The 55,119-nt window shown below is 74.2% G+C and carries 57 protein-coding genes (1 of these 57 only partly in view); 33 read left to right on the plus strand and 24 right to left on the minus strand.

The window, feature by feature from the left end; all coding sequences use genetic code 11:
* From ACYVJ4_RS00300 to ACYVJ4_RS00315, 4 genes are all read right to left on the minus strand, one after another.
* The coding region (locus tag ACYVJ4_RS00300) for a DUF222 domain-containing protein (RefSeq protein ID WP_460458103.1) at nt 1–759 on the minus strand (759 nt) is incomplete at its 3' end.
* A gap of 115 nt (nt 760–874) precedes the next feature.
* Nucleotides 875–2,044 carry a DUF4185 domain-containing protein gene (locus tag ACYVJ4_RS00305; protein WP_460458104.1) on the minus strand — a complete coding sequence of 390 codons (1,170 nt, stop codon included), beginning with the start codon at nt 2,042–2,044 and terminating at the stop codon, nt 875–877.
* 30 nt (nt 2,045–2,074) lie between these two features.
* A complete protein-coding gene (locus ACYVJ4_RS00310) occupies nt 2,075–3,952 on the minus strand; it encodes a Na+/H+ antiporter NhaA (protein ID WP_460458105.1) in 1,878 nt (625 codons plus the stop codon).
* Nucleotides 3,949–5,076: a glutamate--cysteine ligase gene (locus tag ACYVJ4_RS00315; protein WP_460458106.1), complete on the minus strand. Its 1,128-nt coding sequence runs from the start codon at nt 5,074–5,076 to the stop codon at nt 3,949–3,951. The genes ACYVJ4_RS00310 and ACYVJ4_RS00315 overlap by 4 nt, the downstream gene beginning before the upstream one ends.
* Nucleotides 5,077–5,288: 212 nt before the next feature.
* On the opposite strand from ACYVJ4_RS00315, the gene ACYVJ4_RS00320 reads away from it, so the two are divergent.
* Both ACYVJ4_RS00320 and ACYVJ4_RS00325 read left to right on the plus strand, forming a co-directional pair.
* The gene (locus ACYVJ4_RS00320) at nt 5,289–6,329 is read left to right on the plus strand and encodes a GGDEF domain-containing protein (RefSeq protein WP_460458107.1); all 1,041 of its coding nucleotides are present in this window, start codon (nt 5,289–5,291) and stop codon (nt 6,327–6,329) included.
* A 147-nt stretch (nt 6,330–6,476) separates the two neighbouring features.
* A complete protein-coding gene (locus ACYVJ4_RS00325) occupies nt 6,477–6,929 on the plus strand; it encodes an SRPBCC family protein (RefSeq protein ID WP_460458108.1) in 453 nt (150 codons plus the stop codon).
* Nucleotides 6,930–6,932: 3 nt separating this feature from the next.
* On the opposite strand, the gene ACYVJ4_RS00330 is transcribed toward ACYVJ4_RS00325, so the two are convergent.
* Together ACYVJ4_RS00330 and ACYVJ4_RS00335 are read right to left on the minus strand one after the other, a co-directional pair.
* Nucleotides 6,933–8,624, minus strand: a complete 1,692-nt coding sequence (locus tag ACYVJ4_RS00330; RefSeq protein ID WP_460458109.1) for a SpoIIE family protein phosphatase — start codon at nt 8,622–8,624, stop codon at nt 6,933–6,935.
* Nucleotides 8,625–8,633: 9 nt separating this feature from the next.
* Complete coding sequence (locus ACYVJ4_RS00335) at nt 8,634–9,152, minus strand: glutathione peroxidase (RefSeq protein ID WP_460458251.1); 519 nt, start codon at nt 9,150–9,152, stop codon at nt 8,634–8,636.
* A gap of 81 nt (nt 9,153–9,233) precedes the next feature.
* On the opposite strand from ACYVJ4_RS00335, the gene ACYVJ4_RS00340 reads away from it, so the two are divergent.
* Together ACYVJ4_RS00340 and ACYVJ4_RS00345 are read left to right on the plus strand one after the other, a co-directional pair.
* Entirely contained in the window at nt 9,234–10,313 is a 1,080-nt protein-coding gene (locus ACYVJ4_RS00340; RefSeq protein WP_460458110.1) for a ferredoxin reductase, read from the plus strand.
* Between the two features lie 10 nt (nt 10,314–10,323).
* Nucleotides 10,324–11,526, plus strand: coding sequence for a fatty acid desaturase family protein (locus ACYVJ4_RS00345; RefSeq protein WP_460458111.1), 1,203 nt, complete (start codon nt 10,324–10,326; stop codon nt 11,524–11,526).
* Here the strand turns inward: ACYVJ4_RS00345 and ACYVJ4_RS00350 are convergent.
* The 3 genes from ACYVJ4_RS00350 to ACYVJ4_RS00360 are packed head-to-tail and all read right to left on the minus strand — an operon-like array spanning nt 11,523 to nt 13,892.
* Nucleotides 11,523–12,512, minus strand: a complete 990-nt coding sequence (locus tag ACYVJ4_RS00350) for a TIGR03557 family F420-dependent LLM class oxidoreductase (RefSeq protein WP_460458112.1) — start codon at nt 12,510–12,512, stop codon at nt 11,523–11,525. The genes ACYVJ4_RS00345 and ACYVJ4_RS00350 overlap by 4 nt on opposite strands.
* Entirely contained in the window at nt 12,512–12,700 is a 189-nt protein-coding gene (locus ACYVJ4_RS00355) for a hypothetical protein (RefSeq protein WP_460458113.1), read from the minus strand. Before ACYVJ4_RS00355 ends, ACYVJ4_RS00350 begins: the two co-directional genes overlap by 1 nt.
* Before the next feature lie 49 nt (nt 12,701–12,749).
* On the minus strand, nt 12,750–13,892 hold the full coding sequence (locus ACYVJ4_RS00360) for a diguanylate cyclase domain-containing protein (protein WP_460458114.1): 1,143 nt from the start codon (nt 13,890–13,892) through the stop codon (nt 12,750–12,752).
* Between the two features lie 105 nt (nt 13,893–13,997).
* Between ACYVJ4_RS00360 and ACYVJ4_RS00365 the strand changes: the two genes are divergently transcribed.
* Nucleotides 13,998–15,329, plus strand: coding sequence for an extracellular solute-binding protein (locus tag ACYVJ4_RS00365; protein ID WP_460458115.1), 1,332 nt, complete (start codon nt 13,998–14,000; stop codon nt 15,327–15,329).
* On the opposite strand, the gene ACYVJ4_RS00370 is transcribed toward ACYVJ4_RS00365, so the two are convergent.
* The gene (locus ACYVJ4_RS00370) at nt 15,326–16,612 is read right to left on the minus strand and encodes a glycosyltransferase 87 family protein (RefSeq protein WP_460458116.1); all 1,287 of its coding nucleotides are present in this window, start codon (nt 16,610–16,612) and stop codon (nt 15,326–15,328) included. The genes ACYVJ4_RS00365 and ACYVJ4_RS00370 overlap by 4 nt on opposite strands.
* 122 nt (nt 16,613–16,734) lie before the next feature.
* Here ACYVJ4_RS00370 and ACYVJ4_RS00375 point away from each other — a divergent pair, with 122 nt between their 5' ends.
* Together ACYVJ4_RS00375 and ACYVJ4_RS00380 are read left to right on the plus strand one after the other, a co-directional pair.
* Nucleotides 16,735–17,877: a molybdopterin-dependent oxidoreductase gene (locus ACYVJ4_RS00375; RefSeq protein ID WP_460458117.1), complete on the plus strand. Its 1,143-nt coding sequence runs from the start codon at nt 16,735–16,737 to the stop codon at nt 17,875–17,877.
* Nucleotides 17,874–18,320 (plus strand): hypothetical protein, encoded by a 447-nt coding sequence (locus ACYVJ4_RS00380; protein WP_460458118.1) that lies wholly within the window; start codon nt 17,874–17,876, stop codon nt 18,318–18,320. Before ACYVJ4_RS00375 ends, ACYVJ4_RS00380 begins: the two co-directional genes overlap by 4 nt.
* Here ACYVJ4_RS00380 and ACYVJ4_RS00385 read toward each other — a convergent pair.
* Nucleotides 18,296–19,549 (minus strand): DUF2064 domain-containing protein, encoded by a 1,254-nt coding sequence (locus ACYVJ4_RS00385; RefSeq protein WP_460458119.1) that lies wholly within the window; start codon nt 19,547–19,549, stop codon nt 18,296–18,298. The genes ACYVJ4_RS00380 and ACYVJ4_RS00385 overlap by 25 nt on opposite strands.
* Nucleotides 19,550–19,557: 8 nt before the next feature.
* On the minus strand, nt 19,558–20,229 hold the full coding sequence (locus ACYVJ4_RS00390) for a glycosyltransferase family 2 protein (RefSeq protein ID WP_460458120.1): 672 nt from the start codon (nt 20,227–20,229) through the stop codon (nt 19,558–19,560).
* A gap of 123 nt (nt 20,230–20,352) precedes the next feature.
* Here ACYVJ4_RS00390 and ACYVJ4_RS00395 point away from each other — a divergent pair, with 123 nt between their 5' ends.
* Together ACYVJ4_RS00395 and ACYVJ4_RS00400 are read left to right on the plus strand one after the other, a co-directional pair.
* Nucleotides 20,353–21,048, plus strand: coding sequence for a response regulator transcription factor (locus tag ACYVJ4_RS00395; RefSeq protein WP_460458121.1), 696 nt, complete (start codon nt 20,353–20,355; stop codon nt 21,046–21,048).
* Nucleotides 21,045–22,169, plus strand: a complete 1,125-nt coding sequence (locus ACYVJ4_RS00400) for a sensor histidine kinase (protein ID WP_460458122.1) — start codon at nt 21,045–21,047, stop codon at nt 22,167–22,169. The genes ACYVJ4_RS00395 and ACYVJ4_RS00400 overlap by 4 nt, the downstream gene beginning before the upstream one ends.
* Nucleotides 22,170–22,187: 18 nt before the next feature.
* Here ACYVJ4_RS00400 and ACYVJ4_RS00405 read toward each other — a convergent pair whose 3' ends face one another.
* Together ACYVJ4_RS00405 and ACYVJ4_RS00410 are read right to left on the minus strand one after the other, a co-directional pair.
* Complete coding sequence (locus ACYVJ4_RS00405) at nt 22,188–23,177, minus strand: NAD-dependent epimerase/dehydratase family protein (RefSeq protein ID WP_460458123.1); 990 nt, start codon at nt 23,175–23,177, stop codon at nt 22,188–22,190.
* 24 nt (nt 23,178–23,201) lie between these two features.
* Nucleotides 23,202–23,639, minus strand: a complete 438-nt coding sequence (locus ACYVJ4_RS00410) for a pyridoxamine 5'-phosphate oxidase family protein (RefSeq protein ID WP_460458124.1) — start codon at nt 23,637–23,639, stop codon at nt 23,202–23,204.
* 132 nt (nt 23,640–23,771) lie between these two features.
* Here ACYVJ4_RS00410 and ACYVJ4_RS00415 point away from each other — a divergent pair, with 132 nt between their 5' ends.
* Nucleotides 23,772–25,469 carry a sensor histidine kinase gene (locus ACYVJ4_RS00415; RefSeq protein ID WP_460458125.1) on the plus strand — a complete coding sequence of 566 codons (1,698 nt, stop codon included), beginning with the start codon at nt 23,772–23,774 and terminating at the stop codon, nt 25,467–25,469.
* A gap of 4 nt (nt 25,470–25,473) precedes the next feature.
* On the opposite strand, the gene ACYVJ4_RS00420 is transcribed toward ACYVJ4_RS00415, so the two are convergent.
* Nucleotides 25,474–26,115: a response regulator gene (locus ACYVJ4_RS00420; RefSeq protein ID WP_460458126.1), complete on the minus strand. Its 642-nt coding sequence runs from the start codon at nt 26,113–26,115 to the stop codon at nt 25,474–25,476.
* Between the two features lie 84 nt (nt 26,116–26,199).
* Between ACYVJ4_RS00420 and ACYVJ4_RS00425 the strand changes: the two genes are divergently transcribed.
* From ACYVJ4_RS00425 to ACYVJ4_RS00435, 3 genes are read left to right on the plus strand one after another with little or no spacing between them, the layout of a single operon-like run.
* Nucleotides 26,200–26,673, plus strand: coding sequence for a universal stress protein (locus tag ACYVJ4_RS00425; RefSeq protein ID WP_460458127.1), 474 nt, complete (start codon nt 26,200–26,202; stop codon nt 26,671–26,673).
* A gap of 12 nt (nt 26,674–26,685) precedes the next feature.
* Nucleotides 26,686–27,546: an LLM class F420-dependent oxidoreductase gene (locus ACYVJ4_RS00430; RefSeq protein WP_460458128.1), complete on the plus strand. Its 861-nt coding sequence runs from the start codon at nt 26,686–26,688 to the stop codon at nt 27,544–27,546.
* Nucleotides 27,547–27,550: 4 nt separating this feature from the next.
* On the plus strand, nt 27,551–28,042 hold the full coding sequence (locus tag ACYVJ4_RS00435) for a TspO/MBR family protein (RefSeq protein ID WP_460458129.1): 492 nt from the start codon (nt 27,551–27,553) through the stop codon (nt 28,040–28,042).
* Nucleotides 28,043–28,044: 2 nt separating this feature from the next.
* On the opposite strand, the gene ACYVJ4_RS00440 is transcribed toward ACYVJ4_RS00435, so the two are convergent.
* Nucleotides 28,045–28,500: an SRPBCC family protein gene (locus ACYVJ4_RS00440; RefSeq protein WP_460458130.1), complete on the minus strand. Its 456-nt coding sequence runs from the start codon at nt 28,498–28,500 to the stop codon at nt 28,045–28,047.
* A gap of 247 nt (nt 28,501–28,747) precedes the next feature.
* Here ACYVJ4_RS00440 and ACYVJ4_RS00445 point away from each other — a divergent pair, with 247 nt between their 5' ends.
* From ACYVJ4_RS00445 to ACYVJ4_RS00465, 5 genes are all read left to right on the plus strand, one after another.
* The gene (locus ACYVJ4_RS00445; protein WP_460458131.1) at nt 28,748–28,948 is read left to right on the plus strand and encodes a hypothetical protein; all 201 of its coding nucleotides are present in this window, start codon (nt 28,748–28,750) and stop codon (nt 28,946–28,948) included.
* Nucleotides 28,918–29,289, plus strand: a complete 372-nt coding sequence (locus ACYVJ4_RS00450; protein ID WP_460458132.1) for a hypothetical protein — start codon at nt 28,918–28,920, stop codon at nt 29,287–29,289. Before ACYVJ4_RS00445 ends, ACYVJ4_RS00450 begins: the two co-directional genes overlap by 31 nt.
* A 161-nt stretch (nt 29,290–29,450) precedes the next feature.
* A complete protein-coding gene (locus ACYVJ4_RS00455; RefSeq protein WP_460458133.1) occupies nt 29,451–30,032 on the plus strand; it encodes a CBS domain-containing protein in 582 nt (193 codons plus the stop codon).
* Between the two features lie 5 nt (nt 30,033–30,037).
* Nucleotides 30,038–31,285, plus strand: coding sequence for an acetyl-CoA hydrolase/transferase family protein (locus ACYVJ4_RS00460; RefSeq protein ID WP_460458252.1), 1,248 nt, complete (start codon nt 30,038–30,040; stop codon nt 31,283–31,285).
* 120 nt (nt 31,286–31,405) lie between these two features.
* Complete coding sequence (locus tag ACYVJ4_RS00465) at nt 31,406–32,224, plus strand: universal stress protein (RefSeq protein ID WP_460458134.1); 819 nt, start codon at nt 31,406–31,408, stop codon at nt 32,222–32,224.
* 56 nt (nt 32,225–32,280) lie between these two features.
* Here ACYVJ4_RS00465 and ACYVJ4_RS00470 read toward each other — a convergent pair whose 3' ends face one another.
* Entirely contained in the window at nt 32,281–32,940 is a 660-nt protein-coding gene (locus ACYVJ4_RS00470; RefSeq protein ID WP_460458135.1) for a fasciclin domain-containing protein, read from the minus strand.
* A gap of 157 nt (nt 32,941–33,097) precedes the next feature.
* Between ACYVJ4_RS00470 and ACYVJ4_RS00475 the strand changes: the two genes are divergently transcribed.
* The 3 genes from ACYVJ4_RS00475 (at nt 33,098) to ACYVJ4_RS00485 (ending at nt 34,970) form a co-directional block, all read left to right on the plus strand.
* The gene (locus ACYVJ4_RS00475; protein ID WP_460458136.1) at nt 33,098–33,688 is read left to right on the plus strand and encodes an RNA polymerase sigma factor; all 591 of its coding nucleotides are present in this window, start codon (nt 33,098–33,100) and stop codon (nt 33,686–33,688) included.
* Nucleotides 33,688–34,389, plus strand: coding sequence for an anti-sigma factor (locus tag ACYVJ4_RS00480; protein WP_460458137.1), 702 nt, complete (start codon nt 33,688–33,690; stop codon nt 34,387–34,389). Before ACYVJ4_RS00475 ends, ACYVJ4_RS00480 begins: the two co-directional genes overlap by 1 nt.
* Before the next feature lie 89 nt (nt 34,390–34,478).
* Complete coding sequence (locus ACYVJ4_RS00485; protein WP_460458138.1) at nt 34,479–34,970, plus strand: ANTAR domain-containing protein; 492 nt, start codon at nt 34,479–34,481, stop codon at nt 34,968–34,970.
* A gap of 3 nt (nt 34,971–34,973) precedes the next feature.
* On the opposite strand, the gene ACYVJ4_RS00490 is transcribed toward ACYVJ4_RS00485, so the two are convergent.
* A complete protein-coding gene (locus ACYVJ4_RS00490) occupies nt 34,974–35,360 on the minus strand; it encodes a VOC family protein (RefSeq protein WP_460458139.1) in 387 nt (128 codons plus the stop codon).
* Nucleotides 35,361–35,425: 65 nt separating this feature from the next.
* Nucleotides 35,426–36,046, minus strand: a complete 621-nt coding sequence (locus tag ACYVJ4_RS00495; protein ID WP_460458140.1) for a pyridoxamine 5'-phosphate oxidase family protein — start codon at nt 36,044–36,046, stop codon at nt 35,426–35,428.
* A 249-nt stretch (nt 36,047–36,295) separates the two neighbouring features.
* Here ACYVJ4_RS00495 and ACYVJ4_RS00500 point away from each other — a divergent pair, with 249 nt between their 5' ends.
* The 5 genes from ACYVJ4_RS00500 to ACYVJ4_RS00520 all read left to right on the plus strand — a co-directional run bounded on the left by ACYVJ4_RS00500 (nt 36,296) and on the right by ACYVJ4_RS00520 (nt 42,755).
* Nucleotides 36,296–37,912, plus strand: a complete 1,617-nt coding sequence (locus tag ACYVJ4_RS00500; RefSeq protein ID WP_460458141.1) for a DUF4331 domain-containing protein — start codon at nt 36,296–36,298, stop codon at nt 37,910–37,912.
* Nucleotides 37,913–37,950: 38 nt separating this feature from the next.
* Nucleotides 37,951–38,679 (plus strand): class F sortase, encoded by a 729-nt coding sequence (locus tag ACYVJ4_RS00505; RefSeq protein WP_460458142.1) that lies wholly within the window; start codon nt 37,951–37,953, stop codon nt 38,677–38,679.
* Complete coding sequence (locus ACYVJ4_RS00510) at nt 38,676–40,013, plus strand: tetratricopeptide repeat protein (RefSeq protein ID WP_460458143.1); 1,338 nt, start codon at nt 38,676–38,678, stop codon at nt 40,011–40,013. The genes ACYVJ4_RS00505 and ACYVJ4_RS00510 overlap by 4 nt, the downstream gene beginning before the upstream one ends.
* Nucleotide 40,014: 1 nt before the next feature.
* Nucleotides 40,015–41,622: a HoxN/HupN/NixA family nickel/cobalt transporter gene (locus ACYVJ4_RS00515; RefSeq protein WP_460458144.1), complete on the plus strand. Its 1,608-nt coding sequence runs from the start codon at nt 40,015–40,017 to the stop codon at nt 41,620–41,622.
* 266 nt (nt 41,623–41,888) lie between these two features.
* Entirely contained in the window at nt 41,889–42,755 is an 867-nt protein-coding gene (locus tag ACYVJ4_RS00520; protein WP_460458145.1) for a COG4705 family protein, read from the plus strand.
* Between the two features lies 1 nt (nt 42,756).
* Here ACYVJ4_RS00520 and ACYVJ4_RS00525 read toward each other — a convergent pair whose 3' ends face one another.
* A complete protein-coding gene (locus tag ACYVJ4_RS00525) occupies nt 42,757–43,548 on the minus strand; it encodes a PIG-L family deacetylase (RefSeq protein WP_460458146.1) in 792 nt (263 codons plus the stop codon).
* A gap of 64 nt (nt 43,549–43,612) precedes the next feature.
* Here ACYVJ4_RS00525 and ACYVJ4_RS00530 point away from each other — a divergent pair, with 64 nt between their 5' ends.
* The 3 genes from ACYVJ4_RS00530 to ACYVJ4_RS00540 are packed head-to-tail and all read left to right on the plus strand — an operon-like array spanning nt 43,613 to nt 47,162.
* On the plus strand, nt 43,613–44,677 hold the full coding sequence (locus ACYVJ4_RS00530) for a lysylphosphatidylglycerol synthase domain-containing protein (RefSeq protein WP_460458147.1): 1,065 nt from the start codon (nt 43,613–43,615) through the stop codon (nt 44,675–44,677).
* The gene (locus tag ACYVJ4_RS00535) at nt 44,674–45,753 is read left to right on the plus strand and encodes a glycosyltransferase family 4 protein (protein WP_460458148.1); all 1,080 of its coding nucleotides are present in this window, start codon (nt 44,674–44,676) and stop codon (nt 45,751–45,753) included. The genes ACYVJ4_RS00530 and ACYVJ4_RS00535 overlap by 4 nt, the downstream gene beginning before the upstream one ends.
* A 5-nt stretch (nt 45,754–45,758) precedes the next feature.
* Entirely contained in the window at nt 45,759–47,162 is a 1,404-nt protein-coding gene (locus ACYVJ4_RS00540; protein ID WP_460458149.1) for a sensor histidine kinase, read from the plus strand.
* Here ACYVJ4_RS00540 and ACYVJ4_RS00545 read toward each other — a convergent pair.
* Together ACYVJ4_RS00545 and ACYVJ4_RS00550 are read right to left on the minus strand one after the other, a co-directional pair.
* Entirely contained in the window at nt 47,140–47,832 is a 693-nt protein-coding gene (locus ACYVJ4_RS00545) for a phosphatase PAP2 family protein (RefSeq protein ID WP_460458150.1), read from the minus strand. The genes ACYVJ4_RS00540 and ACYVJ4_RS00545 overlap by 23 nt on opposite strands.
* Entirely contained in the window at nt 47,829–48,506 is a 678-nt protein-coding gene (locus tag ACYVJ4_RS00550; protein WP_460458151.1) for a response regulator transcription factor, read from the minus strand. Before ACYVJ4_RS00550 ends, ACYVJ4_RS00545 begins: the two co-directional genes overlap by 4 nt.
* A gap of 154 nt (nt 48,507–48,660) precedes the next feature.
* On the opposite strand from ACYVJ4_RS00550, the gene ACYVJ4_RS00555 reads away from it, so the two are divergent.
* The 3 genes from ACYVJ4_RS00555 to mobF all read left to right on the plus strand — a co-directional run bounded on the left by ACYVJ4_RS00555 (nt 48,661) and on the right by mobF (nt 53,257).
* Entirely contained in the window at nt 48,661–49,542 is an 882-nt protein-coding gene (locus tag ACYVJ4_RS00555; RefSeq protein WP_460458152.1) for a ZIP family metal transporter, read from the plus strand.
* Between the two features lie 246 nt (nt 49,543–49,788).
* Nucleotides 49,789–50,130 carry an ANTAR domain-containing protein gene (locus tag ACYVJ4_RS00560; RefSeq protein ID WP_460458153.1) on the plus strand — a complete coding sequence of 114 codons (342 nt, stop codon included), beginning with the start codon at nt 49,789–49,791 and terminating at the stop codon, nt 50,128–50,130.
* Between the two features lie 313 nt (nt 50,131–50,443).
* Nucleotides 50,444–53,257: a MobF family relaxase gene (mobF, locus tag ACYVJ4_RS00565; protein ID WP_460458154.1), complete on the plus strand. Its 2,814-nt coding sequence runs from the start codon at nt 50,444–50,446 to the stop codon at nt 53,255–53,257.
* A 357-nt stretch (nt 53,258–53,614) separates the two neighbouring features.
* Here mobF and ACYVJ4_RS00570 read toward each other — a convergent pair whose 3' ends face one another.
* Nucleotides 53,615–53,998, minus strand: coding sequence for a hypothetical protein (locus tag ACYVJ4_RS00570; RefSeq protein WP_460458155.1), 384 nt, complete (start codon nt 53,996–53,998; stop codon nt 53,615–53,617).
* A gap of 302 nt (nt 53,999–54,300) precedes the next feature.
* Between ACYVJ4_RS00570 and ACYVJ4_RS00575 the strand changes: the two genes are divergently transcribed.
* Nucleotides 54,301–54,669: a hypothetical protein gene (locus ACYVJ4_RS00575; RefSeq protein WP_460458156.1), complete on the plus strand. Its 369-nt coding sequence runs from the start codon at nt 54,301–54,303 to the stop codon at nt 54,667–54,669.
* A gap of 194 nt (nt 54,670–54,863) precedes the next feature.
* Here the strand turns inward: ACYVJ4_RS00575 and ACYVJ4_RS00580 are convergent, their stop codons facing one another.
* On the minus strand, nt 54,864–55,119 hold the 3' portion of the coding sequence (locus ACYVJ4_RS00580) for a MarR family winged helix-turn-helix transcriptional regulator (RefSeq protein WP_460458157.1). It continues 185 nt past the right edge of the window; the window shows 256 of its 441 coding nt (coding positions 186–441); its start codon lies off the right edge, out of view — the gene reads right to left on this strand; its stop codon occupies nt 54,864–54,866.

Genomic DNA, 55,119 nt, shown 5'->3' on the forward strand with positions numbered 1-55,119 from the left:
CTCTTCGGCCAGGCGCTGCAGCCCGTCATGCCGCCGCTGGGCGGCCGTGCGCGGGTCGGGTGTCCCGTCCGCAGCAGGTTGTGGTGCGGACCAGGCGTCGACCGCCGCCTTGAGGGCCGCTCCGGCCCGCTTGGTCAGCAGCGCCTCCAGATGCCACAGGCCCGAGTCCATCGGCACCAGGGTCACCCCGCGGACCTGCTCCTGCCGGCGCTCGTCGCGGGCGAGCCGGTCGTCGGCGCCCGGGTCCAACGACGCGCGCAGCTTCGCCGCGACCTTGGCCAACGCTCTGGGGTCGAGCCGGTCAGCCTCGCCCAGCAGCAAGGCCTGGACCTGCTCGACCGCCTCGGCCGGCACCACCCCCACCGGGACCACCGGGGGCAGCAGCGCGGTGACCGCACCCATCACGGCGTCGGCCTGCGGACCGGACACCGCCCCGGCCGCCAGCGCGTCGCGGGTCGGGGCCAGCACGGCGGCGACCGGCGCCCGGTACAGCGCCTCGGCCCGGCGGGCCACCACCCGCGCCTCGGCCAGCCCCGCGGTGGGGACTTCCCACTGCACCCACGCGGCGACGTCCCGGCAGCCTTTGGCGGCCGGGAGGCCACGGGACTGGGCCTGCGCAGCCAGCGCGATCTTGCGGGCCGCTGCCAGCCGTTCGACCCGCTCGGCCTCGCGGTAGGCCGCGCCGAGGTCGCGGTCGGCGACCTGCCACGCGGGCACGACGAACAGGTCGTCGTCCGGTGGGTGCACGGCTGCTGTCATGTGTCAAACCTAGATGCAGCAACCGACAAACGACTGCGGCACAACAGACCTGTGGACGACATGACCACCGTCGTGCACAGGTGGACGAACGCCGAGCGGCACGCCTGCACGATCCTCAGGGGCGGTCGATCTCGGCGAACACCGGGCGCCCGAGCGAGGGATCGCGCACCAGCCGGGCGAAGTCCGTGGTGTTGCGCGAGATCGAGACCAGCAGCTTCCCCGACGCCAGGTGGATGTCGGGGTGCGCCAGCGGCGCGTACTGCAGCCGCCCGGCCGAGTCCTGGAACCGCGCCGTGACGCCGCGCCGCGCGGTCCACGGCCCGACGGCGGACGGCGCCGTCCACGAGTAGACCGTGTGGCCGAGGTCGCCGTCGCGCTTCGACACCACGACGTAGGAGCCGTCCAGCACGTTCACCGACAAGGTCTGCGACACCCCGCCCTGCGCGGCCAGCACCGGCTGCACCGCCTGCAGGTCCGACGTCCAGCGCGCGCCGTCCCAGAAGCGCCAGCGCGACCGGTCGCGCGGGTCGCCGACCGGCGCCCGCGCCACCGCCAGCGAGCGCCCGAACGCCGCGTCGCCGGACGGCAGGCGGGTGCCGTAGACGTACAGCCAGTCGCCGTCGACGACCATGGCCGAGCCCCAGTTCACCTGGTGCGGGTCGGCGTTGTCGGCCGTGATGTCCAGCTGGGAGATCCGTTGCGGCACACCACCTGGAGGCACCACGAAGGTGGTCGCGCTCGACCCCAGGTAGGTGAAGTCGAAGGCGCCGGACGGACCACGCCGGATGCGCGCGCTGGTCACGACGACGAGCTCTTGGCCCTCGCGCTCCAGCACCGCGACCGACATCGGCCAGTGCACGACGCCGTCCTCGCGGTCGGGGATCACCGGTCCGTCACCGGGCGGCAGCACCTGCGCGGTGCACAGCCCGGACGTGACGAGCATGGAGTTCGCGACGACGCGCGGCGTCACGCGGTCCGAGCGCAGGGTGTCGCCGAAGACCCAGACGATGCGGCCGTCCTGCAGCCGGGCCGAGGCGCCGATGTCGGCCGCCTGCCAGTGCGGCAGCGACAGCGCCCCGACGATCTCGTTGAGCTGGTCGACCGTCACTGACAGGGGCGGGTGCGGCGGCAGCGCCGGGCACCGCGGCTCGAGGGTCTCGCGGGCCGACGCCGTCGCGCGGCCGCCGTCGGACGTCGTGCCCGACCCGTCGCTGCACGCGGTCAGCCCGAGCAGCGCGGCCAGGACGACGACGGCCGCGGCACGCCGTCGTCCGCCGAGGATCACGCCGACCAGGCTAGGCCGGACGACGTCCCCTCACGACACCGGACGGCCGGCGAGGGCCGACCGGGCCTCGTCGACCGAGGCCAGCAGCGACGGCAGGTCGAACGCGCCGTGGTGCCGGCGTCCGTTGACGAAGAACGTCGGTGTGCCGCGCACCCCGCTCGCCGCCGCTCCCTCGACGTCGGCCGCGATGCGCCCAGAACCCTTGCCGTTCTTGAGGTCGTGCACGAATCGCTCGACGTCCAGGCCCAGCTCGCGCGCGTAGCCGACCAGATGGGTCGGCGTCAGGGCGTCCTGGTGCTCGAGCAGCAGGTCGCGCATCTCCCAGAACCGGCCCTGGCGGTCGGCGGCCTCGGTCGCGAGCGCCGCCTGCTGCGCCCGTGGGTGCACGTCGGTGAGCGGCAGGTGGCGCCAGACGTACCGGACGTCGGTGCACCCGGCCAGCAGCTCGCGCACCGCCGGCTCGGCCCGCCCGCAGTAGGGGCACTCCAGGTCGCCGTACTCCACCAACGTCACGGGGGCGTCGGGCGCGCCGCGCACGTGGTCGCGGTCGAGGTCGACGTCGTCGAGCAGGTCCACCAGGTCGGGAGCGCTGCCGTACAGCGCCCGCACCCGGCGCGCGGCCGGCAGCGCCTGGACCACCCGCCCGACGACCCAGGTCACCGCGGTCGAGAGCACGACCGCCGCCAGGACGCCGAGCACCGCCTGGTCGAGCTGGGCGCCCTCGAGCGCGATCGAGGCGATGAGCAGCGCGACGGTGAAGCCCGCTCCCGTCGCGGCGCCGCCGGCGGCCACGGCGCCCCACCCGACGGCGGGCCGCAGCCGTCCACGGCTGGCGGCCTGCACGACCCAGGCCGACACCAGCACGCCGACGGGCTTGCCGACGACGTAGGCGACCACCACCGCCCACGTCAGCCGGGAGCCGGCCGCCGCGCGCAGGGCCGACGGCCCCAGCGGCACGCCGGCGTTGGCGAGCGCGAAGAGCGGCACGACCAGGTAGCTGGTCCACGGGTGGAAGAGGTTCTGCAGCCGCTCGTTGGGCGACACCGCGAACCGCAGCCCCAGCTGCGCCGACCGCGCGAGCTCGGACGTCGGCTGCTCGCGGAAGGACCGGAACCGGTCGGCCGCCTCCTGCAGCGCGTCGACGGTGACCGGGTGCGCGTACAGCAGCAGTCCCAGCGCCAGGCCGAGCACCAGCGGGTCGACCCCGGACATGTGCAGGAAGCCCCAGACCGCCACCGACACCAGGGTGTAGACGACGCCGTGCCGCCGCCGGGTCAGCACGCCGTACGCCACCCCGCCGAACAGCACCACCGCGGCCAGCAGCGGCCACCACCGCAGGTCGTCCCCGTAGAACACCGCGATCACGACGAGCGCGAGCACGTCGTCGACGACCAGCACGGCGAGCAGGAAGGTGCGGATGCGGTCGGTCGGCCGGGTGCGCAGCAGCGCCACGACGCCGAGGGCGAACGCGGTGTCCGTCGACATCGCCACGCCCCAAGCGTGGGCGACGTCGCTGCCGGCCGTCAGCGCCAGGTAGGTGCCGACCGCGCACGCCATGGCGGCCACGCCGGCGACCGCGGGGAGCACCGTGCGGCTGCGCACCCGCAGCTCGCCGATGTCCAGCGCCCGCCGCGCCTCCAGCCCCACCACCAGGAAGTAGAACGTCATCAGGCCGCTGTTCACCCAACCGCGCAGGTCGTCGTCCAGGCGCCCGTCGCCCAGCTGCACGGTCAGGGACGTCGACCACAGCCGGTCGTAGGACGACGGCGCGACCGCGACCCAGACGAGGGCGACCACCACGGCCGCGGCGAGGAGGGCGGAGCTGCCGGTCTCGGTGCGCACGAAGGTCAGGAACGGCGTGCTGCCCGTGCGGGCCCACGGCGTGCTGCTCGCGTCGTCCGAGCTCATCCGCCCGACCCGGCCGACGTCCGCAGCTCCTCGACCAGCGAGTCGACCACGGCGTGCAGGTCCCCACCCGCAGCGGCCTGGACCGCGCGCTGCCGCTGGTAGCTCGCGCCGCGCCGCCAGAGCGTCTCGACCCCGGCCAGCTCGTCGGCGCAGCCGAGCTCGCGGGCCAGCGGCGCCAGGCGCTCGAGCAGGTCGGCGAGGTCGTCGGTGACGAGCCGCTCGGCGCCCGCCGCGTCCAGGATGATCTCGGCATCCAGCCCGTAGCGGGCGGCGCGCCACTTGTTCTCCTGCACGTGCCACGGCGGCAGGGACGGCAGCTGCTCGCCGTCGTCCAGGCGGCGCGACAGGTCGACCACCAGGCACTGCACGAGCGCGGTCAGCGCACCGACCTCGTCCAGCGTCGGCACGCCGTCGCACACGCGGTTCTCGATCGTGCCCAGGTGCGGTGCGGGCCGGACGTCCCAGCGGATCTCGCCCAGCTCCTCGATCACGCCGGTGCGGAACATGTCGTCGACGTACGCCTCGTAGCCCGCCCAGTCGTCGAACTGGAACGGCAGCCCGGCGGTCGGCAGCTGCTGGAACATCATCGCCCGGTTGCTGGCGTAGCCGGTGTCCTCGCCGTCCCAGAACGGGCTGGACGCCGACAGCGCCTGCAGGTGCGGGAACCAGGTCAGCAGCGACGACAGCACCGGCATCACGTGCGCCACCGACGTGACCCCGACGTGCACGTGGACGCCGTAGATCAGCATCTGCCGGCCCCACCACTGGGTGCGGTCGATCAGCCGTGCGTACCGCTCCCCTTCGCTCACCGCCTGGTCCGACCACGCCGCGAAGGGATGGGTACCGGCGCAGAACGCGGCGACGCCCAGGGCGTCGGTGACCCGGTGCACCTCTCGCAGGGTCCCGCGCAGGTCGTCGACCGCCTGCGGGACGTCGTCGCAGACCCCGGTGACCAGCTCGACGGTGTTCAGCAGCAGCTCGCGGTGGGCCTTGCCCTCCGGCAGCTCGCGGTACACCTGCGGGCCGTGGGGCACCAGGTCGCGGGTGGTCGGGTCGACCAGCGCGAGCTCCCACTCGACGCCGAGCGTCGGCCGGGCGGAGGGGGTGAACGAGATGCGTCCCACGCGCTCCCCCCGTGGGCCGGGCCCGGCGGTCCCGGGTCGTCGCGCACCAGCCTGCCACCCCCTGCGCGTCCGGGCGAGCGCCGATGATCAAGGCCGGGGCCCGACCCGCCGACAACAGGTGGATGGGGAGCCCTCGACCCGGGGACGCCGGTCGCCCGACCGTCGTCCCCCTGCGGCGTCAGGCGTGGCCGCGAGCGGTGGCCGCGCAGCTCGTGCGACCCCTCGCAGCCGACGAGCACCGGGCTCGGTTCTGGGTGCGGCACGTGCGCATCGGCGTCGCGCAGAGCGAGCTGGCGGCGGTCGTCGCGATCGTCTACGCGGTGGTGCGCGGGCCGCACACCGACCTGGTCACGGTCGGCGTCGCGGCCCTGACCATGGCCGTCAGCCCGCTGCTCCTGCTCGTCCCCATCGACCGCTGGTCGCGCGACCGCCGCGGCTCCGCCTTCTTCTACTCCTGGAGCGTCGCGACGACGCTCGTGATCGCCGTGGCCATGGTGCGCGACGGCGGTTCGACCAGCCCGCTCGCCTGGCTGCTGGTGCTGACGCTGGCCTTCGCCGGCCTCGCCTACCCCGCGCTCGGCGTGCTCGTCATGGGCGCGTTCATGATCGGCACCTACCTGGTGACGGTGTCGATCACCGAGGCGCAGGTCTCGCACAGCCTGGTGACCGCCACGATCCTCGGCCTCTTCACCCTGATGATCGCGTGGGTGTCGAGCAACCAGTGGCAGATGTCGGAGCGCCAGCACGCGCTGGCGCAGCGGCTCGCGGTGCTCGCCGACACCGACGACCTCACCTCGCTGCTCAACCGCCGGGCCTTCGGCGCCCGCGTGCAGACCGCCGTGGATGCCGCGACGCCCGAGGCGCCGGTCTCGGTGCTGGTGCTCGACCTCGACGGCTTCAAGGCCGTCAACGACGCGCGCGGCCACGCCGAGGGCGACCGCGTGCTGGTCGACGTCGCGGGCGCGCTGCGGGCCGTCACCGGGCCGGACGACGCCGCCGCCCGGCTCGGCGGCGACGAGTTCGCGCTCCTGCTCACCGCCAGCCCGGACGCCGACGCCCGCGCCCGGGCCGAGCAGGTGAGCGGGCTCGTCGCGACCGGCCGCTCGTCGCGCCAGGTCGGCGCGAGCATCGGGTGCGTGACGACGTCCGAGCCGTGCGGGGTGGAGGAGCTGCTCGCCCGCGCCGACGCCGCCATGTACGCGATCAAGCCCGGACGTCGGTCCGCGCCCGCCGCGCAGCCGGTCACCGCCTGACGCTGGACGTGCGCCGCCCCGCACCGCGCGGCAGAGTGGACGGCGCGGCCCACCGGCCGTCCGAGGACGTCCAGCCACCGGCGTGCCCGCTCACCGCGGCCCGCCCACCCCTGCGGGCCCCGTCGCCCGAGGAGCCCGCTTCCTGCCATGGCCAAGCACACCGTGCAGGTCGTCGCCGAGGTCACCGCCCGGCCGGACGAGATCTACCACCACTGGAACGAGCGCTCGGACTACCCGCGCTTCGTGCCGGACGTCGCCGCCGTCCAGCCGCTCGACGAGGTGTGGAGCCGGTGGACGCCGGACGACGGCACCGCCCCGTTCGACGTCGAGCTGACCGACGCGGTGCCCCAGCGGTGCGTCGCCTGGCGCTGCCACCGGCCCTCGCGCGACCGCGCCACGGTGCGCCTGTGGCCGAGCGGCCCCGGCGCGACCCGGCTCGAGCTCGAGGTCGGCTGGCACGCCGCGGACGACGCCGACCGGGACCGCTGGCGGGCCTGGGCGCACAGCCTGCTGGAGGGGTTCACGGCGGTGCTGCTCGACGAGCACGCCAGCTTCGTCGACGACCTGACCGCCGGCGACCAGCTGCCGCACACCGACTAGCCGTCAGAGGGGCGTGCGGCGCAGCACGATCAGCGCCGTGTCGTCGTTCGCGGCGGCGAGCGCCAGCAGCCGGGTCGCGATCTCCTCGACCGGCGTGCCGCGCCGGATCGCGGTGAGAGCTGCGACCGCCGCCGCGATGCCGTCGTCCAGGTCGACGCCGCGCGCCTCGACCAGCCCGTCGGTGAACGCCACCAGCAGCGAGCCGGGCGGGAACGGCACGACGAGCTCCTCGTAGCCGCCGACGCCGAGGCCGAGCGGCGGCCCGGGCGGGGCCTGCACGAGCACGACCCGGTCGTCGTGCGAGGGCCGCACCATGAGCGGCGGGTGCCCGGCGTTGGCGACCGTGAGGGTGTCGGCGACCGGGTCGATCACCGCGTAGACGGCCGTCGCGAAGCGGGGCGGCAGCCGGTGGCCCGGGTCCTGCGCGCCGGGGCGCACCAGGTCGGCGACCTGGTCGTCGAGCAGGGACAGGACGGTGCCCGGCGGGACGTCGGCGTGCGACAGCGCGCGCATCCCGGACCGCGCCTGGCCCATCAGGACGGCGGCCGGCACCCCGCGGCCGGACACGTCGCCGACCCCGACGGCCACGCGGCCGCCGCCGAGGTGGTGCACGTCCCACCAGTCGCCGCCGACCTCGACCCCCACGCTGCCGGCGACGTAGCGCACCGCCACCTCGAGGCCGGGCTGCGGCGCCGGGACCGCCGGCAGCAGCGCCCGCTGCAGCAGGAGCGCGGTCTCCTGCTGGCGCTGGAACGCCCGCGCGTGGCTGACGGCCACGCCGGCCCGGGCGGCGACGTCCTCGAAGAACCCGGCGTCGTCCAGGCGGTAGCGGTCGCGCGGGGCCACGGACAGCAGCACCAGCGCACCGTTCAGCCGGCCCGCCACGACGAGCGGGACGACGACGACGTTGCGCGCGCCGGCCGCCGCCATCCAGTCCCGGCTGGCGTCGTCGGCCGTGAGGTCGGCCCGGGCCGGGTCGAGCTCGTCGTCGAGGTCGACGACGACGGTCTTGCCCGCCGCGAGGGAGTCGTCCCACGGCGAGGGTCCCGAGCGCTGCCGCGGCGCCGGTGGCGGCCCGGCGCTCGCGAGCAGGCCGGCCGACAGGCTCAGCGCGGCCGGCGGCAGCGCCTCGCCCTGGCCGTCGCCCGCTGCCGCGGGGTCGAGGACGTAGACCGCCGCGAGGTCGGCGAGCGCGGGCACCAGCGCGTCGGTGAGCGTCTGCAGGGCCGTCGCAGGATCGGTCGCCTCGGTCATCGCCTCGGTGAGCGCGCCGAGCAGCTGGGCCCGCACGGCCGCCTGCTGCGAGCGCGCCTCGGCCGAGGCGTCCACCGCGGTGAGCACGACGCCCTCGTGCGGCGGGCCGTCCCCGAGCGGGGCCATCACGTACCGCAGCACCATCTCGTCGCCGTGCGCGTCGAGCAGCCCGACGTTCGTGCGCGGCATGGCGACCGGCTGCCCGGTGGTGCGCACCTCCTCCAGCCGGTCCCACCGCTCGGGCGGGTAGTCCGGGAAGGCCTCCAGCACGGGGACGCCGAGCGGCCGCCGTCCGAGCACGCGCTCGGACTCGGCGTTCTGGTAGACGAGCACGTTGCGCGGTCCCCACACGACCGTGACGAGCGCGGGCGCGACGGCGAGGCTCGGACCGAACCGGCCGAGCAGCTCGCGCGCCGACGGCGGCGCCACGTCGTCGTCCACGGCCGCAGACTACTGGCGCGGCTGGTCCCCCAGAAGGCGTTCGACCGCACCCACGACCCGCGGGTCGTCGGGCGTGATGTCCGGGCTCCAGCGCTCGACGACCTCGCCGTCGGCGGTGAGCAGGAACTTCTCGAAGTTCCACCGGACGTCGCCGCTGTGCTGCTGGCCGTCGGCGGCCTCGGTGACCTGCTCGAATACCGGGTGGCGCTCGGGACCGTTGACGTCGAGCTTCTGCGTCAGCGGGAAGGTCACGCCGTAGGTCGTCGAGCAGAAGGTCGCGATGTCGTCGGCCGAGCCCGGCTCCTGGCCGGCGAACTGGTTGCACGGCGCGCCCACGACGCTGAAGCCCTGCGGTGCGAACCGCTCGTGCAGCTCCTCGAGCTGGGCGTACTGCGGGGTGAGGCCGCAGCGGCTGGCCACGTTGACGAGCAGCAGCGGGTGCCCGCCGGCCAGCTCGCGCAGGGTCGAGGGCGTGCCGTCGAGACGGTCGATCGCGAGGTCGGTCACGGAGGTGGTCACCCGCGCCATCCTGCCCGACGCCCCGGCGGTGTGACGCACGGCATCACCTACGGAGTCGTAACTTACGCTTGCGTAGGTTACGGTTGCGTAATGTCGCTCCTGACCTCCCCGGCCGGCCGCCTGCTGGCCCGGGCCGCCGAGGCCGTCGCCACGCCGCTGGTGCCGTCCGACTACCTCGACCTGGTGGCCCCGCTGCGCGCGGGCGCCGACCTGCGCGGCCGCGTCGTGGACGTGGTGCCGGAGACGCGCGACGCCGCGACCGTCGTCATCCGGCCGGGTCGTTCGTGGCGCGGGCACGTGCCGGGGCAGTACGTGCGGGTCGGCGTCGACGTCCGCGGCGTGCGGCACTGGCGCGCGTACTCGCTCACCTCGCGGCCGGGCGACGAGCTGCTGCAGATCACCGTCAAGGCGATCCCGGACGGCGTGGTCAGCCACCACGTGGTGCGCGCGCTGCGCCCGGGCACACTGGTGCACCTCGACCAGGCGACCGGCGACTTCGTCCTCGGCACCCACCGCGGGCGCACCCTCTTCGTCACGGCCGGCTCGGGCATCACGCCCGTCCTCGGCATGCTGCGCCACCACCTCGACGAGCTCGAGGACGTCGTCCTCGTGCACTCCGCCCCCACGCCGGACGACGTCGTGCTGGGGGCGGAGCTGCGCGCGCTGCACGCGGGCGGCCGGCTGCGGCTCGTCGAGCGGCACACCGACGTCGACGGGATCGTCACGCCGGACCAGCTGGACGCGCTGGTGCCCGACTGGCGCGGCCGCGAGACCTGGGCCTGCGGCCCCACCGGGCTGCTGGACGCCTTCGAGGCCCACTACGCCGACGCGGGCCTCGCGGCCGCGCTGCACACGGAGCGGTTCCGTCCGGTCGTCGTCGCGGCGGCCGAGGGCGGCTCGGTGTCGTTCTCGCGCAACGGCTCCAGCGCCCCTCCCGTCGTCGTCGAGTCCGACGGCGCCACGACCCTGCTGGACGCCGGCGAGGCCGCGGGCGTGCTGATGCCGTCGGGCTGCCGCATGGGCATCTGCTTCGGCTGCGTCGTGCCGCTGCGCCGCGGAGCGGTGCGCGACCTGCGCTCCGGCGAGCTGACCACCGCCGTCCCCGAGGACGGCATCCGGATCCAGACCTGCGTGTCGGCCGCGGCCGGCGACTGCCACGTCGACCTGTGAGGAGACCACGATGACCGCCACCGCCCTGAACACCCGCCTGCGCACGACCACCACCGAGCGGCGCCACGTGCCCAAGCGCTCGGGCAAGCCCGACCCGACGGCGCACCTGTCGGCCGCCCAGGTCGAGGAGCTCGGCCGCGAGCTGGACGCGTTGCGCCAGCAGGTGTTCGACTCGCGCGGCGAGCGCGACGCCGCCTACATCCGCACCGTGATCCGCTGGCAGCGCTCGCTCGAGCTGGGCAGCCGCGCCGTCCTGCTCTTCTCGCTGTTCCCGCCCGCCTGGCTGCTCGGCACGGTCGGCCTGTCGGTCGCCAAGATCCTCGAGAACATGGAGATCGGGCACAACGTCATGCACGGCCAGTGGGACTGGATGCGCGACCCGAAGATCCACTCGCAGGCGTGGGAGTGGGACAACGCCTCGCCCTCGGACCTGTGGAAGCACAGCCACAACGAGCTGCACCACACGTTCACCAACGTGCTGGGCCGCGACAACGACCTGGGCTACGGGATCATGCGGGTCGACGAGGACCAGCGCTGGTACCCGATGTACGCCCTGCAGCCGGTGTGGAACTTCCTCAACGCCTGCTTCTTCGAGTACGGCATCGCGGCCTACGACCTCGAGCTCGGCAAGCACCTGCGGGAGGGGACCACCGACGACCCGGCCTTCCGCGCCAACCTCGGCAAGGTGCTGCGCAAGATCCGCGGCCAGCTCACCAAGGACTACGTCGTCCACCCGCTGCTGTCCGGCCCGTCGTTCCTGCAGACCATGGGCGCCAACGCGGTCGCCAACCTCGTGCGGAACCTCTGGACCCACTCGGTCATCATGTGCGGCCACTTCCCCGAGGGCGTCGAGACCTTCGCCAAGGACTCGATCGAGGGCGAGACCCGCGGCGAGTGGTACCTGCGCCAGATGATCGGCTCGGCGAACATCCGTGGCAGCAAGGCGATGCACCTGATGACCGGCAACCTGTCGCACCAGATCGAGCACCACCTGTTCCCGGACATGCCGAGCAACCGCTACGCGCAGGTCGCGCCGCAGATCCGCGACGTCTGCCAGCGGTACGGGCTCAGCTACACCACGGGAACCCTTCCGCAGCAGGTGCTCTCGGCCTGGAAGCAGGTCGTGCGGCTGTCGCTGCCAAACGGCACTCGCAGCACCGGCCGGGCGGCCCGGCGCGGACGTCGGGCGCTCGGCCGGCTGCGCGCCGCCTAGTCCCGCGGTGCGGCCTCGCGCAGGGCGGGCAGCAGCTCGTCCTGCGCGAACCGCAGGAAGTCCTGCTGGCTCTCGGCACCGACCTGCACCAGCGCGAGGTCGGTGAACCCGGCGTCCCAGAACGCCTGCACGGCCTCGACGACGGGCTCGACGTCCGGGCCGCACGGGATGCTGCCCGCGACGTCCTCCTCGCGCACGTACTGCGAGGCGGCTGCGAAGCCGGCCGTGGTGGGCAGGTCGGCGTTCACGCCCCAGCCGCCGGCGAACCAGCGGAACTGCTCGTGCGCCGTCGCGCGAGCGGCACCGGCGTCCGGGCCCCAGCAGATCGGCAGCTGGCCGATCGCCCGCGACGCCGGCAGCCCCTCGGCCGAGCGCGTGTCCCTCCACGCGGTCACCAGGTCGGCGTCGGGCTCGACCGCCACGAGGTGGTCGGCCACGGGGGCGAACCGCTCGACCGACCGGTCGCCGGACACCGCGAGCGCCAGCGGCACCGGCGTCTCGGGCCGGTCCCACAGCCGGCCGGACTCGACCCGGAAGTGCTCGCCCGTGTGGTCGACGAGCTCGCCGGTGAACAGCGCGCGGATGATCTCGACGGACTCCTCGAGCATCTCCTGGCGCACGCGCACCGACGGCCAGCCGCGGCCGACGACGTGCTCGTTGAGGTTCTCCCCGGCACCGAGTCCCAACGTGAACCGGCCGTCGCTCAGCAGACCCATGGTCGCGGCCTTCTGCGCCACGACCGCGGGGTGGTACCGCATCGAAGGACAGGTCACGTAGGTCATCAGCTCGACCCGCTCGGTGACCTGGCTGATAGCGCCCAGCACCGACCACGCGTAGGGCGCGTGGCCCTGCGCCTCGAGCCAGGGCGAGTAGTGGTCGCTACAGACCTCGAAGTCGAACCCCGCCTGCTCGGCGGCAGCGGCGTCGCGCACCAGCTGCTGCGGACCGGCCTGCTCGGTCATCAGCGTATAGCCGATCCGCGGCATCAGTCCTCGTCCCGCGGGCTGGTCAGGGGCTTGGTGGAGTCGGGGCCGGGCTCGTCGTCGTCCGGGACCGCAACCTCCTCGTCGGTCTCGGCCGCCGTCGCGCGCTCCTCCTCGCCGGTGCGCTCGTGCTGGTGCTGGCCCTCGTCGGGGTGCTCGTCGATCCGGGGTGCGTCGTCGTCGTGGCTCATGCTGCGAGCGTGCCGCCGCTCCGCGGTGATCGCACGTCGGAGCAGGCGGTCAGAGCGAGCCGGCCGCCGCCGGGTCGAGCGCGCGCGGCTCGCGCTGGGCCCGGCGCAGGCGCGACACCGCCTTCGCGCGGTACAGCGCCTCGTCGGCCTGCCGGACGAGCTCGGCGGACGACGTCCCGACCTCGGCCACGGCGATGCCGACGGACGTGCGGGGGGTGAGGTCGACCCCCTCGACCACCAGCGGCTCCTGCACCGCTGCCACCAGCCGCTGGCCGGTGCGCTCGGACGCGCCGGCCGGCCGCAGCAGCACCGCGAACTCGTCGCCGCCGAGCCGGGCCACGACGTCGGCGCCGCGCAGCGCCGAGGTCAGGCGGCTGCCGACGGCGACCAGCAGGGCGTCGCCCGCGGCGTGGCCGTGCGTGTCGTTGACCTCCTTGAAGCCGTCCAGGTCGAAGTAGAGGACGGCGAGGTCCGGGGCCTCCTCGCGCAGCGACCTCGACAGCTCGCGCTCGAACAGGGTGCGGTTGGCCAGCCCGGTGAGCGGGTCGTGCAACGAGCGCCGTTCGTGCTCGTCGGCCCGACGGCTGAGCCGCTCGTGCCGCTGCACCAGCCCCCACCACGCGCACACCAGGGCGAGCAGGCCGGCACCGGTGACACCGGGGACGGCCACGACGAGGGTGTGGACCAGGCGCTCCTGGCGCTCGGAGGCGAGCGCGACCTCGCGGCGGTGACCGCCGACGGCGCCGTCGATCAGCGACTGGATGGTGTCGAGGGCGGGGCCGGCCGCGCGGTCGTTGGTGCGCGTCGCCGTCCGGCCGCCGCGGTCGGCGACGTCGGCCCGCACCTCGAGCGCGTAGCGGTCGTTGACGACGGTCAGGTAGCTGAGCAGGGCGCGGTCCTTGTCGGACCCGACGTCGCGGACGCGGTCGACCGCGGGCGCGACGCCGGCGATGGCCTGCTCCAGCCGGCGCTGCGACGCTGCTCCCGGTGCCCGCCGGTAGCCGGCCTCGGCGAAGGCCTCGGCCGAGACGGCGCGCTGCAGCCGCGCGTAGGCCGACAGCGTGTGGGTGGCGCGCGCGAGGTCGGCGGCGCTGGAGCGCACCGACAGCACGACCCACCCGGAGGTCGCACCCAGCGCCAGCAGCACCACGGCGAACAGCGCCGAGGCCACCAGGGTCGTGCGTCGTCCCACCAGCCCGTCCCTCGTCTCGATCCGGCCCCTGCCGTGTCTGCATCGGCAGGGCGGGGCACCGGCCTGAGCCTCAAGATCACAGCGCCCGCGCCCGATGGACGAATGGTGCGCACCTGGCCCCCGCGAGCAGCCCTCGGCGCCGCCGCGGCCGTGCTGGCGGCGAGCGGCGCGCTGACGGCGTGCGGTCCGGCCGCCCAGGCGCCGGCGCCGAGCGCCTCGCACCCCGCGGTGCTCACGGTGTGGGTGCACAGCGGCACCAGCCAGGAGCGCGCCAGCACCCGGCGCCAGCTCGACGCCTGGGAGGCAGCGCACCCCGAGGTGCGGGTGGCGCTGCGGGTCGTCACCGAGGGCGACTACACCGACGTGCTGCAGAGCGCCTCGGCGGCCGGCGACCTCCCCGACCTGGTGGAGGTGGACGGCCCGCTGCTCGCGAACCTGGACTACCAGGGCGCGCTGGCGGACCTCCACGACGTCCTGCCCAGGGCGACGCTCGACCGGTTGATCCCGTCGCTGGTGCAGCAGGGCACGGTGCGCGGCCGTTTCGTCGGCGCCGGCGAGTTCGACAGCGGGCTCGGGCTCTTCGCCAGCCGCCAGGCCCTCGCGCGGGTCGGCGCGCGCCTGCCCACCGGACCCGACGACGCGTGGACGGCGGCCGAGACGACGTCCGTGCTCGCGCGTCTCGCGCGGCACGACCGGGACGGCGAGGTGCTCGACCTCAAGCGCTCGTACGGCGTCGGCGAGTGGCTCACGTACGGTTTCGCCCCGGCCGTCTGGTCGGCCGGCGGCGACCTCGTCGACCGCACGACCGGACGGGCGTCCGGCGTGCTGGACGGCCCCGCCAGCGTGAGCGCGCTGCGCACCCTGCAGCGGTGGCAGCGGTACGTCGACCCCGACCCGCACGACGACGCGTTCGTCAGCGGCCGGGTCGCCCTGTCGTGGGTGGGCCACTGGGCCTATCCCGACTACCGCGCAGCGCTGGGGGACGACCTCGTGGTGCTGCCGCTGCCGGACTTCGGGCACGGCTCGCGCACCAGCCTGGGCTCGTGGACCTGGTCGGTGGCGCAGGACTCGCCGCACCGCCGCGAGGCCGGCGAGCTGCTCGACACGCTGCTGCAGGACGGTGCCGTGGCGCGCACGGCCGCGGCCAACGGCGCGGTGCCGGCGACGCGCGCCGCCCTGGAGGGGTCCCAGCTCTACGGCACCGACGGGCCGCTGCGGCTGTTCGCCGACCAGCTGGCCCGCCCGTGCGGCGACCACCCGCAGCAGGCCGGCTGCGTCGCGGTCCCCCGCCCGCTCACCCCGGCGTACCCGGCGATCACGGCGCAGTTCGCCCAGGCCGTCGACGCGGTGTTCCGGGGGGCCGACGTCCGGACGGCGCTGCACCGCGCGGCGCTCGCCGTCGACGCCGACCTCGCGGCCAACCGCGGCTGGCGCTAGGGCGTCAGCCGCTGCGACCGCGCGCGCCAGCTCGCGGCCAGGACGACGAGCCCGGCGACCCCGTAGCCGACGACCCGGGTCAGCTCGTAGCGGTGGCCGAGGTCGGCCGCTGCGTAGACGAGGTACGGGGCGGCGACGACCGCGAGCCACGCCAGCCGGGCGCCCAGCGCCACGAGGGGGACGAGCAGGAGGGCGTACCAGGGGTAGGCCGGCTCGATCAGCAGGAACGCGACCCCGACGGCGACGGCCGCACCGTGCCACGGCTCCTGCTGCTGGCGGGCGGCCCGTCGCCACACGAGGAGCAGCGTCGCGGCGACCAGCAGCACCCCGACCGGCTCGACGACGACGTCCGGCAGCACGACGCGCAGGAGGTCGAAGCGGTCGGTCGACTCCTCCCCGAGGTAGCCCCCGAGGAACCCGGTGACGTCGGTGCCGAGCACCGCCACGTGCGGCAGGTACACGACGAGAACGGCCGCGACGGCCGCGATCCCCACGCGCACCGACCGCCGCGGCGGCACGGACGCCGCCACCAGCACCGGCAGGAACTTCGTGGCGACGGCCAGGCCGAGCACGACGCCGGAGGAGGTCCAGGACCGGCGCACCAGCAGCCCCAGCGCGACCACGACCAGCAGCGACGCCAGCACGTCGACGTGGGCGCCGCCCCCCGCCTCCAGGACGACGGTCGGGCACCAGCTCCACCACACCACGCGCCGCGGGTCACCGCCGGTGCGTCGCAGCACCACGAGGACGGCGACCGCGGTGGCCACGGAGAGCGAGGCCGCCGCGACCTGCAGGGGCAGGGCCTCGCCCCGGCCGCCCGTCAGCACGTGGACGAGCCAGAACCAGGCCTCGGCCACCGGCGGGTACACCGTGCGCTCACCGGGGTGGTTCAGCCGCGGCGTGACGCCGTCCGGGAAGAGCCACGCGTCGCGCAGCCGCGCCAGCGCCGGGTCGCCGGGGGCGTAGCGGTAGGGATCGGTGCCCGAGGCCTGGACCCGACCGTCCCAGGCGTAGCGCAGGTAGTCGTCGGTGGTGAGCGGTGCGGTGCGCAGGGCCACGAGCTGCAGCCCCGCTCCGACGGCGACGGCGGCCACCGGGGCCAGCCGGTGGCGCACCTGGAGCAGCGCCAGGGCACCGCCGACGAACACGGCGAACATGGCGCCGACCACCAGCAGGGCCGAGCGCGGGTGGTCCGACCGGCGCAGCTCCTGGAACAGCACCAGCAGCAGCGCGAGCGCGAGCGCGGCCAGCCCGCTCGCCACCACCCGCACCCGCTGCCGCACCGACCCACCGTCCCACGGGCGAGACCGTCGCACCGGGGTGAGCCGCCTTGTCGTTGGCACGCAAGGGAACCGTAAGGAGTGAGGGGGCCGGCGCCCCGTCGTCCGCGACCTACCGTCGAGGGGTGCCCCTGCCCCAGCCGTCGAGCCTGCGGCCGCCCGAGATCCGCAGCCCGCTGCGCGACGTCCGCGTCACGGCGAGGGTCGGCCGGCTGCTCGGCATCGCGGTCGCCATCTGCTTCGTCACGGGACTGGTCAGCCACCTGCACCAGCACCCGGTCGGCTGGTTGCCGATCCCCCCGTCCCCGACGTGGGGCTACCGGTTCACCCAGGGCCTGCACGTCGCCACCGGGATCGCGTGCGTCCCGCTGGTGCTGGTGAAGCTCTTCAGCGTCTACCCCAAGCTGCTCGAGTGGCCGCCGGTGCGCTCGATCCCCCATGCGCTGGAACGGCTCTCGGTCGCCGTGCTCGTCGCCGCGATGCTCTTCGAGGTCGTCACCGGGCTGCTCAACATCGCCCAGTGGTACCCGTGGTCCTTCTTCTTCCCCGCCGCCCACCACGCCGTCGCGTGGGTGCTGGCCGGGTCGGTGCTGCTGCACCTCGCCATCAAGGCCCCGCGGATCAGCGAGGGCCTGCGGCGTGCGCTGGACGACGACGCCGACGACCGCGCGGCCACGGGCCTGACCCGGCGCGGGCTGGTCGTCGGCACGCTCGCCGCCGTCGGGTCGGTCACCCTGGTCACCGTCGGCCAGACGCTGCCGGGGTTCGGCCGGCTGGCGGTGCTCGCCCCCCGTCGTCCGGACATCGGCCCCCAGGGGCTGCCCGTCAACCGCACCGCGACGGCTGCTCGGATCACCACCTCCGCCGTCGACGACACGTGGCGGCTCGTCGTCGACGCGCCGAGACCGTCGTCGTTCAGCCGGTCCGAGCTGGAGCAGCTGCCGCAGACCGAGGTCGAGCTGCCGATCAGCTGCGTCGAGGGCTGGAGCGCGTCGGCGCGCTGGGGCGGGGTGCGCCTGCGCGACCTGCTGCGCCTGGTCGGCGCGGACGACGTGCGGCGCGTCACCGTGCGCTCGCTCGAGGAGCGCGGGCTCTACTCGAGCAGCGACCTCACCCGGGCGCAGGCGATGCACCCCGACACCTTGCTGGCGTTGCGGGTCAACGGGTCCGACCTCGCGCTCGACCACGGGTACCCCGTGCGGCTGGTCGCGCCGAACCGACCGGGCGTGCTGCAGACCAAGTGGCTGAGCCGGGTCGAGGTCGCATGAACCGGCCGGCCGTACGGCTGCTCCTGGCCGGCCTCGGCCTGGGCGGCATCGCCTGGGGCGCGTGGCTGGTGCTCGGCGGGGGCCGGGCCACCGACCTGCGGTCGGTGGTGCTCTGGGCCGCCCTCGCGCTGGTCGCGCACGACGGCGTCCTCGCGCCGGTCGTCGTCGGGGCGGGCTGGCTGGCCGCCCGCCGGCTGCCGGGCGGCGTCCGCGCGCCGGTGCAGGTCGGGGCCCTCGTGGCGGCGTCGTTGACGCTGGTGTCGGCACCGCTCTGGCTCGGCCGCCTGGTGCGCGGCCCGTCGGTCGCGAACCCCTCGGCCGACCCGCTGGACTACCCGCGCAACCTGGTGCTGGTGCTGCTCGCGGTGGCTGCGGCCACCGCCGTCGCGGTCACCGTCGGCCTCGTGGCGTCGCGGCGTCAACGGCGCAGCGCCACGAACTGACGCCCGCCCCGCGACCAGCGCTCCTCGACCCGGTAGCCGAGCCGCTCTGCGCGCCGCACGGCCGCCGCCGGACCGACGCGGGCCCACGCGAACTCCTCGCTCACGAGGTCACCGTCCGCGGTGCGCAGCTGCAGCGACGTGACCTCGTCGACGTCGTGCGGTTCCGGCTCGACGAGCAGCAGACCGCCGGGGCGCAGCAGCTCGCGGATCCGCTGCAGCACCCGGCCCGGGTCACCGCCGATCCCGAGGTTGCCGTCGACGAGCAGCACGGTGTCCCAACGGCCCTCGCCGGGCAGCCCGTCGAACACCGACCGGTGCAGGGCCAGGGCGCCGGCCGCCGCGGTGCGCTCGACCGAGGCGCCGGCGATGTCGACGCCGAGCACCGGCCGACCGCGCGCGGCGAGCTCGGCGGCCATCCGGCCGGGACCGCAGCCGACGTCCAGCGTCACGCCTTCGCAGCGGTCGAGCAGCGCGCGGTCGTCGTCGTCCGCGTCCTGCGACCAGCGGTCGAGCAGCCACGGCAGCACCCGCCCGTCGTCAGCGACCAGCCGCAGCGCCGGTCCCCCGCGCAGAGCGGCGTCGTAGAGCTCGACGGGCGAGCGGCGCGGCGGGACGCCCGTCACCCGCGCGAACGTCGAGGCGAACCGCGTGCGGGGCGCCGACGTCGCCACCACCCGGGCGTCCTCGATCTCGTCGACGTCCCGCCGGACCGGGAGGTCGAGGACGTCGAACCCGGCCTCCACCAGCCGGACCCGTTGCAGCGCACCGGTCGTGGGCTGGCTCATCGGAACACCGAGGAAGACCTCCGGACGAGGGGCGAGCATGCCGACGCCCCAGAAGCCGCCGTCCTCGCACATCCCGATGGCGGCGTCGGGACCGCCGGCGCGCAGCTCGACCGAGAGGTCCGCCGGCGTCAGCTGCGGCGTGTCCATGCCGACCAGGAAGGCCGGTCCGTCGACGGCGGCGAACGCGCCCGCCAGCCGCTCGGCCAGGCCGCCCCCGACCTGCGGCAGCACCTCGAACCCCGGCGGCAGCCACGGGCCGGGCTCGCCGTCCAGCACCAGCACCCGGCGAGCAGCGGGGGTGGCCGCGACGACGTCCAAGGTATCCGCGAGCGCCGCAGCAGCCAGGGCGGCCGCGCCGTCCGGCCCGACAGCCGGCTCGAGGCGGGTCTTGGCCCGCCCCGGCAGCGGCTCCTTGGCCAGCACCAGCAACGTCAACGGTCCCACGGGGCCGGTCAACGGCCGGGTCCGCCCGCCAGGAGGACGCGCGACATGTCGGCGACCGCGCGGGCGGTGCCGCGCACCGTCCCGGTCACCTTCGAGCGGCCCACCCGCGCCGAGTACGTCACGTCGACCTCGCGCACCCGCCAGCCGGCCCGCGCGGCGAGCATCACGGTCTCGAGCGGGTAGCCCGAGCGGCGGTCGGCCAGCGGCAGCGCGAGCAGGTCCTCACGCCGGGCCGCGCGCACCGGGCCGAGGTCGTGCAGCCAGGTGCGCGCCGCCAGGCTCATGGGCACCGACAGCGCGAGGTTGGCGACCCGCGCGTGCCACGGCCACGCGCCCCGCACGGCGCGCCGGCGTCCCAGCACGAGGTCGGCCTCGTCGCGGTCGAGCGGACCGACGACGCGGCCGAGCTCGCGCAGGTCGAGCGAGGCGTCCGCGTCGCAGAACGCGACCAGCTCGGCCGTCGCCGCCCGCAGCCCCCGGTGGCAGGCGGCGCCGTAGCCCGGCCGCGGCTCGTCGACGACCAGGGCCCCCAGGCCGCGCGCCACGTCGGCCGACCCGTCGCGCGAGCCGTTGTCGACGACGATCGCGCGCGCCCCCGGCGGCAGCCCGGCCAGCACCTGCGGCAGGGCGGCGGCCTCGTCCAGGCACGGCAGCACGACGTCCAGGCGGTGCGGGGTCACGGCTCCGACCGTAGGGCGGGCCCGGCAGGACGGCCCACCAGACCGTCTTACGGTTTCCTTGCGGCGCCGGCCGAACCGGTCGCGGCGGGCGCACGGCCCGCGCCGCACGACTACCGTGACCGGGTGCCCACCGTGCTCGTCGCGGACGACGACCCGACCGTCTCGCAGGTGCTGTGCGACTACCTGCGCCGCGCCGGCATCACCCCGGTCGCGGTGGCCGACGGCGCGGCCGCGCTCGGCGTCGTCCGGGCCGGGCAGCACCTCGACCTCGCGGTGCTCGACGTGATGATGGGCCCGCCGGACGGCCTCGAGCTGTGCCGGCTGCTGCGCTCCGACCCGCCCACCCAGCACCTGCCGATCATCGTGCTGACCGCCCTGGGCGACGAGCTCGACCGGATCGCCGGCTTCGAGTCCGGCGCTGACGACTACGTCACCAAGCCCTTCAGCCCGCGCGAGGTGGTGCTGCGCGTGCAGGCGCTGCTGCGGCGCAGCGACCCGGCCCGCGAGCGCCTGTCGCCGCTGCTGACCTCCGGCGACCTCGTCGTCGACACCGCCGCCCGCTCGGTCACGCGGGGCGGAGCTGCGCTGCAGCTCACCGCGCGCGAGCTGGACCTGCTCACCTTCCTGGTCGAGCACCCCGGCCAGGTGTTCTCCCGCGACGTCCTGATGCACCGGGTGTGGGGCTGGTCCTTCGGGGACGAGTCCACCGTGACGGTGCACGTGCGCCGGCTGCGCGAGAAGCTCGAGGACGACCCGTCGTCGCCCACCCGCCTGGTCACGGTCTGGGGCTCGGGCTACCGCTGGGACGACGTCGCATGAGCTCTGACCACCTGGCCGTGCTCGCGGTCGCCGCGGCGTGCGTCGTCGTCGTCGGCGCCGTGGGGCAGCTCGTCGTCCTGCGGCTCAGCCGTCGCGGGCTGGGCCAGCTGCTCGCGGCCATCTCGTGCGTGTCGCTGCTGGCCGTCGGCGTCGCCGTCGCCGCCGACGCCCGCGTGATGTTCCTGTCGCCGCACGACTCCCTGGTCGTCGTCCTGACGCTGTCGGCCGCGACGCCGCTGGCCGTCGTGCTGTCGGTGTGGCTCGGGCGGCGCGTCTCGCGCTCGGCGCACGCCCTGGCCGCGAGCGCCCGGTCGCTCGGCGAGGGCGAGCCGCCGCGTCCGACCGAGGTGGTCTCGGCCGAGCTGGCCACGGTGCAGGAGGCGTTGCTGGCGGCGGACTCCGGGCTTCGAGCGGCCCGCCAGACCGAACGGGCCGCCGAGGCCTCCCGGCGCGAGCTGGTGGCGTGGGTCTCGCACGACCTGCGCACCCCGCTGGCCGGCATCCGGGCGATGGCCGAGGCGCTCGAGGACGGCGTCCTCGACGACCCCGGCGACTACTACAAGCGGTTGCGCGTGGAGTCCGACCGGCTCAGCGAGATGGTCGACACGTTGTTCCTGCTCTCGCGCCTGCACGCCGGTGCGCTCGTGCCGCGCCCCCAGTCGATGGACGTGCGGGACCTGGTGTCCGACGCCGTCGCCTCGATCGGTCCGGTCGCGCAGGCGCGCAAGGTCGCCGTGACCGGCGAGGCTGGCTCCGGACTGGTCGCTGTCGTCGATCCCGCACAGCTGTCCCGCGCGCTCGACAACCTGCTGGTCAACGGCGTGCACCACACCCCGGCCGGCGGCGAGGTGCAGGTGCGCGCCCGGCGGGCGGGCGACGCCCTGGTGCTCAGCGTGCAGGACGCCTGCGGGGGCATCGCGGAGGACGAGATGGCCCGGGTGTTCGACCTGGCCTGGCGCGGCGCATCGGCGCGCTCGACCGGCCCGGACGGCGGCGGTGGCCTGGGGCTGTCGGTGGCACGCGGCATCGTCGAGGCCCACGGCGGCACGGTGCAGGTCGAGAACCACGGCCTCGGCTGCCGGTTCGACGTCGTGCTGCCCGGCGCGCTGCAGCCCGTCTGAGCCGCCGCGCCCGGCCGGCTACGCCTCGTCGAGGAGCTCCCGGACGCCGGCGACGAAGTCCTCGATCGCCGCCCAGCCGAGCTCGGCGCGGGCCCGCTCGCTGGACGCCGTGATGTGCCGGACGTCGGCCAGCCGGGCCGCTCCGGTGACCTCCGGCGCTGCGGTGCCCGCCAGGTCGGTCATGGTGGTCGCCAGGTCGAGGACGGTGCGCGGCGTGCCGCTGCCGACGTTGAACGCCCGCAGGGCGCCGGTGGGCAGCGGCGCGGAGAGCGCCGCGACGCAGGCGCGCGCGACGTCCCTCACGTGCACGAAGTCCCGCCGCTGACCGCCGTCCTCGGTCACCTGCGGGGCCCGACCGGCGCGGACCGCGGACCGGAAGATCGCCGCGACACCGGCGTAGGGGGTGTCCAGCGGCAGACCGGGTCCGTAGACGTTGTGGAAGCGCAGCGCGGCGACCGACCCGCCGCTCTGCCGGGCCCAGACCGCCGAGAGCTGCTCCTGCGCGACCTTGGACACCGCGTACCCGCTGCGCGGGTCGGCGCCGACGTCCTCCCCGACCAGCGCCGGTGCGAGCTCGCGACCGCAGGTCGGGCACGGTGGCTCGTAGCGGCCGGCGGCCAGGTCGCCCTGGCGTCGCGGCCCCGGGCGCACGTCGCCGTGCTCTGAGCACCGTCCGACGCCCTCGCCGTAGAGCACCATCGAGCTCGCGAGCACCATCCGCGGAACCTCGCGCCGAGCCAGCGCCGCGAGCAGCACGGAGGTGCCGAGGACGTTGTGCGACACGTAGTCCGGCAGGTCGTCGAGGCCCTGCTCGAGGCCCACCTTGGCCGCCAGGTGCACCACCGCGTCGACGTCGTCGACGGCGGCCTGCACGGCGGACGCGGCGCGCACGTCGGCGGCCGGCGCCGCGGCGAGGTCGAGGACCTGCACCTGGTGCCCGGCGTCGCGAGCAGCGCCCACCACCGCCCCGCCGATGAAACCGCTGCCGCCCGTCACGAGTACCCGCACACGGGCACTGTACGAGCCGTCCGCTCAGCCCGTGGTGACCCACCGCGGGGTGAAGCGACGCCCGGTGATCGTGTCGACCACCACGCGCACGAACACCGGCTTGGGCCCGACCTGCCACGCCTCGAGCGGCAGCCCGAAGCTGTCGACGACGTCGTGCAACGCCACCAGCGAGTGCGCCCGGCCCTTCAGGACCACGCTCCACGCCGTGCCTGTCGACACGTCGATCCCGTCGACCTCGTAGGCCACGCGTCGCCCGTTCGCGGCGTCGAGCTTGGTGCCGGCGGCCGTGCGGAAGACCACGGAGCCGTGGTCGACCACGTGGTTGACCGGGAAGATCTCGGGGCCGTCGCCCAGGACGACGGCGAGCCGGCCCACCGCCGTCCCGCGCACCAGGGCCCAGCACTCGTGCTGGTGCAGCTCCTCCACGGGAGCACGCTGCTCGTCGACCGGTGGCTGGACCATGACGCACCTCCTGCACGGTGGCGCGGACGTCGCGCCGTGCCGCCAGCGTGCGGTGCGCGGAGCCGTCACGACCGGGACCAAGGGCCCGCGAACCGTGTCGTCCCAACGGGTCCGGCCACTACGCTGCGGCTCGTGACCGACTCGCAGGCGTGGCGGCAGCTGGGCCGGCTCGAGCTCGACGACCTGCTCGACGAGCTGCGCAGCCGGGCGCAGGCCGCGGTCGGTGCGCAGGCCCGCATGACCTCGCTGCTCGACGCCGTCGTGGCGGTCAGCAGCGAGCTCGACCTGGCGCAGGTGCTGAGCCGGATCGTGCGGTCGGCGTGCGACCTCGTCGACGCGCGGTACGGCGCGCTGGGCGTGCTGGCGCCCGAGGGCGAGCGGCTCGTCGAGTTCGTCACCCAGGGCGTGACGGACGAGGAGCGCGCCGCGATCGGCGACCTGCCCCCCGGCCGCGGCGTGCTGGGGCTGCTGATCCGCGACCCCCGCCCGCGCCGGCTGGCCGACATCGCCGCGCACCCCGACTCCTTCGGCTTCCCCGCGCACCACCCGCCGATGCACAGCTTCCTCGGCACGCCGGTCAGCATCCGCGGCCAGGTCTTCGGCAACCTCTACATGGCCGAGAAGCGCAGCGCGCCCGAGTTCACCGAGGACGACGAGGCCATCCTGGTGGCGCTGGCCGCGGCCGCCGGCGTGGCGGTCGAGAACGCGCGGCTCTACGACCGCTCGCGCCGCCAGCGCGAGCTCTCGGACGCCGTCGCCGAGATGACCCAGCGGCTGCTCGAGGGCGACGCCGAGGACGACGCCCTGCGGCTGATGGCGATGCGCTGCACCGAGCTCACCGGGGCCGAGCTGTCAGTGGTGGCGCTGTTCGACGACGACGGCCGCCTGGTCGTGCGGGCCACCAGTGCGGCGGATCCGGTGCACCGCAAGGGGGACGCGCTCGACGACGGCCGGTGGGCCGAGCTGGTCGACGAGGGCGAGCCGCTGCTGCTCGTGCACCGCGAGGACGAGCGGCCGGCGCCCGAGTCCGTGGCCGTGCGCCGTCTCGGCGCCAAAGGCAGCGGGCCGACCGTCCTGGTGCCGATCGGCGTCGGGGAGGCCCGGCTCGGCGTCCTGGGCGTGGCCTGGTCGCACGACGACGGCACCGCGGCCGAGCAGGTCGAGCCGCTCGGCGTCTTCGGCCGCACCGCGGCGTTGGCCCTCGAAGCCGCTGTCGCGCAACGCGACCGCGGCCGCATGGAGCTGCTCGACGACCGCGACCGGATCGCCCGCGACATGCACGACCACGTCATCCAGCGGCTGTTCGCCACGGGGCTGTCGCTGCAGTCGGCGCAGCGGCTCAGCGACGACCCGCGCGTCGCCGAGCGGCTGAGCGGCGCGGTCGACGAGCTGGACGACGCCATCAAGGACATCCGGCAGGCGATCTTCGCCCTGCACCGGCCGCTCGGCGGCCCGGGCGTGCGCGCCGAGGTCGACGAGCTGGTGGAGCAAGCCGCGCACGGCCTCGGGTTCGCGCCCGAGGTCGACCTGCCGTCGGACTGGTCGGCGCTGCCCGAGACCCTCGAGCCCGAGGTGCTGGCCGTCGTCCGCGAGGGGCTGGCGAACGTCGTCCGGCACGCGGGGGCGTCCTGGTGCCGGCTCGCGGTGCAGCTCGGCGACCCGCTCGTCGTCCGGGTCGAGGACGACGGGCGCGGGCCGTCCGGCGGCACGCACCGCAGCGGGCTGTCGAACCTCACCCGGCGGGCCGAACGGCTCGGCGGTCACCTCGAGGTCGCCGAGCGCGAGCCCGGCGGCACGCGCGTCGTCTGGCAGGTGCCGGCGCAGCGCTGAGCGGTCAGCCTCGCTTCGGCGGACGTCGGGTCGCGGCGTACACGGCCGCCTGGGTGCGGCGCTCGAAGCCCAGCTTGGACAGGATCGCCGTGACGTAGTTCTTGACCGTCTTCTCGGCCAGCACCATCTCCTCGCCGATCTGCCGATTCGTCAGCCCGTCGGCGATGTGCTGCAGGATCCGGCGCTCCTGCGGCGACAGCGCGGCCAGCCGGGGGTCGTCGCGGTCGGCGGCCCAGCGCTCGCGCACGCCCGCCCGCTGAGCCGCATCGATCAGCGACTCGCCCGCCGCCACCCGCCGCACGGAGTCGACGAGGTCGTTGCCCTTGATGTCCTTGAGCACGTACCCCGAGGCACCGGCCGCGATCGCCGCGGCCAGCGCCTGGTCGTCGTCGTAGGACGTGACCACCAGCGCCCGGATGCTCGGGTCGACCGACCGGACGGCCCGGCAGGTGTCGATGCCCGAGCCGTCGGGCAGCCGGGCGTCGAGCAGCGCGACGTCGGGTCGCAGCGCGGGGATGCGGCGAGCGGCCTCGAGCGCCGACGCCGACTCGCCCACCACCTCGATGTCGTCCTCGAGCTCAAGCAGCTCGCGCAGGCCGCGTCGCACGATCTCGTGGTCGTCCAGCAGGAACACGCGCACCGTCATGCCGCCCAGTGTGGCCCCGCCCGCCGCCCGGACGACGGGACCAAGGGCCCGACCGCGCGCGCGACGTCGACGCAGGCTGGACGCATGACCGCGCTCCCCGCACCCGCACATCACGACCGCACCCGCCCGACGTCCCCGCCGCGGGCGGTGGCGGACGTCGTGGCCGGCCTCGTCAACGACGGCTCGGCCGCCGCCGTGGCCGGCGCGGCCGTGCACGAGGCGGCCCGGCGAGGTGCGCGGGTGCGATTCCTGCAGGTGGTGCCACCGGGGTCGAGCGACGAGGAGCGGGCCGAGATCGACCGCGCGACGTTCCGGGCGGCGCTGCAGGGGCTGCGCGGCGTGCGGCGGCTGCCCTGCACGTTCGAGGTCGTCGACGGCGACGCGGCCGAGGTGCTGGTCGCGCGCAGCCGGGGTGCGGGCCTGCTGGTGGTCGGACGCGACCTGCCGGCGTCCGACCACGACGTCGCCCAGCGCTGCCAGCGGCTGGCCGCGTGCGACGTCCTCACCGTCGTGGCGCAACTGACCGAGCCCGGGCGCGCCGACCAGGCGGATCCGTGATCGGCTGGCGACATGAAGCTCGCCATCCACTGCTCGAACCTGTCCTACCCCGGCTGGCCCGGCTCGATCCCGGGCACGCTGCAGGCCGTCGCCCGCGCCGCCGACCAGGGCGGGGTGCACACGCTGACGATGATGGACCACTGGTTCCAGATGGAGCCGCTCGGCGGGCCGCCGGAGCCGATGCTCGAGGGCTACACCTCGCTGGGGTTCCTGGCCGGCCAGACCGAGCGGGTCGAGCTGGGCCTTCTCGTCACCGGCGTCACCTACCGGCACCCCGGCCTGCTCGCCAAGACCGTCACGACCCTGCACGTGCTGTCCGGCGGGCGCGCGATGCTCGGGCTCGGCGCCGCCTGGTACGAGCGCGAGCACCAGGGGCTGGGCGTGCCGTACCCGTCGACGTCCGAGCGGTTCGAGCGGCTCGAGGAGACGCTGCAGGTGGTCGAGCGGATGTGGTCGGACGACGACTCGCCCTTCCAGGGCCAGCACTACCAGCTGGCCGAGCCGGTCAACGTGCCGCCGATCGGCGAGCGCCGGCCGCGCGTCCTGATCGGTGGCACCGGCGAGCGCAAGACCTTGCGGCTGGTCGCCCGGTACGCCGACGCGTGCAACCTCTTCGACGAGGGGCACGACGTCGTCCGGCACAAGCTCGACGTCCTCGACCGGCACTGCGCGGACGTCGGTCGCGACCCGTCCGAGGTGTCGCGCACCGTGATCGTGCGCGACGACCCGTTCAGCGACGCGTTCCTGCACAAGGCGGAGACCTACGCCGGCCTGGGCATCGACCAGATCTGGCTCAGCCCGCCGCCCGCCGATGCGGTCGCGTTCACCGAGCGGGTCGGGTCGGACGTCGTCGCCCGGCTCGCCGACATCTGAGCCGATGAACCTGAAGCTGTTGTCGCTCACCGGGTCTGCCGTCGCGGCGACAGCACTCGTGGGGAGCGCCGCGAGCCGCGACGTGCAGAGCCGGTGGTACCAGCGGCTCGACAAGCCCGCGTTCCAGCCGCCCGGGGCGGTGTTCCCGGTGGTCTGGACGGCGCTCTACACCGACGTGGCGGTGTCGTCGGCGTCGGCGCTGGATCGCTGGCACGAGCAGGGCCAGGACGACGCGGCGCGGCAGTTCGCGGTGGCGCTCGGGGCGAACCTGGTCGCCAACGCGGCGTGGACCTGGCTGTTCTTCCGACAGCACCGGCTCGGGGCCGCGACCGTGACGGCCGCCGCGCTGGCTGTGAGCGGCGCCGACCTGGCCCGACGCGCAGCCCGCGTCGACGCCCGCGCCGCAACGGGTCTGGGCGTCTACGCGGGCTGGTGCACCTTCGCGACGGCGCTCTCGGCGTCCATCTGGCGCCGCAACCGCGGCCGCGGACGCTGACGTCAGGTGGGGTCGACGTCCCCGCGCCAGGCGCCCTCGGCGGCACCGCGTCCCTCGATGAACTCCTTGAAGCGCTTGAGGTCTGCGGAGATCTGACGGTCGTCCGCGCCCACGACGGCGCCGGCCTTCTCGACCGCGCCCTCGGGCTCCCAGTCGATCTGCACCGTGACCCGGCAGTGCGTGTCGTCGAGCCGGTGGAACGTGACGACGCCCGCGTGCGTGGTGCCGTCCGTGCTCTTCCAGGCGACCCGCTCGTCGGGGTGCTGCTCGGTGATCTCGGTGTCGAACTCGCGCTCGACGCCGGCGATCTTGGTGACCCAGTGGCTGTGCGTCGCGTCGGTCTGCGTGATGCGCTCCACGCCGCCCATGAAGTTCGGGAACGACTCGAACTGCGTCCACTGGTTGTAGGCGGTGGTGACGGGGACGTCGACGTCGACGTGGTCGGTGACGTTGGGCATGGTGGTCCACCTCTCGGCTGGGGTGCTGGGACGCCGGCCGCGGCTTGACCAGATGACGACCCTCGCACCGGACGACGACCCCGGCCACCCGGCGACGCGAACCGTGCTCCGCTGCAACGATCTCGGGCTGCGCGCGCGCAGGTCCCGGGCTACGGTGAGACCGGTCGAGCCACCGGCCTCCGGGCGGCCCCTTCCGGGCCCCGAGCCGAGGCAGGCCAGCATGAGTTCCCACCCCACCGTCGAGCGAGTGGTTTCGGCTGTGGCGCAGGCGATGCCGGGCCGCAGCATCGCCGCGGTGCATGCCGCCCTGCTGGTCGAGCTGCGCCGGGTCGCGCCCGACGGCCGAGGGCTGGACGCCCGGCGGATCGAGCTCGAGGCCGAACGCATCGCCCGGCTGCCCACCGGCTACGGCGCGGAATGGACCCCGACCGCCCGCGCCAGGAGCTGAGGGACGGCGGCGCCGTGGCCGGCCGGGGGCGCCACGCAGTCGTGCGGCTGCGCGTGCACGGACGACGAGGCAGCCCGCGGCTGGACCCGCGCCACCTGTGGGAGGGCCTCCCGGTCGAGTGGGACGTCGACGTGCGCCGGGCCGGCCCCGACCTGGGCGTGACCGTGCGCCTCGACGTCGAGGCGGACGACGACACGGCGGCGACCCAGCTCGCCGAACGCCGGGTGCACGAGGCGCTGGAGCAGGTGGCGGTCGACGAGGCGACCGGCTGGACCGTCACCTCCGCGGAGGTCGTCCCGGCCAGGCGCGGGTTCCGAGGTGCGGGACGCGGCGATCGTTGACACCGTGGGCACCAGCCGGCGTCATCGAGCCATAGGGGATCCGGCCAGATGGGGGTTCGCGGCCCGGGATCGTGAACCCCCATCGCCGCGCCCGGACGCATCACCTCGTCGAGGGACCTTCGGCCTTGCGACGGGAACGGCGCTCGCGCAACGGTCGACGCATGAGGGTCTCCGACATCATGAGCCCGTCCGTCGTCACGGTGACGCCGGACGACGCCGTCGACGCCGTCGTCCGGCTGCTCGCCACGCGAGGCATCACCACCGTGCCGGTGGTCGACGACGGCCAGGTCGTCGCGATGGTGGGCGAGGCCGACGTGGTGCGCGTCCTCGTCCCCGCCGACCCACGGGCGCACGCGCGTCCCGTGCCCGCACGGCCGCGAGCCGGCGACCTGCGGGTCCGCGACCTGATGAGCAGCCCGGCCTGGACGACGGAGCCGGGCGCCGACGTCCACGACGTCGCGGCGGTGCTGGCCCACCGGGGCTGGAAGAGCGCGGCGGTGGTCGACGACGGCCGGCTGGTCGGCGTGGTCAGCCGCAGCGACGTGATCCGGGCTCTGAGCCGACCCGACGACGAGACGGCCGCCGAGGTGCGCCAGCTGCTGCGCGAGCTGGGCCTCGTGGAGGTCGAGGTGCAGGTGCGCCGCGGCGTGCTCCACGTGGCTGGCGCGGCCGACGGACCGCGACTCGCGGCGGCCCGGCAGGCCGCGAGCACCGTCGTCGGCGTGCGGTCGGTCGCCCCGTGAGCGGGCTGCGCCTGGTGTCCCTCGCCGCGGTGACGGCCGCCGTCGCCGCGCGCGCGACCGCGCCGCGGGCGGCCGGCGAGCCGCGCGTGGTCGCGAGCGGCAACCTCGCGACCCCGCTGGAGCTGCTGGGCGCGGTCGACGCCGCGCTGCCGATCTACCGGCTCCACCTGCTCAACGCCCACCCCGGGCTGCCGGACCGCGAGGGGGTCACGCACGAGACGGCGTTCGTCGGGCCGGGCGTGCGTCGCTCGCCGCGGCTGGCGTACGTGCCGTGCCGGCTGTCGCTCCTGCCCCGGCTGCTCTCCACCGTCCTGGCCCCCGACGTCGTGGTGCTGCAGTGCTCCACGCCGCGCGACGGGCGGGTGTCGCTCGGGATCGAGGTCAACGTGCTCCCCGCCGCGGTCGAGGCGGCCCGCGCCCGCGGCGGCCTCGTCGTCGCCCAGGTCAACCCGCGCGTGCCGTACACCTTCGGCGACGCCGAGCTCGACCTCGACCTGGTCGACCTCGCCGTCGAGGTCGACGTCCCGCTCGGCAGCCCGGTCGTGCCTCCCGTCCCGGACGACGCGGCCCGCGTCATCGGCGAGCAGGTGGCCCGCCGCGTCGCCGACGGGTCGACGCTGCAGCTCGGCATCGGCGCGATCCCGGACGCCGCGCTGCAGGGTCTGCTCACGCGCAGCGGGCTGCGGATCTGGTCGGAGATGGTGGGCGACGGGCTGCTGCGGCTCGACCGGGCCGGCGCGCTCGACCCCGACGAACCGGTCTGCGCGTCGTTCATGATCGGCAGCCCCGAGCTCTACGCCTGGGCGGACGGCAACCCGCGGCTGCGCATGGTGCGCACCGAGCGGGCCAACGACCCGGCCGTCATCAGCCGGCACCCCGGCATGACGTCGATCAACTCGGCGCTGCAGGTCGACCTGTTCGCCCAGGCCAACGCCTCGCGCCGCCGAGGGCGCATCCACTCCGGCTTCGGTGGCGCCACCGACTTCCTGGTCGGCGCGCTGCACGCCCCTGGCGGCCAGGCGTTCGTCGCGCTGCGCTCGTGGCACCCGAAGGCCGACGTGTCGTCCGTCGTGGCGATGATCGACGAGCCGGTGACGTCGTTCCAGCCGACGGCGGTCGTCACCGAGCAGGGGGTGGCCGAGTGCTTCGGCCGCACCGAGCAGGAGCAGGCCGCCGCGATCATCCGCGAGGCCGCGCACCCCGACGTCCGGGACGAGCTGGCCGAGGAGGCACGAGCGCTCGGGCTGGCCTAGACCGCCTGTGCCGCAGGCAGACCAGACGCAGGACCTTCGGCCCGGACGACGGTGCGCCACCCGCGCCAGGGTGGACCTGCCGGGCTCCACCCGGCGTGCCACGACCACCGGAGGTCCGTCATGACCCGCACGTCCGTCCACCCCGTCGTCGTCGCCGTCGACGGCAGCCCGGCGTCCGACCGCGCGCTGCGCTGGGCCGTCGACGAGGCCGCCCGGCAGCGGCTGCCCCTGCACGTCGTCCACGCCCACGTCCGCGGCGAGACCGACGTCCTGGACGACGCCCGCGCGGCCGTCGACGCGCTGGCGCCCGGGCTGACCGCCCGCTACGTCCTCACCGAGCAACCACCCGGCTGGGCGCTGGTCGGGGCCTCGGCGGAGGCGACCTGCGTGGTGGTGGGCAGCCGCGGTCCGGGCGCCGTGGCCGCGCTGCTGCTGGGGTCGGTGGCGGCCGAGGTCGTGCAGCACGCCCGCTGCCCGGTCGTCGTGGTGAAGGACGTCGACGACCCCGAACGGCCGCGCGACGGCGTCGTCGTCGGGGTCGACGGGACGACGGACGCCCAGCCCGCGCTGGCCTACGCCTTCGCGCAGGCGTCGCGCCGTTCGACGTCCCTCGACGTCGTGCACGCGTGGTCGACCGATCGCGTGCCGGTGGCGGCCGGGCTGGGCGAGGTGCTCCCCGCGAGCTACCGGTTCGAGCAGGAGGAGGAGCTGGTCGTGAGCGAGACGCTCGCCGGCTGGCGCGAGCGGTACCCGGACGTCGAGGTGCGGGTCTCGGTGGTGCACGCCGCCGCGGTCCAGGCGCTGCTCGACCACGCCGAGGGCGCCCAGCTGCTGGTCGTGGGCTCGCGCGGTCGTGGCGGGTTCGCCGGGCTGCTGCTCGGGTCGGTGAGCCAGGCGCTCGCCCGCACCGTCGCCTCCCCCGTGGCCGTCGTCCGGTAGCGCGCAGGTCGGGGGCCCGACCGCGCGGTCGGGCCCTCGACGTCGTGCGCCGACCCTCAGAGGTCGACGGGGCGCAGCACCAGGCTGATGCCGTGGGCGATCTGCCGGTTGCCGCGGTTGATGTCGCGCGCCCACGGGAGCACGACCGCGTTCGCCGCGTCCGGGTCGGCGTCGACCAAGGACACGAAGCGGCACCAGCGCCCGCGCACCTTGACCGTGAGGTCGGCCCCGGCCAGCGCCGTGGCCAGGGTGGCCCCGTCCGAGCGCGTCGCCTGCTTGTAGGTGATCGTGGCCCCGGGCACCACGTGGTAGAGCAGCACCGCCTCGATCGTGTCGATGCCGAGCGTCGCGGCGGCCGCGAAGACGTCGGACTCGCTGCGGTACCAGGTGCCGGTGAGGTCGTGGACGAGCACGCGGAAAGCCCGGTCGTCGGGGAGGAAGGCCGTGAGCGCCACGGTGCCGTCGGCGAGCACCGCGACCGGGCTCGACGGCTTGGCGGTCAGCACCGCGGTGACGGCGGCGTCGAGGACGTCGTAGTCGTTGCTGTTGCGGTCGAAGGAGTGGCCGTCGGCGGCCAGCACGGCCGCCAGGCTGCGGGTGCCGAGCTCGTGGTGGCGGTGGCGTGACGACGCAGTGGCGGCAGGGGCCGCGGCGACGGTGACCGCGGCCACGGCCACGGTGGTGAGGGCGACGAGAGAGCGACGGAAGCGGTGCACGGGATCTCCAGGAGGGTGAGGAGGGGTGGCGCCTGTCAGCCCGGGGATCGCGACGAGACCGCTGGCCGGTTGCACCGGACGGCGCACTGGCGCGGTTCGCGCCAGCGGCGGGCACTCGCCGTGCAACCACGGACGGGGCGGACTACGAATCCAGGTCGTGGAGGACGACCACCAGCTGGCGCTCGCGCTGTCGCGGGGCGACCCCTCCGCGCTCGAGCGCTGCTACGCGCGCTTCGGCCCCGTGGTGCTGGCCTACCTGCGCCGGCTGGTCGGGCCGGACGACGCCGAGGACGTCCTGCAGCGCACGTTCCTCGACGTGTGGCGGGCCGCCGACCGGTTCGACGCGTCGGGGAGCCTGTCCGGCTGGCTGTTCACCATCGCCCGCCGGCGCGCGATCGACGACCTGCGGCGCCGTCGTCCGGCGGTCGTCGCCGTCGAGACGATCCGCGACCTGGTCGGGGACGACGGCGAGCAGCTGGCCGACCGCTTCGCGTGGGCCGCCGACGTCCGGTCGGCCCTGCAGCGGCTGCCCGACGCGCAGCGGGTGACGCTCGAGCTGGCCTACTTCGAGGACTGCACGCAGGCCGAGATCGCCCGACGCATGGACGTGCCGCTCGGCACCGTGAAGGCGCGCATGGCCCGCGGCTCCAGGGCGCTGGCCCAGCTGCTCGACGGCTACGACGGGCACCACGACCGTCGCGCACCGGGCCACGTGGACGACGAGACGACCGAAGGAGGTGGCGGGTGATGACCTGCGAGACAGCGGCGGACGCCCTCCCCCAGCTGCTCACCGGCGACCTCGACCGCGCCGAGACCCGAGAGGTCGTCGAGCACCTGCGCGGCTGCGCCGACTGCCGGTCGGCCCTGGTCGACCTCACCGCCGCGCACGCCGCGCTGCGGTCGGCCGGTCGCCTGGTCGCACCGCCCGACCGTCCGTCGTCCACCGGCAGCGGGTTCGACGTCGTCGACCTGCCGGCACTGCCGGTGCTGCCCCGGCGCCGGTGGTCCGGACGCCGGCTGGGCGTGGCGGCCGCTGCCCTGGCCCTCGTGGCCGGCGGCGCGGGCGCCGGTGCGGCGTGGACGGCGTCCCGGTCGCAGCCGGCCCGCGAGACCGCGGTGCGGGTCGTCGTCCTGCAGCCGGTGGCCGGGCAGGGTGACGCGGACGCCTCGGGACGGGTGACGATGTCGTCGCCCGGTGAGCAGACCCGCATGTCGATCAGCACGAGCGGGCTGCCCGCCGCGACGTCGGGGCACTTCTACTACGCGTGGCTGCTCGACCCGGCCACGAACAAGATGCTGCCGCTGGGCGTCGTCAGCTCGACGAGCCCGGCCCGCTTCGCCGTCAGCCGCGACCTCGTCGCGCGGTACCACGCCGTCGACATCAGCCTGCAGGCCGACGACGGCGACCCGGCCCACTCCGCGACGTCCGTCCTCCGCGCCGCGTACTAGGAGACCGCATGACCGATCGACCCTTGCGCGCGGTCGATGAGCGCGCCGCCCGACTTTTCACGTCGGCCGCTCCTGGTGATAATTCCGGCATGACCGAGGCACCTTCCCCTGACGGCGACGCGCGCGAGGACAGCGTCGACGAGCTCACCACCCGGCTGCGCAGCAACCGGGAGGAGATCGACGACCTAATCCGGCGCGCGGACGCCTCCGACCGCCGCGCCGACGCCAGCGACGCCCGCGCCGACGCCCACGAGGCCGAGACCGCGAACGACCGCGAACGCATCACGATGCTGGAGAAGCGGGCCGAGATCGACCGCGAGCTGATGGCCGAGCTGCAGGCCGAGGGCGTCCTGAGCAAGCAGAACGCCGCCAACCTCGAGGAGGCCCTGCGGTCCTCCCGCACGATCGGCGCCGCCATCGGCATCGTGATGGCCGAGCGCCGGGTCGGCGAGGACGAGGCCTTCGGGGTGCTGAAGAAGGCCAGCAGCGTGACGAACCGCAAGCTGCGCCTGGTGGCCGACGACGTCGTCCAGACCGGCGACGTCGCGTCGTTGCCGCCCGCGCGACCGCAGGACGGCTGACCGCTAGAAGGTCTCGCCCTGGCGCCAGGCCATCTCCTGCAGCTCGAAGGTGTTGCCGTCGGGGTCGGCGAAGCTCGCTCCCCTGACACCTCCGCCGAAGTCGTGCACCTCGCCGACGTCGACACCGCGGCCGACCAGCTCGGCACGGGCGGCCTCGACGTCCTCGACGACGAGGTGCACGCCGCGCACGCTGCCGGGCTCGCCGCGGTAGACGTCCAGGCCGGTGCCGAAGCCGATCGAGCAGCCCGATCCCTCGGGGGTCAGCTGCACGACGCGGATGCCGTCGGCCGGCTGCACGTCGACGTCCTTCGTGAATCCCAGCCTGCCCTCGAAGAACGCGATCGACCGCTCGACGTCTGCCACCGGCAGGGGCACCAGCTCGACCTTCATCCGCACCGTCGTCCTCCTCCGTCGTCCGGCTGTCCCGCAGAGCATGCCAGGGTGCGCGGACGTCGTCAGCGGCCCAGCACCTCGCGCTCGTCGGGTTCGCGGGCCGGGTCGCCCTCGGGCAGGACGTCGGACGCCCAGTCGGACCGCTTCCACTCCGGCACCGGCGTCAGGCGCCCGGCCTCCGGCACGAACTGCGAGCGCCGCACGAGCTGGTAGCGGTGGAGGTAGCGCGGGCAGTTGGGGTACACGGCGCGGGCCCGCACCCGCACGACGAGCTGCGCCTCGGGGTAGTCCGCGACGAGCGGGTCGTCGGGGTCGATGCTCGCCGTGCCGTCCAGGCGCATGCGGTGACCGCGCTCGAGGTCGAGGAACAGCATCCCGACGTCCGGGTGCACGAGGACGTTGCCCAGCGAGAGGTACATGCCGTTGCCGTCGTAGCTCGGGAACGCGACGGTGCGCTCGTCGAGCACGCGGACGAAGCCCGGTGCGCCGCCCTTGTACGAGCAGGTCGGGCGCCCCTCGGCGTCGGCGGTGGCGAGGAAGAACAGGTCGCGCGCCTCGATGAACGCCCGGTCGGCGTCGCTGATGGTGTCGGACACCAGCAGGTCGTCGATCCGGTCGGCCAGCGCGCGCGTGCCGAAGCGGTCCTGCAGCTCGCGGCTGCCGTCGTGGAACCCGGACGCCATCGACCCTCCCACGGTGCCACCCGACGCGCGCGCACCGGGGCGACCCCTGGCGCCCAGTCTGGACCTCCTCGTGGCCCGCGGTCGAGGGCGACCTCACGACGACGACCCCCTTCACCGCCGAACCCGCACCCATCCGGCGGGGCCACCGAGCCGAACTGACGCCGTGACCGCGTCGAGAGGACAGACCCGGTCGCCGCACGGCCGCTCCTGAGCGGATCCAGGCCCCGGGAGGGGGGCACCCCGGTCTCGATGACGAGGCCAAGTCGAATCGAGGGAAACATCGTGGCTCCTCCCGCTCCAACCCGACCGCTCCGGCGGCGCGGATCGGCGCTCCGCGCGTCGACCATCGCGCTGACCGGCTCGGCGCTCGCCTTCGGCGGGTCCATCGCCCTGCTGGGGCCTGGTGTCAGCTCGGCCTCCAGCCACCGCGAGGCACCGCTGACCGCCGCCGACCCGCAGGCCGACAACACGGACACGTACGCGTTCGTCAGCCCTGACAAGCCGGACACCGTGACCCTGGTCGCCAACTGGATCCCCTTCGAGGACCCCAGCGGCGGCCCGAACTTCTACCCCTGGTCCGACGACGCGCACTACAACATCAAGATCGACAGCGACGGCGACGCCAAGCCGGACGTCACGTACCAGTGGCAGTTCAAGACGACCGACAAGCGAGGGACGAAGACGTTCCTCTACAACAACGGTCCGGTGAAGAAGCTCACCGACCCGACGTTGCTGCTCAAGCAGACCTACACGCTGAAGAAGATCGACGCCGACGGCAAGGAGACCACGATCGTCTCCAGCGGCAAGGTCGCTCCGTCGAACGTCGGCAAGGCGTCGATGCCGGACTACGCGTCGTTGCGTCGTCAGTCGATCGCCAAGGTCAAGGGCGGCGGCCAGTCGTTCGCCGGCCAGGCGGACGACCCCTTCTTCCTCGACCTGCGGGTGTTCGACCTGCTGTACGGGGCGAACCTGAGCGAGTCGGGCAACGACACGCTCAGCCACTACAACGTCAACAGCGTCGCGCTGCAGATCCCCAAGTCCGAGCTGGGCGTCACGAAGGCCGACCCGGTCATCGGGGTCTGGAGCACGACCGACCGGCCGAGCATGCGGGTCGCGGCGGCTGACGGCACGCAGAAGTACAGCGGCGACTACGTCCAGGTCTCGCGACTGGGCAACCCGTTGGTGAACGAGCTCGTGGTGCCGACCGGCCTCAAGGACGCGTTCAACGCGCTCCCGCCGGAGAAGGACCGCACCGTGCAGCCCGTCGTCGACCGGGTGCTCGACCCCGAGGTGCCGAAGCTCGTCGAGAAGATCTACGGCATCAAGGCGCCGAAGACGCCGCGCAACGACCTGCAGGCCATCTTCCTGACCGGCCTGAAGGGCCTCAACCAGCCGGCCAAGCCGACGCCGTCGGAGATGCTGCGGCTCAACACGTCCATCAAGCCCACCGCGCAGCCCAACCGGCTCGGTGTGCTGGCGGGCGACAACGCGGGCTTCCCCAACGGTCGCCGGCTCGGGGACGACGTCGTCGACATCACGCTGCAGGCGGCCGAAGGCGCCGTCACGGTCGACAAGAACGGCGCCCCGAAGAAGGTGTCCATCGTGCAGCCGCTGGCTGCCGGGGACGGCGTCAACGCCAACGACGTGGCGTTCGGCAGCTCGTTCCCCTACCTGGCGCTGCCCAACTCGGGCTCGGCCGTCGGGGCCAGCTCGGCCAAGATGCCGAGCGGTGCGATGAACACCGGCGCCACGCCGGACGACGGCTTCCCGACCCAGGCCGCGTCCGCGGGTGCGTTCGGGCTGCTGCTGGCCGGGCTCGGCGTCCTGCTGTTCCGTCGCGAGCGCCGCACCGCGGTCGTCCGCTGATGCACGACGGCGGCGCGGGGACGGACGGGCCTCGGCCCGTGCGTCTCCGCGCCGTCGGCCGGTGGTCGCAGGTCGTCGCGCAGGTCCGCGCGGCGCCTGCGGCGGCCGGGCTCGTGGCGCTCGGGCTCGTCGTCACCTCGTTGGGGGTCGGGACGGCGGTCGCCCGCGCCGGCGACCACCCGGCGCCGACCGCGCCGGTCGCCTCCGCTCCCGACGACCCGCAGGCCGGTGACGCCCTCACGAGCGGCATCACCGTGCCCGGAGCCACCCCCGTGCCGCTGGCCCCGGTCGACGACCACGCCGCGGCCGCGATCGCCATCCACGTGCCGCGGCTGAAGATCGACCGCGACCTCGTCGGCCTGCGCGTGCAGACCGATCGCAGCCTCACCGTGCCCGAGAGCTTCGACGACGTCGGCTGGTGGAGCGGCGGTCCGCACCCCGGCGGGCCGGGCGCCACCCTGTTCGCCGGACACGTCAGCAGCCGTTCCGGTCCTGGCGTCTTCTACCGGCTGAAGGACCTGCGGGTCGGCGACCCGATCACGGTCGACCGTGCCGACCAGACGACCGCGGTGTTCCGCGTCGTGGGACGCGCGTCGTACCCGCGGTCGGCGTTCCCGGACGAGGTCGTCTACCGCATCACCGGCAAGCCGAGCATCCACCTGGTCACCTGCGACGGGCCGTTCGACTCCAGGATCGGGCACCACGAGGACAACCTCGTCGTGTTCGCCGACCTGGTGTCGACGAGGCCCACGAAGGGCACACGATGACGAGCTCCCGCAAGATCCTCACGCTGACCGCCGCCTCGGTGGCCCTGGCCGTGCCGCTGCTCGTCGTCGGGGCCGTGACCGGTGTCGTCGGCCAGAGCGGACCCGGGACCGCCGCGGCCCGCGGCGTCGTCGCCCCGCCGGCAGAGGTGGTGAGCGCTCGGGACGCCAGCAGCGCCATCGCCTCGCTGCAGGACCGACTCCGCGCGCTGCCGCAGGACTGGTCGGCCTGGTCGAGCCTCGGCGCCCTGTACACGAGCCAGGCCCGTCTGACGGCCGACCCGTCCTACTACACCAAGGCCGACGGGGCCTTCGCCCGCTCGCTCCAGATCCGCCCCCACGACAACGCCGGCGCCCTGACCGGCCAGGCGACCCTCGCGGCGTCCCGCCACGACTTCGACGGCGCGCTCGCGCTCACGCAGCAGGCGGCGGACCTGAACGCCTACGGCTCGACGAACCTCGGGGTCATGTCGGACGCGCTGGCCGAGCTCGGGCGCTACCCCCAGGCCTGGTCGGCCCTGCAACGCATGGTCGACCTCAAGCCGGGCGTCGCCTCCTACTCCCGCGTCTCGTACAGCTACGAGCTGCGCGGGGACGACGACGGGGCCCGGTTCGCGCTCGAGCGCGCGCTCGAGGTGGCGCAGAGCCCGGCCGACCAGGCCTTCGCCCTGCAGTACCTCGGCGAGCTGGCCTTCAACCAGGGAGACCTGCCGACCGCCGAGCGGCACTTCGCCGACGGGCTGCGGCGCGACCCCTCGTACGTGCCGCTGCTCGCCGGGCGGGCCCGCGTGGAGGCCGCTCGCGGGCGCACCGAGCAAGCGCTGCGGGACTGGGCCGAGGTGACGACACGGCTCCCGCAGCCGACCTACCTGATCGAGTACGCCGAGCTGCTCGCCTCGGCCGGCAAGACCGATGAGGCCCGGCAGCAGTACGCCGTGATCGACGCGACGGTGCGGCTGTTCCGGGCAGCCGGTGCGAACGTCGATCTCGAGCTCTCGCTGTACGACGCCGACCACGGTCGCTCGCGGCAGGCCGTCGCCACGGCCGGGGCCGAGCTGCGCCGGCGGACCAGCATCCAGGTCGAGGACGCGTACGCCTGGGCGCTGCACTCCGCGGGCCGCGACCGGGAGGCCCTGGTGCACTCGCGCCGCGCGGCCGCGCTCGGGATGCGCAACGCGCTCTTTGCCTACCACCGCGGGATGATCGAGAAGTCGTTGGGGCGCAACGCCGACGCGCGCACGTCGCTCACCCGCGCCTTGCGCACGAATCCCTACTTCTCGCCGGTGCTCGCACCGAAGGCGCGCGCGTCGCTCGCGTCGCTGAAGGCGCAGGGCTGACGTGCGACGGTCCCTCGCGCGCGCCGTCGTCTCGGCAGCGATCGCGCTCGTCGGCTGCGGCACGGCGGCGCTGGTCACCGCCCCCGCGGCGTCCGCGCACCCCCTGGGCAACTTCACCGTCAGCTACGCCAGCGCGCTGCACGTCGAGCCCGACGCCGTCCGCGTGGACGTCGTCGTCGACCGGGCCGAGATCCCCACCCTGCAGGCGTTCCCGGACGCCGCACCCGGCCGGCAGCCCGTCGGCGCGGACGCCTGGCGGACCGAGCAGTGCGCACAGCTCGCGACGGGGGCACGCCTGTCCGTCGGCGGGCAGTCCGTCCCGCTGGCCGTCTCGAGCTCGCGGCTGGAGGTCGTCGCCGGCGCAGCCGGCCTGGCGACCACCCGGCTCGAGTGCGCCCTGCGCAGCGCCGAGGTCCAGACGGTCGGCCGCGCGCTGTCGTACGCCGCGCCGCCGACCGGCGCCCGCGTCGGCTGGCACGAGGTCACCGCCGTGGGCGACGGCACCCGCCTCGCCACCAGCGACGTCCCCGCCACGTCGGTGTCGCAGCAGCTGCGCGCCTACCCGGCGGACCTGCTGACCTCGCCGCTCGACCAGCGGTCGGCGCGCCTGCAGGTCGAGCGCGGCGACGGTGCGGTGGCGGGCGACCGGTCGAGCTCGCCGCTGGCCGCGGGGCCGCTGCGCGGTCTCGACCGCTTCACGACCGCCTACACCGACCTCGTGTCACGCACGCACCTCACGCCCGCGTTCGCGCTGCTCGCGATCGTGCTGTCGCTGGTCCTCGGCGCGGCGCACGCGTTCGCGCCCGGGCACGGCAAGACCTTGATGGCCGCCTACCTGGTCAGCCGTGAGGGGACCTGGCGGCAGGCCGCCACGATCGGCGTCTCGGTGACGATCACCCACACGCTGGGGGTGCTGCTGCTCGGCGCGGCCCTCAGCGGTGCCGCGCTCGCCGCCCCGGAACGCGTGTACCCCTGGCTCGGGCTGGTCAGCGGGCTGCTCCTGGCGGGCATCGGCGTCACGCTGCTGCGCGCCGCGCGCCGCGGTCACACCCATGGCCCGGGCGGCCACACGCACGGACCCGGCGGCCACACCCACGAGCCTGTGGCCGTGGCCCGCACGCTGGTCGCGGTCGGGGGCTCGCCGGCGGCACCGGCCCACTCGCACGACCACGCGCACGACCACGCGCACGACCACTCGCACGACCACTCCCACTCGCACGACCACGCTCACGCCGCACCGCGTCCCGCCGTCCGCGGACGACGCGGGACCCTGCGGCTCGCGGCCGTCGGCCTGGCGGGCGGCCTCGTGCCCAGCCCGTCGGCGCTGCTGGTGCTGCTGGGAGGGATCGCCCTCGGCCGAGCCTGGTTCGGGGCGGTCCTGGTGCTCTTCTACGGCATCGGCATGGCCTCGGCCCTGGTCGGCACCGGGCTGCTGCTGGTGCTCGCCCGCGACCGCTTCGAGCGGTGGAGCGCGGGCCGTGCCGGCCGCTCGGCGCTGCCCGGTCAGCACGCCGCGATGATGCTCGCGAGGGCGCTCCCGGTGCTGACCGCGGTCGCGGTGACGGGGCTGGGTCTGCTCGTCGTCGCCCGTTCTGCCCTGACGGTCTGAGGACGTCGGCCCCGCGCGGGGAGGCGGTAGCGCGGGTCTGCCGCCGAGAGGACCCGGCGCGGCTCGTCACCACAGGTGGCGGGCGACCACGACGAGGGTCAACCATGCGCCTGCGCACGCCAGCAGCAAGCGGTCGCGCGCGAGGGCTTCCGGTGGTTCTCCGTCTCCCCATCTCGCCGACCGCGAAGACGACGAGCACGGCCAGAGCCCCGTCGACCGTCCCTGTTCAGTCGACGTTCAGGTGGACGTCCCTACGGTCGCCGCCCATGACACCGAACTCCCCTGCCCTGCCGCGCCGTTCGCCGCGCGAGATGCTCAACAAGGTCCCCGAGGTGACCGTCTGGTTCTGGGTGATCAAGGTGCTCGCGACGACGGTCGGCGAGACCGCGGCCGACTACCTGAACGTGACGCTCGGCCTCGGCCTGACGCTGACGACGATCGTGATGGGCGTCGCACTGGTCGCCGTCCTGGTGTGGCAGTTCCGTGCCACGCGGTACGTGCCGTCGACCTACTGGCTGGCCGTCGTGCTGATCAGCATCGTGGGCACGTTGTTCACCGACAACCTCGTGGACGGGCTGGGCGTTCCCCTGCAGGTGACGACGCTCGCGTTCGCCATCGCCCTGGCCGTCACCTTCACCGTCTGGTACCGCAGCGAGCGGACGTTGTCGATCCACTCCATCACCACGACGCGGCGGGAGTCCTTCTACTGGCTGGCGATCCTGTTCACGTTCGCGCTGGGCACCGCAGCGGGCGACCTGCTGGCCGAGGGCCTGGGCATCGGGTACTTCCCGTCCGTGGTCCTGTTCGCCGTGTGCATCGCGATGGTCGCGGGGGCGCACTACGGGCTCAAGCTCGGCGCCGTGCTGTCGTTCTGGATCGCCTACGTCCTCACGCGACCCCTCGGCGCATCGCTCGGTGACTTCCTGTCGCAGGCCAAGGGCGACGGGGGTCTCGGCCTCGGCACGGTCGTGACGAGCGCCATCTTCCTCGTCACGATCCTCGTCGTCGTTGTCTACCTGACCCGCAGCCGCCGCGACGTCATCGAGCTGCACGAGCCCGGGTCCACGTGGTCGGCGAGCGATGACGACGACCTCGACGGTCTGGACGAGCGGGACCGCGGCCGGATCGGCTGAGTCAACCGTCCTGGAGCAGGGTGCTCGACCGCGTTCCGGGTCGCGCCGGGTCGACGAACCACTCGTGCCCGGCGACGGCCCGGAACAGCGGTGCGGGCAGGCGCAGCAGCAGGGCGAGCGTTCGCGGGCCGACGTCCGACGCGGCCTGGCTGGCGTGGGCTGCCATGGCCGCCCGCTTGGCCGCGAGGTGAGGGCGGACGTCGACGACGTGCGTGATGTCGGCGCGGGGGCTGAAGGCCTGGGCGAAGGCACCCGGGTCCACCTGGTCCAGGAGGCCCGGTACCCGCGCCGCCACCCGGACGGCGCGGTGCAGCCGCTCCCGGGGTGCCGTGGCCTGCAGCACGACCGGCGTCCCGGCCCGGGCGGCGGCGAACGCCCCGACGCGGTGCACCTGCTGGTGGTCGGGGTGCCCGTACCCACCCGCCGGGTCGTAGGTCGTCAGGACTTCGGGCGACTCCTGCGCCAGGACCGCCAGCAGTCCTGACGCCGCACGCTCGAGCGGCAGCCGGCTGAAGACCTGCCCGTCGCGCGCCGATCCCTTCCAGCCCGAGTCGGGCAGGCCGAGCCGTACCACCCGCGCGCACCCGAGCGCCGCGGCTGCGCGGTCCAGCTCGGCCGCCCGTCGTCGTCCGAGGTCCTGCGCGTCGGCGGCGGTGGCCAGCCCGACCTCCCCGTCGGTGGCGACGACGAGCACGACCCGATGTCCTTGTGCCGCAGCGCCCGCGAGGCTCCCGCCCGTGAGCAGGGCCTCGTCGTCCGGGTGCGCGTGGAAGGACACGATCGTGCGCGGCATGCCGGCGAGCATGCCAGGAGCCGCGTTCAGGTGACGTTCAGCCGTGGACCCGGACCATGCCGGGGTGACGACCACCAGGCCGGCGCAGGAGACTGCGACCGCTCGGCGCGTCCGGCCACGGGGGTGGTGGGTTGCGGCCCCGCTCGTCGCCGGCCTTTGCGTGCTCCTCCTGCTCGCCGTCCCCTCCGCCAGCGGCGCGACGTGGTCGGCGGTCGGTCATGAGCTCCACGCCCTGGACCTGCCCTGGCTGGCAGCGCTCGTCGCCGTCTGGTGGGCCGGCCTGTGGGCGCACAGCGCGGTGCTCACCGCGTCGCTCCCCGGTCTGAGCTCGCGCCGGGCCATCGGCCTCAACCTGGCCGGCAGCGCGATCGGCAACGCCGTGCCGCTCGGAGGCGCGCTGAGCCTGGGGCTCACCTCGACCATGGTGCGGTCGTGGGGCTTCGCGCCCGGCGCGCTCGGCGCCTTCTTGACGGTGAGCACGGCGTGCAACCTGCTCGCACGCGTGGCGGTCGGCGCGGCGGGGCTGGCCTGGGCCGCCGTCGCCCTGCCGGGCGTGACGGGCGCCCGGTCCGTCAGCTGGTTGACGGTGGTGACCGTCACCCTGCTCGGCATCGGCGTGCTGGCTGCGGCCCGCGAGCGCCTGGCAGCGCGGTGCGCGGCGTCCGTCGCACGGGTGGTCGCTCGCGTGCGCCCCGGCCGAGGGCGTGATCCACGTGCAGCGGCGGTGGCGGCGGTGCGCCTGAGGCGTCAGGTGATCCGCACCGTCGCCCGGTCGTGGCACCGGCTCAGCCTGGGGATGGTCGGCTACCTGTTTCTGCTGGCCGTCCTCCTGTGGTGCTCCCTGCGGGCTCTCGGCGCACCGCTGCCGTGGACGGCGGTGCTGGCAGCTGTCGCCCTCGAGCGGCTGGTGACCGCGGTACCAATCACGCCGGGCGGAGCTGGGGTGGCCGAGCTCGTGCTGACCAGCTGCCTGGCGCTGGCCGGGGCGGCGGCAGCCGACGCCGCGGCGGCCGCCCTCGTGTACCGCGCCTTCACCTTCTTCCTCGAGATCCCGCTGGGGCTGGCCGTCACCGGCGCCTGGGGCTGGGGCCGCTGGCGTGGCCGGCACCTGGCGGGAGCGGCGGCGTGAGGGTCCTGCACGTCAGCGACGTGTACCTGCCACGGCTCGGCGGCATCGAGCGGCAGGTCGCCGATCTCGCTGCGCAGCAACGACTCCGGGGCGACGACGTGCACGTGCTCACCTCGACGGACGGCGCGGCCGCGCACCCGGACGTGACCCGATCCCCGTTCGCCGACGCCCGGGTGTCGCGCGTGATCGACACGCTGTGCCCGGACGTCGTCCACTGCCACTCCTCGGTGGTGTCACCGCTCGCGTGGTCGGCGGCACGGCAGGCCGCGGCCTCCGACCTGCCCACCGTGGTGACCATGCACTCGGTGGCCCAGCGCACCTGGCCGGTGACGAACGGACTGCGCGCGGTCGCCGCGCTCGTCGGGCCGGGCGTGACGTGGACGGCGGTCAGCCGGGTCGCGGCCGACGCCCTCGTGCACGCGATCGGCCGACCGGTTCGCGTCCTGCCCAACGGTGTGGATCCCACCGCGTGGCAGCGCGCCGACGTCGGGGTGCGCGACGTCCTGACCGTCGCGTCGGTCATGCGTCTGGCCGCCCGGAAGCGCCCGATGGCCTTCGTCGACGTCCTCGAGCTCGTCGACCAGCAGCTGGCCGGGAGGGTGCCGTGGCGCGCCGTGATCGCCGGCTCCGGCCCGCAGACGGACGCCGTGGCGCGGGAGGTGCGACGGCGCGGGCTGCAGGACGTCGTGCTGCTCGCCGGACGGCTGGACCGGCCGTCCGTCGCGGACCTGCTGGCGTCGGCTGATCTGTACGTCGCCCCGGCGCTGATGGAGTCGTTCGGCATCGCCGCGCTGGAGGCGCGGTGCGCCGGGCTCCCGGTCGTCGGTTACCGCGGCGCGGGCGTCGCCGAGTTCGTCGAGCCGGGGGTGCACGGCGAGCTGGTGGCCGACGACGCGGAGATGGCCTGCGTCGTCGCGGACCTGCTGGGCGACCGGCTGCGGTTGCGCCACCTGGCCACCGGCGCCCGCCGCCCGGTGCCGCAGTCGTGGGACGCCGTGGTCGCGCGGTGCGCAGAGCTCTACGAGCTCGCCGCCTGCCAGACTGCGACGAGCAGGCCTGCCACCGCCGTCACGTGAGGACCATGTCTGAGCCAACGCGCCCCAGGCGTCACCCCGCCCTGCGCGGGGTTCGCGGGCGGTCGACGGCGGCAGCGGTGCTGGTCGTCGCCGTCGCGCTGGTGGCCGGGGCGACGGCCTTCGTCGTCCTGCTGCAGCGCAACCTGCTCACGACGGTGCAGTCGGCGGCGGTCGCGCGCGCCGACGAGATCGCCACCCTGGTCCGCGAGGAGGGCTTGGCCGGTCTGGACGAGCAGGTCGACGCCACGACCCGCACAGGCCAGCTCCTGCAGGTGGTCGACCCCACGGGCACGGTCGTGTCGGCGTCCAGCCCGCGGGCGTCGTCCGAGCCCCTGACCCGCACGGCGGCAGCACCCGGCCAGGTCGTGGAGGTACGAGCGAGCCGGCTGCCGCTCCTCGACGAGGACGACCCCTACCTGCTGGTCGTCGCCGGCACGGCCTCCGGCGGCAAGGACTACCGCGTCGTCGTCGCCACCCCCATCGGCGCTCAGCAGCAGTCGGTGCAGACGGCGTTGTCGCTGCTGCTGGTCGGGGCTCCGCTGCTGCTCCTTCTCGTGGGGGCGGCCACCTGGGTGCTGGTCGGGCGCACGCTGCGTCCGGTCGAGCGCATCCGGCGACGGGTCAGCGAGATCGGCGGGTCGAACGTCGCCCAGCGGATCCCGGTGCCGACCTCGGACGACGAGATCGCGCGGTTGGCCGCCACGATGAACGAGATGCTCGAGCGGCTCGACCACGCCTACAGCACCCAGCGCCGCTTCGTCGCTGATGCGAGCCACGAGCTGCGCAGCCCGCTGTCGACGCTGGCGGCGTCGGTCGAGCTGGCCCGCAACGACCCGACGTCCGACAGCTGGCGGGAGCTGTCGCCGGTGATCGACAACGAGATCGCGCGCATGACGCGGCTGGTCTCCGACCTGTTGCTGCTCGCCCGGGCCGACGAGCACAGCGTGCACCTCGAGCTCGAGGACGTCGACCTCGACGACGTGGTCGAGGCCGAGGCACGTCGGCTGCGCGCTGTCGGGGGCCTGGAGATCCGACGCGACGTCGAACCCGTGCGGGTGCTCGGTGACACCGCCCGGCTCACCCAGGTCGTCACCAACCTGGTGGACAACGCGGCTCGCCACGCGACGTCCGAGGTCGCACTCTCCCTCGCCGCCGAGGACGGTGCCACCGGGCCCCAGGCCGTGCTGCTCGTGGACGACGACGGCCCCGGCATCCCCGAGGCCGACCGGCAACGCGTGCTCGAGCGGTTCGTGCGGCTGGACGACAGCCGCAACCGCGGCAGCGGGGGCACCGGCCTCGGGCTCGCGATCGTCGACGAGGTGGTGAAGGCACACGGCGGCTCGGTGCGCGTCACGACGGCCCCGACCGGCGGCTGCCGGGTGGAGGTCAGGCTGCCCGCACAGCCCTGATCCACGCGCGACCGGCGAGGAGCAGGCAGATCCAGCCCAGCGCCACCACCCACCCGCCCAGCACGTCGGTCATCCAGTGGAAGCCGAGGTACGCCCGGCTGACCCCGACCGCGAGGGCGGCGAGAACCGCGACGGCCAGCACGACCGTCCGCCTCGCCCGGCTCGCCCGAGCCAGCTCCTCGCGGAACAGCCAGCAGAGCAGAGCCACCAGGACGGCGGAGTTCAGGGTGTGGCCGGACGGGAAGGACAGGTCGTGCTCGGCGGCGCCCAGCATGTCGGCCACGGGCGGTCGCTGGCGGCCCACGAACGTCTTCAGCCCGTACGTCAGCGCACCGCTGCCCCCCAGCACCACGGCAGCGGTGGCCAACGGCACGCCCGACCGACGGCGCCAGGAGAGCGCACCCGCCACGACGACCGCGATCACGAGGATCACGAGGGTCGAGCCCAGGGACGTCACGAGGTGTGCGACCTGCGTCAGAACCGCGGATCGCGTCTGCACCAACGCCTCGCGCACCGACGGGTCGAAGGCCGACAGGTCGCCGCGCTCGCGCACGCCGTCGACCAGACCGGCGAACGCCACGAAGCAGGCGACCGCGCCGGCCAGGGGCAGGAGCCACGGCTGGCGCCCCGCCCGCTGCGCCGCGGGGGACGGCTCGTACCGGGTGGTCATCCGCCGTCCTCCTCCAACCGGTAGCCGGCACCGCGCACCGTCTCGATGGCCTTCCGCCCGAACGGGACGTCGATCTTGCGGCGCAGGTACCGGATGTACACCTCGACGATGTTGGGATCCCCGTCGAACGCCGGGTCCCACACGGCGTCCAGGATCTGCCCCTTGGTCACGACGTCACCGCGGCGGTGCATGAGGAACTCCAGCAGCCCGTACTCCTTCGGCGTCAGGTGCAGGACGCTGCCGCCGCGCTCGACCCGACGCCGTGCCGGGTCCAGCGTGAGGTCGCCGGCGGCGAGCACCACGGGCCGCTCCGGTGCGCCGCGACGGATCAGGGCGCGCAGCCGGGCGATGAGCACCACGAAGCTGAACGGCTTGGTCAGGTAGTCGTCCGCCCCGAGGTCGAAGGCGTCGCTCTGGTCGTAGACGCCGTCCTTGGCGGTGAGCATCAGGATCGGCGTCCAGTTGCCCTTCTCCCGCAACGCCCGGACGACGTCGTACCCGTTCAGCTTCGGGATCATGATGTCGAGCACCATGACGTCGTAGTCGTTCTCCGTCGCGGCCCACACGGCTTCCTCGCCGTCGTGGACGACGTCGACGACGAAGCCGTCCTTGCTCAGCCCGCGACGGATCGTCTCGGCCAGCCCCGGCTCGTCCTCCACGACCAGCAGTCGCACGCCACCCTCCATCCGCCGCACCTCGTGCGGCTCGCGGGTCGAGCATGTGCCCTCGCGCTGAGAGTCACCTGAAGACAGATCCACCCACCGGCTGGACGACGCGCCCTGCAGCGGGTCAGGATAGGCAACCCTAAGAGACCTCGGAGGAACAGCCTTGACCGGTTCGCAGATCGCGCTTCTCGGCGCGCTCGCAGGCTTCACCATCTTCCTCGGCCTGCCGGTCGGACGCCTCCGCCAGCCCGCGCCTCGCCTCAAGTCGGCGCTCAACGGCGTGGCGATCGGCGTGCTCGTCTTCCTGCTCTGGGACATCCTGACCCACGCCTGGGAGCCGACGGACGCGGCGCTCGCCGAGCACCGCTGGGGCGCCGCGTCGTCCGGAGGCCTCGTGCTGGCGGTCGGCCTGACCGTCGGCATGGTGGGCCTGGTCACGTACGACTCGGTCACCGCCCGACGACGGCAGGCGCGCTCTGCCGCGGTCGCCGTGCCCGAGCTCGTGGGGTCGACGACGGGCGGCGGTCGCGGGGGCGCTGCGAGCGCAGGTACCACCGGCCCCGACGGTCGGCCGAGCCCGGCCCCGACGACGCCGGCCGATCTCGCGCTGATGATCGCCGTGGGCATCGGGCTGCACAACTTCGCCGAGGGCTTGGCCATCGGCAACTCCGCCGCTGGTGGCGAGCTCTCGCTGGCGCTGCTGCTGGTCATCGGCTTCGCCTTGCACAACGCCACCGAGGGGTTCGGCATCGTCGCTCCGCTCACCGGCGCTTCGGCACGGCCGTCCTGGTCCCGTCTCGGCTTGCTGGGGCTCATCGGCGGCGGCCCGACGTTCCTCGGCACCCTCATCGGCCAGCAGGTCGTCAACGACACGCTCTCGATCGCGTTCCTCGGGCTGGCCGCCGGGTCCGTGCTCTACGTCGTGATCGAGCTGCTCGCGGTGGCCCGTCGCACCGGGCTGAAGTCCCTGACCACCTGGGCCGTTCTGGGCGGCCTCGCTCTGGGGTTCATCACGGACGGGGTCCTCATCGCCGCGGGCGCCTGACGCCCCGGGGGCTGGGGAAGATCGACGTGCGCGCGCGGCCGAGCGGGTGGAGAGTGGGACTGCGGCACCGAACCTGACGCTGCGGCGCTCGAGGGGCGCGTCCAGCAGAGCGGCTCGCACTCTCGACGTCGACCTCCGGCGGCAGCCACCGGTTCCCCGGTGCGCCCGGGATGTCTAGAATCCAGTCTCGTACCGGGACGATCTTGAGCAGCCAGGGCGTCTCATCGCGTGGCGCGAGGGATGGCTGTGAGCGACGAGTACCACTGGATGGACCTGGCCGAAGAGGCAGGCCAGTTGCGCGAGGCGATGGCCCACCGGGCGCCGATCGAGCAGGCCAAGGGTGCCATCGCGACCCGGCGCCAGTGCACCACGGACGAGGCCTTCGCCGTCCTGCGCAAGGCGTCCAACGACCACAACGTCAAGCTGCATGAGCTGGCCGTCGCGGTCGTCGAGCTGTTCTCGGACTACCGGGCGGCCCGCCACGAGCACGATGCGTCGCCGGCGATGAGCGCGGCCATCGACACCTGGTGGGCTGCCCTTCGCGCTGAGGGTGGCCGTCCGAGCGAAGCGGACTCGCCCGTCTCGTAAAGGTCGTCGCTCGGCACGCGCGCCCCACGTCGCGGCTGAGCACGAATCAGCAGAGCCGGCAGCGGGACTTGAACCCGCAACCTTCCGATTACAAGTCGCGTCTCCCCCATGCTGGACCGTCCGGCGTAGCGCGGCCGTGTGCCGATTCGTGCTCGACCAAGGACTTCGGCGTCCGCCCCGGGACGGCCCGTGGCCTCCTGTCTGGCCTCGTCCGTGAACATCGTGTGGACCTCGGCATCCATCCGCGGCGGCCGAAGGCACTTCGGCAGCGGTCACGCAGCGTGATCGCCGCCGGGGCGGGTGGCCGCTCGTGATGACGGTGCACAAGCTGTCCGCTGGTGACGGCTACACCTATCTGACCCGTCAGGTGGCGTCGGCCGACCAGGCCCGGGATGGGCAGGCTCTGGCGGACTACTACGCCGAGTCGGGCACACCGCCCGGACGGTGGATGGGCGCCGGCGCCCGACAGGCGGAGATCTGCGGCGCCGTCAGCGTGGAGCAGATGCGTGCGCTGTTCGGTCGTGGCGAGCACCCCACGACCGAGGTGCCCCTGGGAGCTAGCTTCCCGACGGCCACCGCGGCCCGGAAGCCGGTTGCTGGCTACGACTTGGTGTTCAGCCCGGTCAAGTCGGTGTCGCTGCTGTGGGCGCTGGGCGAGGACGACGTCCGGCGGGCGGTCGAGCAGGCGCACCACGCGGCGGTGGCAGACGTCCTGTCCTGGTTGGAGCAGCACGCAGCGTTCACCCGGGTCGGGCGAGGAGGACGGTTCCAGGTCGACACCTACGGGTTGGTCGCCGCAGCGTTCGACCACTTCGAGTCCCGGGCCGGTGACCCGGACCTGCACACGCACGTCGCCGTCGCGAACAAGGTGCGGGCGCGCCTCGACCGACCGGACGGCACCCCTCGGTGGCTGTCCCTGGATGGCAAGGCGCTCTATGCGGTCGGCGTCGCCGCATCGGAGCGGTACAACACCCGGCTCGAGGACGAGATGCGCTCACGGCTGCCGGTGCGCTTCGAGCCGCGGCTGGACGGTCGCCACGACCGCCCGGTGCGAGAGGTCGCCGGCATCCCCCTCGAGCTGGTCGATCAGTTCTCGACCCGGCGACGCAACATCACCGCGGCGTTGGGCGAGCTCGAGCAGCGCTACCGCCGCTCGCACGGCCGAGAGCCGTCTCGGGCCGTGCGGCTACGACTGGCGCAGGAGGCGACGCTTTCGACCCGCGACGCCAAGTCGACCGGCGCGCCGCTACACGACCTGCGTCGTCGGTGGTGGCGAGAGGCGCGGCTGGCCATCGGCGAGGAGGGCGTGACCGAAGCGATGCTGGCCGCGGTCGCGTCCCGGCCTCGCCAGGACGTGTCGCCGCCGGTCGACGTCGCGCTCTACGTCGAGGCGGTGCTGGCGACGCTGCGCGAGAGCCGGTCCTCCTGGACGCGGTGGAACCTGCTCGCCGAGGTCGAACGTCAGGTCCGCCCAGCGGCGGTCAGCGGCTCCGACGAGCGTCAGCGCCTGGTCGACACCGTCGTCGATCGATGCCGCACCCACACCGACACCATCTCGGTCGACGCGCCAGCCGGTGCGGCGGAGGACCTGTATCGCTTGTGCGGCGTCGAGACGGCTGCCGACCTGCCGGACACCGCTCGACGAGCCGACGGCACCCCGGTCAGCACCGCCCACGGCACCGAGCGCTACACCAGCCGGACACTGCTGAACGCCGAGCTGGACCTGCTGGACGCAGCGACCGCGTCGCATGGCGCGCCGATCGATCAGCGCACGTTCGACGCCGCGGTAGCGACCGCTCAGAACCACGAGCGAAGCAGCAGTGCCGAGCAGGTTCGCGCGGCACAGCACCTGTGCCTCAGCCCCCACGTCCTCACCTGCCTGGTAGGCCCGGCCGGTGCAGGCAAGACCACGACGCTCAAGCTGGCAACCGCCGCCTGGCAGCGCGCGGGTCGGCGAGTGATCGCCCTAGCCCCGTCCTCGGCCGCCGCCCAGGTCCTCGCCGACGAGCTGGCCGTGCCAGCCGACAACATCCACAAGTGGCTGCACGACATCGCGGTCGGCCGGGCCGATCCTCTGCGCCGCGGGGACGTCGTCCTGATCGACGAGGCCGGCATGGCCGGGACCATGCGCCTCGCCACCATCACCGACGCCGCCCGGTCAGCCGGCGCCACCGTCCGGCTCATCGGCGACCCGCATCAGCTCGCGGCGGTTGAAGCAGGCGGCGCGTTCCGCCTCCTCACCACCTCCAGTCCGACGGCCGAACTCAGGGCACTGCACCGCTTCACCACGACCGAAGAGGCCAACGCCACGACCGCCGTGCGTGATGGCGACGCCCGAGCGGCCAAGTTCTACGCCGATGCGGGCCGCCTTGACGCCGGCAGCAGTGACGCGATGACGGAAGCCGCGTTCAGCGCCTGGCGCACCGACGTGGCGAAGGGCCTGCACAGCCTGCTGCTCACAACGGACCGCGAACAGGCCCGGTCGTTGAACGAGCGCGCGCAGCTCGCCCGACGCCTCCACTCCACGACCGCCGGTGCGCTCACCGTCGGCCTGCATGACGGCACCCAAGCCTCGGCCGGCGACTGGATCGTCACCCGAGCCAACGCCCGGATGCTGCAGACGGATTGCGGGCGAGACTTCGTCAAGAACGGCGATGGGTGGCTCGTGCGACACGTCGCTACCGACGGATCGCTGATGGTCCAGAGACGTTCGTCGCAGTCGGTGGTCCGGCTGCCCTCGCACTATGTCGCCAAGCGCGTGGAGCTGGGCTACGCCGTGACCGTCCACCGAGCTCAAGGACTCACCTGCGAGACCGCGCACGCGAGCATCACCACAGGGACCGGGCGCGAAGCCCTCTACGTGGCCGTAAGCCGCGCCCGACAGCGCAGTCACCTGTACCTGGTCCGCGACGTCGACAGCGACACACCGCATGCATCTGTGACCCGCACACCAACTCCATCACCCGCTGAGTCGCTGGCGGCCTGCATCACTCGCTCGGACGCCGAGCCGTCAGCGCTGGAAACGGTGAGACGACCCACGACCGGTGATTCCTATGGCCCTACGGGTGTAGCGGCTGCCCCTCACACTCAGCCCGCCCGCCAGCGCCAGCCAGCGCTTCGCTGGTGATGCGTTCTGGCTTCCGCCGCCCGGTCGGAGCCTTCCTCATCTGCCGAGTTGAGGCCGTCTTACGGCTGCGGAAATCTGGGCTGCGGGGCCGGGCAATTCACCCAGAATGACGCGACGGCTGCTCCCCTGCAGGGGGCGCTCAGCGCGACTAGAAGCTCGGGACACGCTGCGCTGCCGGCAGGAGTGCCGAGGAGTTGCGCAAGTGGTGGGCTCGAGACTGGGTGAGCCACGCGGTTATGGCTAGGCGTTGCCCTGGAACTGGCGCGGCAGTGCGAGCCCAGAGGTCCTCGACGCCACTCTCGATGCGCCTGCCGCACCTCTCGCTCAGCCCGGTTATCGCCTATCGGCGCATCGGAACTAGGACGCGTCGATCCGGAAGTGCTTGCCGTCCTCAGAGGACAGGGCATTCCCGCGATCCATCACGAACGGAATCTCCGAATCCGAAAACTTCGCCATCGCAGCAGGGAACTGCGCGTTCGTCTCCTCCACTAGTTCAACTAGGCGCTTACTCACTCGCTCGACGTCGTCCGGCGCGCACAGAGCGAACCCCGCCCCCTGCCAGTCGATGATCTCGTCGGCCTCAGCGCCATGGATGAAAGCCACCCGCCACACCCTGGCAGCGGGTTGGTCAATGACAGGCGAAACCGCGCGCATTCCATGGTGTCCCGGGACGTACTCGCCGATATCTGGTGGCAGCGCATGGACATGGGTGGCGCCAAGCGAATCAGTCACGTCCGGCATCTTGGCAGACCATCGGCGTCCCGCGGTGGCTATCGCTTCAGCAGGACCCGGCAGGCGTGCAGGGGGATTGCATCCGGGCTCGCAGGGCCCACGCTCTGCCGATAAGGCAACTGCGCGAGCCGAGCCAGTCGGTGCCGAAGTAACCGCCGGAGTGTGGGCCGACAGGGCGATCGGCGGGTGTCCGCATATGCCGCACTGATGGAGCAGTCGTGCCGATGAAAGACGAACCCTGGATGGTGGACGAACGGCGGACGCGAGTGTGGCTCGAGTGCAGCTCGCCTGGCACTGCGACACTTCCCGTCGTGACCGTCGCAGCCGCAGTCCTTGCCAGCCTCGTCCTCTTTGCGATCTCCGGCGTGCAGATCGCTGCAGCGTCGGGACGACCTATAGGCCGCTTCGTTTGGGGCGGACAGCATGAGGTGCTCCCTCACAGGTTGCGTATTGGCAGCGCCGTCTCGGTGGTGCTGTATGCCCTCATGGCGGCCGCGCTCATCGCTCGAGCCACGGGGCGGGAGGGGGCGCTCGGCGTCATCGCGTGGGTGCTCTTCGGCTACTTCGCGTTGGGTACCGTCATGAACGCTGTATCGCGGAGCCGCTCAGAACGAACGGCAATGACGCCCGCGTGCGCCGTCCTAGCCGGGTGCTCCTTGATGGTGGCATTGGGCTCCTGACGGAGGCCACGAGCAGCGCCGACCCGCGCTACCAGAGGGCAGCAAGGTCCTGATCTGCCGCGCTGATGCCTAGCTTCGGCGACGCCGATCGGTGAGGCTGCACACGCGCTGGCCTTGAGCGATCTCGGCGACCAAGGCGATCTGACCGCGGTGACCGCCACCGGATCGAGGGGCAAGCGGAGAGCCGCGCGACGCTACGACTCCTCGCTGGCCAGCACCTTGCTCAGGGCCTTGGCCATCACGGCAATCTCTCTTTCGGACAAGTGCGCGAGGAAGTGTTCCTCGACAGCTGCCAGGTAGAACGGCGCGGCCCGTCGCAGCCGCTTGCGCCCCTCGTCGGTGATGGCAGCGAAGGACGAGCGCCGGTCGTCCGGGTTGGGCTGGCGTTGCACCAGGCCGGCGACCTCGAGCTCGGAGACCACCCGGCTGACCCGCTCGCGGCTGACCACG

This window comes from Angustibacter peucedani (assembly GCF_054779595.1).

Coding starts and splice junctions, on each gene's coding strand:
- ACYVJ4_RS00310 (WP_460458105.1), bottom strand. CDS start 3,952: ATGAGCTCGGACGACGCGAGCAGCACGCCGTGGGCCCGCACGGGCAGC.
- ACYVJ4_RS00325 (WP_460458108.1), top strand. CDS start 6,477: ATGGCCAAGCACACCGTGCAGGTCGTCGCCGAGGTCACCGCCCGGCCG.
- ACYVJ4_RS00335 (WP_460458251.1), bottom strand. CDS start 9,152: ATGGCGCGGGTGACCACCTCCGTGACCGACCTCGCGATCGACCGTCTC.
- ACYVJ4_RS00340 (WP_460458110.1), top strand. CDS start 9,234: ATGTCGCTCCTGACCTCCCCGGCCGGCCGCCTGCTGGCCCGGGCCGCC.
- ACYVJ4_RS00345 (WP_460458111.1), top strand. CDS start 10,324: ATGACCGCCACCGCCCTGAACACCCGCCTGCGCACGACCACCACCGAG.
- ACYVJ4_RS00350 (WP_460458112.1), bottom strand. CDS start 12,512: ATGCCGCGGATCGGCTATACGCTGATGACCGAGCAGGCCGGTCCGCAG.
- ACYVJ4_RS00355 (WP_460458113.1), bottom strand. CDS start 12,700: ATGAGCCACGACGACGACGCACCCCGGATCGACGAGCACCCCGACGAG.
- ACYVJ4_RS00380 (WP_460458118.1), top strand. CDS start 17,874: ATGAACCGGCCGGCCGTACGGCTGCTCCTGGCCGGCCTCGGCCTGGGC.
- ACYVJ4_RS00400 (WP_460458122.1), top strand. CDS start 21,045: ATGAGCTCTGACCACCTGGCCGTGCTCGCGGTCGCCGCGGCGTGCGTC.
- ACYVJ4_RS00410 (WP_460458124.1), bottom strand. CDS start 23,639: ATGGTCCAGCCACCGGTCGACGAGCAGCGTGCTCCCGTGGAGGAGCTG.
- ACYVJ4_RS00420 (WP_460458126.1), bottom strand. CDS start 26,115: ATGACGGTGCGCGTGTTCCTGCTGGACGACCACGAGATCGTGCGACGC.
- ACYVJ4_RS00425 (WP_460458127.1), top strand. CDS start 26,200: ATGACCGCGCTCCCCGCACCCGCACATCACGACCGCACCCGCCCGACG.
- ACYVJ4_RS00430 (WP_460458128.1), top strand. CDS start 26,686: ATGAAGCTCGCCATCCACTGCTCGAACCTGTCCTACCCCGGCTGGCCC.
- ACYVJ4_RS00435 (WP_460458129.1), top strand. CDS start 27,551: ATGAACCTGAAGCTGTTGTCGCTCACCGGGTCTGCCGTCGCGGCGACA.
- ACYVJ4_RS00440 (WP_460458130.1), bottom strand. CDS start 28,500: ATGCCCAACGTCACCGACCACGTCGACGTCGACGTCCCCGTCACCACC.
- ACYVJ4_RS00450 (WP_460458132.1), top strand. CDS start 28,918: ATGGACCCCGACCGCCCGCGCCAGGAGCTGAGGGACGGCGGCGCCGTG.
- ACYVJ4_RS00455 (WP_460458133.1), top strand. CDS start 29,451: ATGAGGGTCTCCGACATCATGAGCCCGTCCGTCGTCACGGTGACGCCG.
- ACYVJ4_RS00465 (WP_460458134.1), top strand. CDS start 31,406: ATGACCCGCACGTCCGTCCACCCCGTCGTCGTCGCCGTCGACGGCAGC.
- ACYVJ4_RS00480 (WP_460458137.1), top strand. CDS start 33,688: ATGACCTGCGAGACAGCGGCGGACGCCCTCCCCCAGCTGCTCACCGGC.
- ACYVJ4_RS00485 (WP_460458138.1), top strand. CDS start 34,479: ATGACCGAGGCACCTTCCCCTGACGGCGACGCGCGCGAGGACAGCGTC.
- ACYVJ4_RS00490 (WP_460458139.1), bottom strand. CDS start 35,360: ATGAAGGTCGAGCTGGTGCCCCTGCCGGTGGCAGACGTCGAGCGGTCG.
- ACYVJ4_RS00495 (WP_460458140.1), bottom strand. CDS start 36,046: ATGGCGTCCGGGTTCCACGACGGCAGCCGCGAGCTGCAGGACCGCTTC.
- ACYVJ4_RS00500 (WP_460458141.1), top strand. CDS start 36,296: ATGACGAGGCCAAGTCGAATCGAGGGAAACATCGTGGCTCCTCCCGCT.
- ACYVJ4_RS00510 (WP_460458143.1), top strand. CDS start 38,676: ATGACGAGCTCCCGCAAGATCCTCACGCTGACCGCCGCCTCGGTGGCC.
- ACYVJ4_RS00520 (WP_460458145.1), top strand. CDS start 41,889: ATGACACCGAACTCCCCTGCCCTGCCGCGCCGTTCGCCGCGCGAGATG.
- ACYVJ4_RS00525 (WP_460458146.1), bottom strand. CDS start 43,548: ATGCCGCGCACGATCGTGTCCTTCCACGCGCACCCGGACGACGAGGCC.
- ACYVJ4_RS00540 (WP_460458149.1), top strand. CDS start 45,759: ATGTCTGAGCCAACGCGCCCCAGGCGTCACCCCGCCCTGCGCGGGGTT.
- ACYVJ4_RS00545 (WP_460458150.1), bottom strand. CDS start 47,832: ATGACCACCCGGTACGAGCCGTCCCCCGCGGCGCAGCGGGCGGGGCGC.
- mobF (WP_460458154.1), top strand. CDS start 50,444: ATGACGGTGCACAAGCTGTCCGCTGGTGACGGCTACACCTATCTGACC.
- ACYVJ4_RS00570 (WP_460458155.1), bottom strand. CDS start 53,998: ATGCCGGACGTGACTGATTCGCTTGGCGCCACCCATGTCCATGCGCTG.